Raw genomic sequence first — 57,452 nt, forward strand, 5'->3', positions numbered from 1 at the left:
TAATTTCTTTAGCGTACGATAAACAAACTCCATGCGTAAACTTGTCGATACCTCATATGCAACGATTTCTCGTGTTGCAACATCCTTTATACACGATAGATACGCTGTTTGTCCGCCACGATATTGTAAATACGTAATATCTGTTAAAAACACTTTGCCTGGCTCTGTTTGATGAAAATTACGATTTAGATGATTAGGTACTTGGCGATGGATTTCTGTAGCTTTGGCAAGATTTCGATAAGGGTTTGCACGTCTTACTTTCGAATATAGATTGAATTTACGCATTAATCGTAGAATTTTTTTATGATTCATCGGGATTTCAAGTAGTTCTTCTAGTGCCATGTAAAGACCCCGATAACCAATTTTTCCTTTTGACGCATCATAAATCGTTTTTAGTAGGACGTAGTCCTGAAAATCTGCTTCTTCTCGCATCGCTTGTTTCTCACTATTTTGGAGCCATTTATAATAACCACTGGGGCTTACATTTGCAAAATCACATAAATAACGTGTCATATTTTTCAACTGATACAGCCGAATGGTATCATTAATTGCTTGATACTTTTCCCTTGGTATTAAAATAGCCGTTTCTTTGCCTGCCTTTCCATCTCGTCTAGCTTTTTTAACAGTGTTAATTCAGCTTCAAGTAAACGAATACGTGCCTCTGCTTTTTCTAATTTCTTTTCAGCTGACATGTGTTCTTTTTTTGGTCGACCAGAACCTCCTTTTCCACGTCTTTCCTCTGAAAATGCTTGTTCTCCATGAGTTTTAAAAGATGCTCTCCAGCGTTTAATCGATGACCTTGCTTTTTCCACACCAATCACTTCTAAATCAAACCCGTTTTCTTTAAAGATTTGTACAGGTCCCTTACCAGCTAGATTTTCTTTGACCGCAAAGATTTTATATTCCGCTGTATATTGAATAGAACGATCTGATACAGATGCTACAAATCGATTCGCTTCTATTTGTCGTATCTGATGTTCGTTAAAAATGATTTTACTCATGCTAATTTCTCCAGTTCTTAATTTCGTATATTTAGTATAACGAGATTTTTTTGTGAAATGAACAAAAAACCCCGAATAGGGTCACTTTTTAAAGTGTCCACTATTCGGGGTTCAGTTCATATTTTCGACTTCAAGGCTTTTTCATCATTTTATTTAGAGAACGTAGGGTCCTTCATTGTTCCATTTTTCGCTAAGTTCACATGCCATGATAAAGCTTTTTCTAAATCATGTGGTGTATGGTGACCCCCCGTTGCTTCGTTAGCTGCATTAAAGTACGCCCATAATTGATCACGGTATTCTGGATGCACACAGTTATCGATAATTAACCCAACACGTTCTTTCGGTGCTAAGCCACGTAAATCCGCCACACCTTGCTCTGTCACAATAACATCTACATCATGTTCCGTATGATCTACATGCGACACCATCGGTACAATACTTGAAATTTTCCCGCCTTTTGCGTAAGATTTCGTCACGAAAATACCTAAACGCGCATTACGTGCGAAGTCTCCTGAACCACCGATACCATTCATCATTCGCGTACCAGATACATGCGTAGAGTTTACGTTTCCGTAAATATCTACTTCAAGCGCTGTATTCACAGAAATTAATCCGAGTCGGCGGATAATTTCAGGTTGGTTTGAAATTTCTTGTGGTCGTAATACTAATTTGTCAGCATATTTTTCAAAATTACCGTACACACGGTTTCCTACTTCTTCAGATAGAGTAATAGAAGTAGCAGATGCGAAGCTTACTTTACCCGCATCAATTAAATCAAATACTGCGTCTTGTAATACTTCTGAATACACTTCTAAGTTTTCAAATTCAGAGTCCTTGAATCCAAGTAATACAGCATTTGCTACTGAACCTACTCCTGATTGTAATGGACGTAAGCTCGTAGTTAATCGACCTACTTTAATTTCATCGCGTAAGAAATTAAGTAAGTGATTCGCCATAATATCTGTCTCTTCATCAGCAGGTACAATTGTTGATGGAGCATCAAGAATATCTGAAATAACGATACCTTTTACTTTATCAAGATTTAGTGGAATACCAATTTGTCCAAGTCGATCAGATACATTTAGTAGCTGAATAGGGTCACGTTTACCTTGTGGTCCTGGCACATAAATGTCATGGACACCCTCCAATGCATCAAGTTGCGCGATATTTAGCTCGATAATAACTTGATCAGCTTCTTGTACAAAGATTGGTGAGTTACCAACCGAAGTTGTTGGAATAAGTAAGCCATCTTCTGTAATAGCAGTCGCTTCAATAATTGCGAAGTCGATTGGGCCAATGATTCCTTGGCGTACTAACTCTGCATTATGTGAAAGATGAGCATCAACAAATGTGATGTCACCACTGTTAATTTTATTGCGAATGCCAGCATCTGCTTGGAAAGGTCCACGTTTACGAATAACGCCTGCTTCTGCTAGATATTGGTCAACTTCTGGCCCAAGTGATGCACCTGTATATACATCTACTTTGAAGCTCTCTGTTTTCGCTTTTTCTACAAGGGCAAGCGGTACCACTTTTACGTCACCAGCACGTGTGAATCCGCTCATGCCAAGCACCATGCCATCCTTAATCCAAGTTGCTGCTTCTTCTGCTGTTACGACCTTGCTTCGTAACTGCTCATTACGAATCTTTTTTGCTACTTTTTCTTCCATTACTTATTCCCCCATCCTATTTGTGATTACTTCAACTAGATTATTTGTCCAACCCATTTGGTACACCCCACCAAACATGGGGGATTCAGACCAAATAATCCGTCGCACATCCAATTTTACACCAAGCAGAACATTTATGCTATATCTAACAAAATATTTAACTTTACGAGATTTCAATGTGTTTCTATATATTATCTAAGAAAAATTTCAGAATTATAATATCTATCTTCACACATGGAATTCATTCGATTTTACGACAGAAGCGTGATATGCTTTTGATAATTACATACATGGGAAAAGGAGAAATCTCACTATGGTTAAAGAATTATTACGTAATCACTCTTCCGTTCGTATTTACGACGGCAATCCTATCTCGAAAGAAATAGTTGAAGATTTAATTTCAACAGCGCAAATGGCTGCTACCTCACATTTTGTCCAAGCATATAGCGTTATTTGGGTAACTGATGAAGAGAAAAAGGGGAATTTAGGATTATTATCTGGTAATACGCGTCAGTACGACACTTCTGGTGGGGCTTTTGTATTTTGCGTAGACTTCAAGCGTCTACAAATGGCTGGTAAATTAGAAGGTGTTGATATCATTGCAGATTCAGCTGAGAACGTACTCGTTGGTGTTGCAGACGTATCCCTATTCGCACAAAACTTCGTTATTGCTGCAGAGTCTATGGGCTACGGTATTTGCTACATTGGTGGCGTACGTAACAAGCCTGAAGAAATTAGCGAACTGTTTAACTTACCAAACTATGTATTTCCTTTATTCGGCTTGACAATTGGCGTACCTGCACGTCGTAATGAGGTAAAGCCTCGTTTACCAGTAGCAGCTGTTTTACACGAAAATGAATATAATTTAGAGAAATACGAAGAGCTTTTACCGGCGTACAATGAAACAATGGAAGCTTACTATAATAGCCGATCCTCCAACCGTAAGATCGATAACTGGACGAAGCAAATGGCTGATTTCTTAATTGACCAACGTCGTCCGCATATAAAAGATTTCTTAGCAAACAAGGGCTTTAATTGGAAATAATGATTTGCGTATGTGGGGTTACTATCGAAAGATAATAACTCCACATTTTTTATATTATGAAAAAATAAGCACTTATAAATAGTTCATTTGTCTTTATATTGTTGAATATTGTCGATGAAGATTAAACGAAAAGACTCTTTCCTTTCCCAACAATTCCTTTAATATTAAAAAAGGAGTCCTATTTCGAAAGGAGATGTGCTAAAATGCCCTATTTAAATAAACATCTTGCTCGTACCCTGGAACAGCAGCATAAAAGATCTATTAAAGGTTTATTTTTAAAAGTTCAAGACTTAAATAATAAATGCACCATGCTAAGAAAGCGGATTGCTGAATATGTTGACTTAACTCTATACAATGATGCTATCGATTACGTAAATAAATATGTTTCACATACTTCTATTTTAAATTTAAAATTTACCACCAACACTCAAAATTTAGAAGTTGCTGTTCTTCATGCAATTCTTCTAAAATTCATCGTAACAAATGAAACTGCTAATTCTTTTGACTATGAAAAAAAATTGCTTGAAGGCTATATCGAAGAACTTTTAGCGTTGAACGACCATGCCCCAACGCTATTTGCCAATCATCAGGAAAAGATGCTTCAATATATCACTTCCCAAACAACATGAAAAAAGACGATCACAGCAACATCAATTGCCTGATCGTCTTTTTATCTATTCTAAACCTTTAATGATTAGTGTCCGAACAGGTAAGAATTGCTCACCCGTATTTCCGTACGTTACCAATACTTCATCGCCTACTTGTAAATAGATTGCAAGTGGCTCTGTTTCTGCGCTGACTAAGTAGCTTTTACCATTATCTAGTAAGAACGAAACTTCTGTGAAATCGCCAAGGCGTTCCTTATAAACACGCTGCACTTTTCCACTTACACTTTTCTCCTCGGCACTCGAACTGCCTTCTACCGTACTACTGCCGCGACTTAATGCTGTTTTATATAACTTCAGTGCTTCTTTAGGTGTTGTAGCATATGCTGAAATCTCAGGATTTGCCGCTGACACGATGAAATAATTTTGTAGGAAACCATTTGCATCTAGTACTGCTGTTAGCCAGCTTGCTTCACCATAGAAGTTGTACAGTATAGGCATTTCCCCTGACCATTTTTTCTCGATAAATTTCTTTTCAATGATTTGTAATGCACCTTGTGAATCCATATATGATGCATCCTGATTACCTGTATAATAAGTCGCTTTACCCGTTCTAGCATTCGTTAAAGAATAGCCAAGCATCGAATCGACACCCTCTTTAGGACTTGTAAAGTCTGTGAAGTAATACATGTCACCTTTTTCATTAAAAATTGGGCTGACATTAGATTCTGTTCCTTCATCTGAAGGTAACTTCACGTCTTTTTTCCCAAAAAGACTATTCCAATAACCATGTACATAATTTCCATAATAGCTATTTTGCAGACTCACAGTTTCAGGTGATACTGCACCGTCAATAAATGCTGGTACATCAGCAAGCTTAATCACTTCCGACTTACCTGACAATGCATCAACTAACACAATCCCTTGAACATCAAAGCCGTTACGCGCTGAGATAAACTCACCGTATGAGCGAATATAGTATGGCTTACCATCATCATCAACTTCAAGCTGTACATCCCCGTAGAAAATCAAGAACGGATGTTGTAAGCGCATATGACGCTCTAAGTTTTTGTTTAGATAGGCAGAAGGAACATATTTCATTTCCTGTGCCACGAATTTCGGATTATCCGCAGAGTCTGTTGCACTCATCGTGAAGTAACCAGGAGAAGTCCCTCCATTCATCCATTTGAAGAAGCCTGAAAACTCGACTGGTGCAATGTAAACATACTTACCATCCACCTTTTGAATTTGTAAACGTCCTAGCTCATAATAGCTCGTATTTGGCACTTGACCAAATGCTTTTTTCATTTTATTTCTCACGAATTTCGGTGGAACGCTAGCAGGTGTCTGCGTTTCATCGAATGGTTTAATTTCGACTTCTGTTTTCATTTCTGCTGACTGGAACTTTTCATCAGCATTCCAAAGTGGTGCTGATAATACATAACCAGCAACGACTAAGCTAGCTAAAAATAAAACGCCCTTGATTTTGCGTTCAATACCAGTCGCAAGAAAAGCTCCTGCTAATGTTAGTAAAATTATCGCTGGCCAAAATACTAGCCAGTTTACGTCAATTTTTGTGACATACAATGTAAGCCCTGTTGCCAAGAAGCCAACAATAAATGCACCTACAAAAAAGTAGCCTATTACTTTTTTGGATTTTCCATCTTCTCTTTTTTTCGTAATAAGCGGCGTTAATAATACACTAGCAATTAATGCAATAACTGCCGATGCAATAAGCAGTTTGATCATTCTTTTCACCCTTCCTTAACCTACCGTCTAACTTATTTACGATTACATACCGAAAAAGTTTCAATCATAAATATAATATAAATACACAGGTATTCGTAGAAAAATAGCGAATTTTATTTGAGAGGAGTTGAAATACATGATAAAAAAATTATTAATTAGTTGTATTATCTTATTCGGGCTTTACTATATTTTTTTCTTTTCCTATATTCCAAAGGGTTTAACACTCATTTTTAAAGTCATTCCTATGATTCTCATCATTATTCTAGCAGCTATGCAAAAAGTACCTCACATAAAAAAATATCAGCTACTTATAATCATCGGGCTTATTTTTTGTATGATTGGTGACTATACATTGCAATGGTTTTTATTCGGACTTACTAGCTTTTTGATCGGGCATGTTTTTTATATTTTTGCCTTTGCCAGTACGAACGAACGTAAAATACCAACTTGGGCTAAGTTGGCCCTCTTAGCCTATGGTGTAATTATGGGTATATGGATTGCTGGTACAGTGTTTACTTCTGGTGAAACAGTGCTAGCGGTTGCAGTAGTCGCCTATATTTCTGTTATTTTGATGATGGGCTGGACCTCCATTCGTACTGGATCGACATTAGCACTTATTGGAGCCCTATTATTTATCTCGTCAGATTCCTATTTAGCCATTAATAAATTTGTAATGCCGCTACCTTTTTCGCACGAAGTTATTATGCTGACATACTATAGCGCGCAATTGCTCATTGCACTAAGTATCCTTCAATATTCCGATAGCCGAAGTAAAGTGTTACAATAAGTGAAAATCACACTAGAGGAGGAAATATTATGAAAGAACAAGTAATCGAACGATTAATTCGCTACGCAAAAATCGATACACAATCTGACTTTACTAGCGAAACAACGCCTTCCACACAGAAACAATTCGACTTATTATATTTATTAAAAGATGAACTTGCTACTATAGGATTAACGGATATAACGTTAGATGAAAACGGCTACTTATTTGCAACGCTTGAAGCAAATACAGACAAAATAGTACCCACAGTAGGATTTTTAGCGCATGTAGATACAGCAACGGACTTCTCAGGAACAAACGTTAATCCACAACGTATTGACAACTATGATGGCGGCGAAATTCAGTTAAATCCCAACCTAGTCATGTCACCAACAGATTTCCCAGAACTTAAAAGCTATATTGGTCAAACGCTCATTACTACTGATGGTACTACTCTGTTAGGTGCTGATGATAAAGCAGGTATCGCTGAAATTATGACAGCAATGGAATTCCTAGTGAAAAATCCCCACATTAAACACGGTAAATTGCGTGTGGCATTTACGCCCGATGAAGAAATTGGGCGTGGCCCTCATAAATTTGACGTTAAAGCATTTGATGCTGAATATGCCTACACGATGGATGGCGGTCCACTTGGCGAACTACAATTTGAAAGTTTTAATGCAGCAGGTGTGAAGGTCATAACAAAGGGTACGAGTGTGCATCCAGGCTCTGCAAAAAATAAAATGGTCAATGCCATTACAATGGCGATTGCCTTCCAAAACGAAATGCCCGCAGATGCTGTACCAGAAAAAACAGAAGGCTATGAAGGGTTTATCCACCTAATGAACTTCAACGGTTCAATTGAGCATTCAGAGCTTTCCTACATCGTCCGCGACCATGATCGTGAAAAATTTGAAGCGAAAAAACAGCTGATGCGCGATGCCGCTATAAAAATCCAATCACAATTTGGCGAAAATGCACTATCCATTTCTATCGAAGATCAGTATTATAATATGGGCGAAAAAATCGAACCTGTAAAAGAAATTGTGGACATTGCTCGAATCGCAATGGAAAAATTAGATATAACACCAATAACACTACCTATCCGCGGTGGTACAGATGGTTCACAGCTTTCATATATGGGCTTACCTACACCAAATATTTTTGCCGGTGGTGAAAATATGCATGGTAAGTTCGAATATGTATCTGCCGAAACAATGGAGAAGGCTACACAAGTGATTATTGAGATTGTTGAGCTATTTGAACAACAGGGTAAGTAATTGGAAGAATTGCTACGGAGAAGGGTCCCTTCTTTGTAGCTTTCCCTCTTTCGAAAACTGAATTTTCAAATTACATAACAGTTTTTTTGAGTGACTCAATCAAAAAGAGGTGAAGTTGTTATGAAGGAAATTGCATTAGGTATTTTAGCTTCTTTATTTTTTGCCGTGACATTTATTTTAAATCACGCAATGGAAATGCAAGGCGGTAGTTGGTTATGGAGTGCTTCATTACGCTATTTTTTCATGTTGCCATTTCTCTTGGTCATAGTCTTTTATCGGAAAGGCTTTACACAACTTTCAGAAGAAATAAATGCACAGCCTATTTCTTGGTTATTATGGAGCTTTGTTGGCTTCGTTTTATTCTATGCACCGTTAACATTTGCTGCAGCATTTGGACCAGGCTGGCTCGTTTCAGGCACATGGCAGTTTACGATTGTTGCAGGCGTATTGCTCGCTCCCCTTTTCGTTTCTGTAATCGCAGAAAAAACCGTACGTCAAAAAATACCGCTCATATCATTACTAATTTCCTGTGTTATTCTAGTTGGCATTTTATTGATTCAAGTACCTCAAGCACAAAACGTTCCACTAAAAAGCTTACTGCTCGGCATTTTACCAGTCGCTGTAGCGGCGTTCGCATATCCACTTGGTAATCGTAAAATGATGGAACTTTGTGGTGGACGCATTGATACATTCCAACGCGTACTTGGCATGACGATTGCATCGATGCCTGCATGGATTATAATGGCTATTTATGCACTGGTGACAGTTGGACTCCCTACTATGAATCAAGTTCTACAATGCTTATTAGTCGGTATTAGCTCAGGTGTCATTGCAACCACTCTATTTTTCATTGCAACCGACCGCGTACGCGATCATCAGGGCAAACTAGCCGCTGTCGAAGCTACTCAATCAACAGAAATACTTTTCGTTATTATTGGAGAAGTACTACTGTTGGGTATTGCCTTCCCCGACCCAATTGCACTTGTCGGACTCGGTGTCATCATTGTAGGTATGCTATTGCACAGCTACTATACAATGCTACTCGGTAATAGAAATGCTAACCAACAATCATTATCTTCTTAGATTAAAAGATCGTCTAATAAGTTCTTAAATTCAAACAGGTGAGGAAAAATAAATTGTTTTCCCCACCTGTTTTTCTGTTATTACGATTTTCATCCTTAACCAAAAAATTAAAGGAATTATTATTTATAAGACATTAGTGAACCGCTAGATCCATCGAGTAAACCAAAACCTGGTGCAAATAATTCACCATTGGACATTTCCACAACATTGTTAAACGTACCTGCTCCTGTTGTGAATGTATAATGAATAGCACGAACAAATCCCTCTTCTTTCATTCCATACCTCATTACAGTCAATTTCGAGCCTTCTGTAACTGGCTTATCAAATGTATACTTGGTACCATTCATTTCATAATTAAAGGTTTGTTCCGTTTCATAATAGTCAATGAACCAATTGTTTTTCTGTGCTTCAAAGCGATTATTCGTGGTTTTCTGATAAACACTTCCCCAATAAACTAACTGCTGAAGCGTATCATTTGGCAAGAAAGACGTTGTAATGATCGGCGATTCGTTTGGCATTATAGTAGCTAGAGCATTTTTCGGAACTTGATATATTCCCCCATCTAGCTCAATCCAAGCTGCCGCATTTTTTTCTGTTAACAACGATACTTCATCAAAACGCTTTAGCTCTTTTTGCTCTCTGTAACCTTTACCAATAACACCATATCGAATATAGCGTTTTCCTTGAGTTTGCACAGGTTGGAGTAATGTTACAGGAAAATATCTAAAAGTGAAGTCTTCTCCCGACGTGCCCAACACATGCACTCTAAGATATCCATTTATTTCCAGACCTAACGATTGAAAAACAGTTCCTTTTAAATACTTTGTCCCTGCGTTCCCTCCAGCCATTGGACCACCTAATCCATATGCATCAGCTGTTAACTTGTAGATTCCTTCATCTCTTTTTTTCGTTTCGGCAATGCGAAGATCTGTAGCATCAATATAGCCATCTTCAGTAAGCCCATCACCTCGACTATATTCGTAATATAAATTTTCCCCAATAGAAAGGTCATAACCAGGGCCTATATATTCAAATCTATCAAAGAAATGTTTCCCATAGATATGTTCATCACCTTGTCGATTGATGTTAATATAGCCAGGATTATCATAAAAAGAAGAGCGGATATTCAAAGGTACTTTCTTAAAAACAACTAAATCGGTTGCTTGTATACGATAACCCGAGCTCATCCAATAATATGTTTGATTATTATACTTTTCGATATCATACACTCGGAAATAATTGTTGCGCTTGACTGTCATCGAGCTATACGTACCATTTGCATTCTTCTTATACACTTTCACGTCTTTTGTAAAGGTCATTTTCCCCGTTTGCCCCTTCACTACTTGCGCCCCGTCCCACTGTACTTCTGCTTTAGATGATGATGGGTTTGCTAAAAAGGCGACAATGACAATGAGTGCGATAAAATACTTTCTCATTTATTCCCCTCCACTTATTTCTAATTAAACTCCAAATCTTATTATACTATACTGTTACTGATAAACTAATTCACCCATATAAATACAACAAAAAAAGAGCGACTTATCCATATAGGCATAAGTCGCTCTGAGATTTTCACGTTCCTAAAAAATGAGGGGGGTTTTAGGAGCGTTTCATGAACTAGCAAACTTCTGGAGAAAAGTAGCTAAAGTCCATCCTCTTTACACTCGTTTTGTAATGAGGAATAATCTTTATACGATAATGATAATCATTATCAATTAAAAAGTCAATAACTTTTCTGACATTTAATGAAATATTTTTAAAATGGTTACAAAGTCTTTTTGAGCGAACGTCGGTACTGCCACTGTTTTAATTGGAAAAGCAAAAAACAACCTATACAAAATCCTGCAATTGCAATGGAGGAAGCAGTCGCGACCATTATTGTAAATACATAGCCCACCACTTGCCAACCAAACAAGAAACCTATGAATCCACCAGCTAAAAAGAAACTAGCAATACTCGAATTGAATTTTTGTTGCTGTACATCTTCTGGTATATAGGCAGATGGTTGTTTTCTCAAAAAATACTTTCCCACACGGATAATTGGATTAAAATTGCATAGAACACCGAGTAAATTGGCTACTAAAGGAATCGTTAATAACCAAATACTTCCCGTTATCCACGTCAGAACAACACTTAACAAAATGGTCCACTGGTTGAGTCGAACAAGAGGTCTTGGCATCGAATACGGTTGTTTCATTTAAAAACCTACCTTACTTATATGTTTAATGTATTTTATAACATTGTATTCCATTTGTGAAGCAAAATTTATTAACTTATAATAAGAAAAGTAGAAACTTTCTCATAAGAGATTGTACGCATATTTAAATGCAGTTGACTTGAAAAGAAAAGGTGATGGAAATGCCAGCATTAACAATGGATCAAGTACGACAACTGAATTCGTACAGCATTTACACAACAGAACCAAAACGTTCATTATTTACGTTAGCAGATATACATAAAGACTTTTATCATACAGATTTTTTACAGCTAATGATGGGCATTACCGATGCTGCTACAGAAACTGCAGCAATTTCCCATTTTTCACGCCGCTACGGTATGTTCTTTGCAATGCAATTTTACATGCTTACTGCCTACGATGAAGTTTGGGATGCGAAGCCGCTTGAAATCCGTTTCGATGCTGCAAAAGAGTTTGGTGCCTTCACTGTTAGCATGTTCGTCAATCCAAATGATTGGCGCTACGTAGATGAAGACGAACGTCAAGCAGTTATCGAAAAAATCTTATATGATGCGCATGTTATTGTTCAACAACTCCGTAAAGTAACATCAATTTCTCCACTTACTATTTGGGAGAATTTCTTTGGCTATTTGCTGTGGCATTATCATACATTGCTATCAAACCCAGGACTAGCTGACCAAGCAATGGAGGATATTGAAATTTTAGAGGACCCAAAAACTTGGGCACGCTTCTCTAATAAATCTTGGTGGGCTGAATATACAAGTAAGCGTAGCCCCTCTGATTTAATAAATATCCCTGTCCGTAAAACTTGCTGCTTCTCTAAAGACATTCCCGGCTTAATGGCATGTGGCTTCTGTCCACTGAAAAAATAAATAGAAGCTTTACCTCTCACATTTTCCGCGAAAGGTAAAGCTTCCTTTTATTCTTAGAGCCTACATTAAATTAATTCAACATCACTTTAGTGCTACTTTTTATATTCAACAAGCCAAGCATCGTTTTCTAGTAACATACGTACTCCAAGCCAGCCATCCTTTAGTAAGGTTTGCTGTGTTTCCGTATCTGCCATCTGAACGCATGCAGTTTCGTTAAATGATCGTTCCGTCTCTTCACATAAATCCTTCATGAACACATAACGCAACTTACCACCATACTTCAGTTTTAGTGCTACCACACGCATACCCTGCGCAAATTTATCCTTCAGACTCGCAATATTAAACGGCATAACCGTCGCACAAATATAATCAAATCGTGTTCGATCTAACTCCTGCATCACAACTTGTGCTAAAGTACGTTGAAGTCCATAACCTCGATATTTCGGATGCACAGCAGAAATTTCTTGATAAGCTACCCTCGCCAATACATCTTCTGCAAGTCCCGCATCGCGACCTAAATGTTCGTCATCTAGTGGCGGTTCTAATAATGCACGGAAAGCAATTAGTTCTTCGCCCACAAAACCACCGACCATAACACCGTGATCCCCAAGTAAAAATTGTAATTCTTCCAGCGACAAAGGCTGTAATATTTTCTTATCTTCTAACGCTGCAATAACATCTTGCTGTACCTTTTTTATAGCTTCGATATCCCCGATGCTTAAACGTCGTACTGAAAAAGGTGTGTCCCCTAACATTCCCTCATAAATTGACATATGTAGGACCTCCTATTTCACCACTACAGAATATTGACAAAGTTCGTTTAAAATGACTTCATCTACATCAACACCTAAACCTGGACGTTCATTTAATTGGATAAATGGTACGTCATAGTGTAAGTTTCCAATATCTTTTGAGAATTTTAACGGACCTGTTAATTCCACACTTTTAAAAGCCTTACTTGCAAACGCCACATGGAAACCAGCTGCCGATCCAACAGAAGACTCAACCATCGAGCCGATTTGGCACTCGATGCCCGCCATCTCAGCCATATGCGCCAATTTAATCGCCGGGTAGATTCCCCCACATTTCATTAATTTAATATTAACCTTATCGGCCGCACGTTTCGCGATAATTTCACGCATTTCCTTTTCCCCATGTAAACCTTCATCAATCATTAATGGAATTGTTGTTTTAGATTTGATTTCAACCATTGCGTCAATATCATCAGCTAGGACTGGTTGTTCTAACCAGTCTATACCTAATGTCTCTAACTCACGTAATACTGGCATTGTGTTACCACTAGTTTTCCAACCTTGGTTGACGTCAACACGGATTGCCATTTCACTTCCTACTTCTTCACGTACTGCACGAATTCTCTCCACATCTTTTCGTACCTCAGTACCAACTTTCATTTTAAATGAACGATAGCCTTGTTCCACACGTTCAGCCGCTTCTTTTGCCATTTTTTCAGGTGACCCAATGCTTAGTACATGTGTAATTGGGAATTTCTCATGATAGCGTCCACCAAGTAATTGATATGCAGGTACATTTAATTTCTTCCCAGCAAGGTCGAAACAAGCAATATCCACTGCCGCTTTTGCAGCAGGGACACCACGTACAACTGAATCCATAAGCTCATGAATTCGCTCAAACTCTAACGGATTTTTGCCGATTAATAACGGCGCTAGTTTTGTTTTCAGGACAGCAAATGTTGATTCTGGTGTTTCACCTGTTACATGATCGTCTGGAACCGACTCACCCCAACCAACATGGCCACATTCTGACGTCATTTTCACAATAATTGAAGGCATTGAAGGATATGTATCATAACTCACAATAAATGGCTCAATTAATGGTAAATCGATTGCAAAAATCTCTATTTCTTTTATTTTCATTTTTAAAATTCCTCTCTTTACAAGCATGTACGTGCAAAAGGGCTCTCTTAAAAAAGAGGCCCCTTTCATTTAGCTTGAAGCGTTTAATAATGTTTTGGCAAGTACCTTTGCACCTACGACCATTGCCTCTTTTTCAAACGTCATATTGGGGTGATGTAAACCTGGTCCTAAATTTGCGCCTATACCTATCATTGTTGCCTGCAGTGATGGTTTCTGCACTGTATAAAAATGGAAGTCGTCACTTCCAGGTGTCATAATAGGATCCGCTAAGCCATCCATACCCACTTCTTCTATAATTGATAACTCTGCAATTTTAGCAGCATGATCTGATACTTCTGCCCCTGGTGTCATATCAAGCCATTCCCATTCAAGTTCGACCTCAAATTGTTCTTGTATATAGTTAAAGCCCGATTCAATCTTCTGTCTAACTTCTTCGAGCACTTGATTTTTTTGAGAGCGTACATCTATAGAGAATGTTGCAGTACCAGGAATAATATTAACACTTCCACCGTCTGCAATCATTTTCGTTAACTTAGCAGAATAAATCTCAGCTGGATTTATATAGATGTTTTTTAGCATTTGTTGAATGCCGAACAATACATCAATAGCATTTTTTCCTTGATGTGGTCGAGCGCCATGTGCATCAACTCCAGTAATTTTACCTTGTAAAAATACTGCAGCTCCGTGATGTATAGCTGGTGTCACCTTACCAAAAGGCAACTCTTCTTGTGGACGTAAATGAATGCCAAATAATTGTGTCACATCTTCAAGTACATTTCGATCGATCATTGCAAGTGAACCCCCGCCTGTTTCCTCGGCAGGTTGGAAAATAAATCGAATGCGCTTATTAAAATTTTCATTCTTTATTAGCATCAAGGCTCCTAAAACCATTGAAATGTTGGCATCGTGTCCACATGAATGATTTGCTTGCATTTCACCATCGACCTCTTGCCATAATGCATCGATATCCGCACGGACAGCAATAGTATCTTCACCTCTGCCAATTTCTGCAATAAGACCAGTACAGTCTTCAAATGTTTGGAATGACACGTTCATTTCTTTTAAAATTGAAGCAATTTTCTTGGTTGTTTCAAATTCCTTCCAGCTCACTTCTGGATAGTTATGAAAATGGTCAAACCATTGATAAATCGTTTCTTCTAAGCTTACTGTTTTCCCCATTGATACACCTCGAGATTGCTAATTATCCGTCTATTATACAATAATTTATTTTATAAATATTAATAAATTGCTTAAATTGTTTGAAAAATGCAGAAAAAAGTAGTATCGATGTTTTATTGAATCTCGATACTACTTATATTTTATAAACTTGTGAAGAAACCTTCTGGAAATTCCTCATAATTTATTTGTTTAAATATCTGCTCATTTTTTTCCTCATTCACCTGTATTTCAGACTCTTGATCCATTAAATACGTCTCAAACTTTGAGCTTTGTACTGTCGTCATATAATCCACTCCTCCGAAGATTGAATTTTCTGATAATTGTATTGTACTACACTTTTTCTGTAAAAAACAACAACCTATCCTCCTCATGCATAATAAGTATAAATTCCATCTCAAAATGAGATAAAAAAGCGCAGTCCTATTAAAGGAACTGCACTTTTTTTCATCTATTAAACTGTAATGCCCTTTGTTTGGCCGTTTTGATCATCGCTACCATTACCGCCAAGCTTATGTTGTGTTAAATACTGAATAACAAACATGATTACGAAAATACCTAATCCAGCCCAATCAGAGAACTTTTCTGGATAGATTAATAGCAAACCTGCTCCAAGCGCAATAATACGCTCGATCCAAAGCATTTTACGATACCAGAAGCCGATAACCCCTGCTCCAATTGCAACCATACCTGTAATAGCGGTAAACACGACCCAAATAATTTGTGGAATGGTTGTATCAATCATTAATAATGCTGGCGAGAAAATAATCATATACGGTATGATAAATGCCGCGATCGCTAACTTCGCCGAATTGACCCCTGTTTTTATTGGATCACCACCAGAAATTCCCGATGCTGCAAATGCGGCGAGTGCTACCGGAGGTGTAATATCGGCAATAATTCCAAAGTAGAAAACAAAGAAATGCGCCGATAATAAAACTACCACAGGTACTAACTCTTGCGGTGTATTCGGTGACAATAAAGCAACAATCGCTGGTGCAGCAATTGTAGAAGTAATAACATAGTTTGCAGTTGTTGGTGCACCCATCCCTAAAATTAGCGATGCAATCATCACAAATACTAACGTTAAAAGTATACTTCCTCCTGCTAAAGCTACTAAACTATTAGCTAAGCTTAAACCTAATCCAGTTTTTACAACTACCCCAACGATAATACCTGCACATGCCGTTGCCGCAACTACACCAAGTGCTGTACGCGCACCTTCAACTAATGCATCAACAACATCGCGCGGCTTCAGACGTGTTTCTTTATCAAACATTGCAACCCCAATTGAAATTAGTATTCCGTAAAGCGCTGCATGCATTACTGGTGTACCTGTTAACATTAAAATAATAATTGCCACAATCGGTAATAGTAAATAGATTTTCTTAAATACTTCTTTACGATCTGGCATCTGATCATCACGTAAACCACGTAAACCAACACGTTTCGCTTCAAAGTGTGTCATAATCCAAATACCTGTAAAATACAAAAGAGCAGGGATTGCCGCTGCCTTCGCAATATCCCAATACGTAATCCCACGACCGATGAATTCTACCATTAAAAACGCAGCAGCACCCATAATTGGTGGCATTAGCTGACCACCTGTAGAAGCAGCTGCCTCAACAGCACCTGCAAATTCTTTTCGGTAACCAAGCTTTTTCATCATTGGAATTGTGTATGAGCCAGATGTTACGACGTTGGCTACAGAACTTCCTGAAATTGTACCTTGTAGGGCACTAGAGAATACCGCTACTTTTGCAGGTCCACCGATTAGTTTACCCGCAAGTGATACAGCTAGGTCATTGAAATACTGCCCTACTCCTGTTTTCACGAGGAATGCACCAAATAATAAGAATACAAAGATGAATGTGGCAGATACACTAATTGGTGTACCGAAAATACCATCCGTTGTATAGTACATAAGGTTGACTATACTTTCTAAATCCTGTCCACGATGTGCCATAAACGCCGGGAAATATGGACCAAAATAGGCATAGATTAAAAAACATATCGCAATAATCGTAATCGGCAAGCCTACTGCACGGCGGGCCGCTTCAAGGACAAGTACCACTGCAATCAAGCCGACAATAAAATCTAACTGCGTAATAGTACCATTCCGATTAACGAGCTCCGCATAATTCATTGACCAATAAGACCCTACTGCTACAGATAATAACGCTAAAATATAATCAAACCAGACAATTTTATGCTTTGCCGCTTTTTTCCGAGCGGGGAACAACAAAAATATAAGTGTTAATCCAAAACCCAAATGGATAGTACGTTGGATCTGTGCCGGAAATTGACCAAATATTGCAGTATATAATTGAAACAATGAAAATGCTAATAATCCAAAGAAAATTACATGTTTCATAACCCCTTTTACTGTGCGAACATTTGATTCGATATCATACTTTTCAAGAATGGCTTGTTGTTCTTCAGCAGATATTTGTTCAAATCCCTCTAGGTTTGGTTCGTTGTTTGATTCATGCTGTTTTGTCATTTCATCCTAACTCCCTTCCATTGTTCATAAAGTGACACTTTCTTCACTTGAAACAAATAGGACTTTCCTCTTTGTAAATCCTTTTTTAAATCATATTCCAAACCCTCATATTCAAATACTAGATCGATATCTAAATCTCCAATATAAATCGTGAAATTTTCTAGTATCGCCTCTTCAAACTGCAAATAATACTTACCATCATGCTGCGTTAACCTTTGACCTTCCTCTGCGTAACCTGGCATCCCGATCGCTAAATCCTCATACTCCATTCCTAACATTTGAATTCGACTATCTTCCGTATATTGATAGTGCTCAAGAACATCTGATTTATGAATAGAATGCGTGTAACGTATGCGAAATGAATTGTCGGAAGTTGCTGAGATATAATGCAATTTCGATTGGTCGGTGCGTGTTTCCGTAAATGCGAATACCTTTTGAAGGGGAAGAAAAACAATCGTCATTCCTACCACACTTAATATTCCTACTAGTAAACTTTTCTTTCGCATTACATCCGTTCCTCCACTTTAAAAACCATTCGCTTTTCATGTAAAAAGAGGCTCGAAGCTTTACGCAACTCGAGCCTCTTTTTACTGTTTAACTATTTCTTTTCGTCAAAGTATTTCTGAGCACCTGGGTGAATTTCAATACTGATACCATCTAAACCAGTTTCAGCTTTGATTAATTGACCTTTAGGGTGGGAAATTTTTCCGGTATTGTCATAAATAGATTTTGTCATGTTATAAACAACTTCTTCAGATAAATCTTTTCTAACTGCTAACATAGCTTGAACAGAGACTGTTTCTACGTCATTTGCAAGACCGTACGTACCAGCTTTTACTGTATCTTTTGCATAGTATGAGTATTTTGCAATTAACTCGTCAGCTTTACCAGCATCCATACCGATAACATTCACTTTTGTCGTTGCGTTTAGTGCTTCTACAGCAGCTGTTGGTGTACCAGCTGTGATGAATGCAGCATCAATTTGACCTGCTTGAAGACCATCAGTAGACTCACCGAAATCTAAGTTTTGTGGTTTAATATCTTTCATTGTTAGACCATGAATTTCAAGTAACTGCTCAGCGTTTGCGTAAGTACCAGAACCTGGTGCACCTACAGAAACCTTTTTACCTTTTAAATCAGCATATGTTTTAATACCCGTAGCTTCTGTCGTAATTAATTGCACTGTTTCTGGGTAAAGTGCACCTAAAGCAGAAATTGCATCAATTTTTTTACCATCGAACATCATCGTACCTTCAGTTGCATAATAAGCGATATCTGTTTGTACGAATGCAATTTCACCTTTATCATCTTGTAGCGCTGTCATGTTAGCAGCAGATGCCTGTGAAACTTCCGCTGTTGTTGTAACACCTGTTTCCGTTGAAATCAATTCTGCAAACGTTCCACCAAGTGCATAGTAAGTACCTTGTGTTCCACCTGTTAATAAACTTAAAAACTTTGGCTTTTCTGTTGATGCTACATCCCCACTCGCATCATCTTTGTCAGCGCTTTCTTTCTCTTTGCCACTATCAGTCCCACATGCCGCTAAAATTAATAGCGCAAAGGCACTTAATAGTAATAACAATCGGAATTGCTTTGTCTTCATATTAACCTTCCCCCTTAAATGGTAATAATAAGAATCTATTTAAAACTATCAAACTTTGTATAATATTGTCAACCAATTTCAAGTAAATTCAGTCTTTTATAATTATGCAAATATAGTTAACTCGTTTTTTTAACAATATCCAACTATATTCTACTAAAATCTTTTTTTATCTAACACATAACAGTTTTTCTTTCATACAAAAAATAATATCCGGATAAAAATTGCATAAAAAAAAGACATAAATTAATATTATGCCTTTTGCATTACTATTCAATGACACCACAAGCGATTCTCTTACCTGAGTTTCCTGCTGGATTTGTTTTGTAATCGTCTGCTGCTTCATGAATGACTAATGCACTACCATCCTGATCAAACAAAGAATTTTTCACATTCTTTTGTAAAGTAAGACCCTCTGCTACAAACGTTAAATCTACAGTTCCATCTTCTCCAACCGTTATATTTGGCAAATCACCTGAATGATATCCCTTCGGGTTTAACTTACCATGCTCTTTCCCAGTCGGATTAAAATGTGCGCCTGCTGATTCAAATGTAGGTGCTTCACATTTTCCCGTTTCATGTATATGAATACCATGTTCTCCAGGTGGCAAACCAGTTAAAGCGAGCGTCATCTTCACACCTGCATCTTGCTCTTCAAAGTAAACATTGCCATAGCTCTCATTTTGAGCTCCTACAACTTTCGCAGTCGCCGTTAACGCTGGCGTTGCTGTTACTGAAACTTGCTCTTTTTCCTTATCAAAAAAATTACATCCTCCAACAAACACTAGTAAAGTAGCTCCCAATAAACTTACTTTTTTCATAAATAAAACCTCCCTCTACTACTGATAGTGCCCATCTCTCGATAAAATTATTCGCTTTTACAACAGGTGATTTTACGCAGAAAGAGGCTGCCTCAAAATACTTTTGAGGCAACCTCTTCCTTTTAATTCATTACTGTAACCGTTACAGTACGAACTCCCCAATTTCTAGCTTGTCCCTCCGATGGAATGAATACATCGATTTTATTGCCTTTTATTGCACCACCAGTATCTGCTGCAATCGCCTCACCATATCCCTCTACCCAAACTTTTGTACCTAAGGGAATTACACGTGGGTCCACCGCAATTACTTTTTGATTTGGATTAGATCTTATATCTGTTCCATTCGCTGTAATACCTGAGCACCCCTCACAGTATGCTGTATAGGCTGTCGCACGCATTGTGTATGTTTGACCACTTGCACTTGCAGGTTTGCTAGACGGTGTAACTTTTGATGTAGAACGCGCTACAGTCGAACGTTTAGTCTTAGCAGGTAATGCCTTAGCAGCCGCTTCCTTAACAGCTAACGTTTCATTCGTATAAATTAAATCTGATGAAAGATCATTCCAAGCTTTAAGGTCACCAACAGTTACACCATGAATGGTCGCAATGCTAAACAATGTGTCGCCTTTTTTTATTAAGTAAACATCATCAGCAGTTAATGTCAGATTTGGTTTACTAATTGTTGATTTCAGTGCATTTAACTGCTGCAACTCTTCTACTGATAAATCATAATTTTTTGATATCTCCCATAATGTATCCACTTTCTGAACCTCTTGAGCAGAAGTTGAACTCGCAAACACACCTACACTAAATGATAATGCTACAGCTAAAGCTAATGCTTGTTTCTTCATAATTAAACAATACCTCCATACCTTTTTAGATTTCTCACAATCTGTTGCTAGCACGATTGACCTGAATTCTTATTCTCAAAGCAAAAATAATGCGTATGAATTTAACAAAGCAACGGATTTGATATTACAAATTATTACTATATAAGAAGTTTTTTATACATTTTTATCCGTATTTTTTATAATACTCACAATTTAATACAATATTTAAAGAGAATTACTACGCTAAGCTACAGAGATTTAAAGAGATTTTGCATTCGATTTGAAGCTTTGAAATTTTAGCCGATATTAGCAAAAAGGAGGGTATATATGGATATTAACTCAATTATGTCGTCACAACTTTTGGAACTACAGCAAACCGTACAAATGAGTGTGATGCAAAATGCATTAAACTTGAATGCCTCTGCTGCTGTCGAATTACTAGAAGACATGCCACAACCCCAAACCGCACACCCTTATAAAGGGACAGCCGTTGACATTTCAGTCTAAGACAAAAAAATTGCCCTCCGCATTTTTGGCGAGGGGCAATTTTTTCAATAAAGTATTTATTTCCAATTTTATCAATCCTACTTTAAGATAGATTAGGGAATTACCTATAAAAATGAAAGTTGGTGCCTTTTTTGTGATTCGAGTTATTATAATGGACGACGAACCATTATCGTTACTAAACATGGAAAAGAAATTAAATGAATTTAATTTTATTAAAGTCGTTAAAGTATTTTCGAATGCAACTGAATTACTCAATGATGAACAAACATTGGATTTTCAAGTAGCTTTTTTAGACGTTGAAATGCCCGGATTGAATGGGTTAGAGATAGCAAAGATATTAACTACAAGGAACCCTAATGTCCATATCGTTTTCACTACTGCTCATCGAGATTACGCCGTTCAAGCATTCGAACTGCAATCTATTGACTATTTACTAAAACCTATTTCTTTATCCCGATTGGAAATGACAATTGAAAGAATCCAAGAGAGGACTCAGTTAAAAAATAGCCAACTAGCTTCTGCACAGCCAGTTACTCCATCACTCAACATACAATGCTTTGGTGGCTTCACTGTTTATCATGACAATAAAGTTGTACACTGGCGAACTATAAAAACTAAAGAATTATTCGCATTCCTCTTTTCTAACCTTCATATTCAAGTACATCGAGATATCATCCTAGACACTATATGGGCTGAAACAGAGTACCAAAAAGCAAGAGTTCAATTACATACAACTGTCTCCTATTTGCGTACAACTCTCAACTCTTTGGGCTATAAAAATGTGCTAAACTACGCTAATGAATGCTATATTTTACAGTTGAATGACTTTCAATGTGATGTCTTCGAGTTAGAACAGCTACTCAAAAATACTGAGGAACTCGGAAGGCTTGATATAGAAAGGGCTGAAGCATTCGTACAAAATCATCAAGGTGAATATATGGAAACTACAGATTACCCTTGGGTTACTACAAAAGTTAATATTTTCCATAAACAATTCACTCTTTTGCTTGATTATCTAATTGGTTATTATACAACATCCCAAAATTTAAAAAAGCTAGAGAAAACTTTACTATTATCATTAGAGTATAATCCCTATTCAGATAACACTTTGCAGCAACTCATGCGACATTATATCGAAACTGATAATCGAACAACCGCTGTAAGGTTGTTCCATACTTTCGAAGAAAATTTAATGATGGAGCTGGGCATACTCCCAGATCAAGAGACGTTAGATCTTTTTGAAGATATTATACATGAATAAATCATTTTATATAGCTGTCTCATAGAGTACTTATCCTACTAGAGACAGCTATTTTTTGAGAGACTTCGTGAAGATCTAATTATTTTACATTACCAGAAAAATCTCCAGCTACTTGTATACAGTTTCTACCCGTTTTTTTTGCCTTGTACAAAGCCTTATCTGCAATTTCAATTAGTTGGTTAGGCGTTTTCGCCATTGTCGGATAGGTAGCGATTCCCGCAGATAAAGTGACAGGCCTACCACAAAGATTTTCTGAAAACGCTTGTTTTACGCGTAATCTTTCTGCAACCGCTAACGCATTGTCTATTGTCGAGTAAGGTAACAGAATGAGAAATTCCTCGCCTCCATAGCGACAGCAAATATCCTTTTCACTAACTTCTTCTAACATGTTTTTTGCAACGTCTTTTAGCACCTCATCTCCAACCGTATGCCCATATGTGTCATTGACGCTTTTGAAATAGTCTAAATCTAACATTATAATTGCGTGTGGAACGTCATTGATGACCCACTCATCCAGAACTTCATCTATTCCTCTACGATTTATTATTCCCGTCAGTGGATCTAATACTAATTGATCCGTTAACTCCTTTAACCTATTGTGTATAAAAGCTTCACGGCTCAAAAGTTCATTTCTTAAAAGATGCGTTTCAAAATACCAAGCTTCTACCTTTTCAAAAGGTTGTACACCTTTTATCTCTACGCCTTCTTCTATAAGTAGAGCTATCTGGTGAATTGGTTTTGCCATTTTCACCGCAAACCATGTAATTACAGCAAGTACTACCAACAAAAATGGTAATAAAGGAAATATTAAATTCTTAATGAAAATATCTTTTGGTACATCCTCTTTATCTAATTGTCGCTGTACAAATATCCCCCATCCCGTTAACGGAACAACACTGTGACCTACTAACGACATCTTTTCATCTTTTTCTAAAACACCACTACCACTTACAACCTGTTGTAACCTTTTATGATTACCTTCACCTATTATTATTTTCCCCTTCGAGTCTACAATTAAAATAGATACATCGTCATCAAAATCATTATCTAAAATCATTGGCAAAATAATATTTTCAGTTACATCAAAAGTTCCACCTATAAAACCAACATATTCATTATTTTTAGAGAAAATTGGATTAGCCATTAAAATTACAGACTTATCCCCACTCACTTGAAAGGGCTCTGAAATGATAGGACCTCGAGTTGTCTGAACAACTCCCTCTAAGGATCTCCATTCATCGTGAAATTCCACTTTTGATAATGTAGAGGCTAGAACTGAGCCCTCCTTATTCACAATGATCGCTGAGTCAAATAAATGATTTTGCATGACTAATCGTTCTACTTCTTGTATTAAGAAATCATTATCCAACATATTCTCTACTATAGATGCGGTACTATCATTAAGTCCTTGAATTGTATTGTGCAAATAATTATTTATTCTTGTTACTAGTTCCGTTGTATATTCCTCATGTGTATTTCGTTTATCTTGTATAAGAAAATTGTTGAAACTCCGATAACTACCCCAAATACTGATGAAAGCTGTTGAGAATATGGCAATTATCATAATACCTATGATTAAATATGGTAATTTAATTTTTTTCAGCTTTATCATAACAGTCAATATCTCCCACGAAAATTATACTTCCCTATAATTCCTTATATTTTCAAACTACATTTCTACACTAACTCACCTTTTATCATAGGACATACCACTTAAAGAAAACTGAACAAACGTTACTATTTATCCTTATATAGATAGTTTATAAGACGAAAAAGGTACTAAAACCTCGATCTACAGTAGCTAAATAAACTAAAAGTTAAAGTATCACTTAAGTAAAACTAAGTATTTTCTTTTCCCATATTTTATGGCATGGTAAAACAGAACTATTTAAATAAGCAATACACGTTATTCATATAGGAGAATTCTATGTTACCCATTAAAAAGACAACGAAAATACATATACTCATAATTGGTTTGATTTTCTTTACTCTTACAATCCTCCGTATCCTATGGCTTGCATACTTCCTACCAATGGATGAGCAGCCATATGCTCAAGATGGAGTTTGGGATATGGGCAATCAAGCATTGCAAGACGACCAAATATTTTATTTAAACGGAGAATGGCTATATTATCCTGGTGCATTATTAGATGGGAAAGAGAACATCACGGATGAAGATTGGTCTTCTACTGAGGGAAAAATCTTAACTGTTCCATTTAACGAGAAAAATCCTATCACACAAAAATATGGGACATATCGTTTGAAAATTTTACTGAATGAAAATGGTACTTATGATCAAAACTATGCCGTTCATATTCCAGCAATCCAAACCGCTTCCGCTCTTTATGTAAATGGCAAACTCTTAGGTCAATCCGGTCATGTTGGCACAAATGCTGATGCACATAAGGGACAAGCTGCACCGTATACTGTTTATTTTTCTGCGGATACACAAGAAATCGATTTAAATTTGCAAGTTTCTAACTTAGACACACCCAAAGATGCATTAATCACTAAACAAATATCATTTAGCACTGCCAAGGCAATGATGCACAAACAAAAGATCATTGAAATATCACTAGCTTCTATCTCTATCATTCTTATTATGTATGCTTTGTTTAGTATTCTTGTCTATCTGTTCATTTATCGTAGGAAAACTGTATTTTTATTTACTGCGGGTTTCCTTTTCCCATTAGCTGATGAATTAATATCGAATGATCGTTCAATACTCAATTGGCTACAGCTGGATTATGTATGGTCGTTGAAGCTTTCCAATATTATTTATTTAGGGGCTTCCTATTTCTTTGTACAATTTATGCGCATTTTGTTAACTAAGTATCACAGTGCTAGATGTTTTCGTTGGCTCTCAATCTTATATGGAATGAGTGCATTATTAATTATTATTCTCCCCATTCATTGGTTGTACTTCGCCAACATCATATTCTTTATTCTCTATTTTGTATCCTTTATATCTGTTGCGACGCTTGCACTAAAAGAATATATTGATAAACAACGTACGTCAGCATTCATAGTATTCACCGTACTAAGCACAATATCTGGCATTTTATGGGGTCTTATAAAAACAGTATTTATTCTAGAAATACCGTTTTATCCATTCGATTATTTAATTGCGCTTCTCGCCTTTGCAGGTTATTGGTTTAAACAATTCTACGAAAATACACAGGAGATAAATGTACTAGTAGCTGATTTACACAAAAACGATCGATTAAAGGATGAGTTTCTATCAAACAGCTCTCAAAGACTTTGGGATCCTATGAATAAAATGATTACAATTGCACAATCAATTTATGACAATCCGAATAATACCTTCGTTGTGGAAGATAAAAACAATTTAAAAAATTTAATAAATGTTGGGAGAAGTATGTCCTTTACACTTAATGACATACAGGACTTTACACGTTTAAAAGAGGATAAACTACACCTTCATACGAAGAATGTCAATATTCAAAGTGCAATCACTGGTGTTTTCGATTTACTTCGTTTTATAACAGAGGGTAAAAAAATACAGATGAATTCGAACATTCCTAAAACATTTCCTTATGTAATAGCTGATGAAAAACGACTCATTCAAATCCTATTTAACCTTTTACACAATGCGATTAAATTTACGAGCGCGAGCTTCATCGAAATTAGTGCAAAAGTAGAAAATAACATGGCACTTATACATATACACGATAATGGCTTAGGTATGGATGACGATGTACAAAAATTTCTATCCATCCCTTACGGACAAAATAATTCTTCTGAAGATAGCATTGGTCTTGGGCTATTTGTGAGTAAACAACTTATTGAATTACATGGAGGTACATTGCAAATCCATTCTATTCCAAATAAAGGATCCGATGTGTTCTTTACATTACCTCTTGCTGACGAAATTTCTAATGAAGAAGATCACTATTCTGAAAGCTTGATACCTAAAACGTTAGAACTAAAATTCAATAAAATAGATGAACAATCAACGGACAAAAAATTCAGGATTTTAATTATTGATGATGACCCAGTAAATTTAACAATCATACGCAGTATTTTCACATTAGAAGAGTACGAGGTTGCCACTGTCACAAGTAGTGAAAAAGGACTTGAATTATTACAGAACGACAATTGGGATTTGGTCATCATTGATGCCATGTTACCGTTTATTTCAGGATATGCATTAATCCAAATGATTCGAGAACAATATTCTGTTTTAGAATTACCTATTTTACTTTTGGCTGCTCGTAATTACCCCGAGGACGTTTATACTGGCTTTGCTTACGGGGCAAATGATTACGTAACCAAGCCAATTAATTCACTTGAATTAAAGGTACGAGGTCGTGCATTAATTGATTTAAAATATAACATCAATCAGCGCCTTCATCTGGAAACCGCCTGGCTTCAAGCACAAATTCAGCCCCACTTTCTATTTAATACGCTAAATACAATTGCATCACTTAGTACGATAGATTCGGATCGTATGATTGAATTAATGCATCACTTTGGTGAATACTTACACGCCAGCTTTGATGTAAAAAACTTACAGAGAGTCGTTCCTCTCCAACACGAATTAGAACTCGTACGTTCTTATCTCTATATTGAACAGCAACGCTTTGAACATCTTCTGAAAATTGAATGGGACATTGATGAAAATATAGAAATTGATATTCCGCCAATTTCTTTGCAAACTTTAGTAGAAAATGCTGTAAACCACGGCGTGTTAAAGCAAGAAAATGGAGGTACTGTCCGCATTCTGATAAAGGATTGTATTACTTACGTAGAAATCAGTGTCATTGATAATGGCGTCGGAATAGATGCAAACACTTTAGCGGAATTATTATCTGACTTGAATAAACACAGTAGAGGTATTGGCTTGCGTAATACAGATCTTCGCCTTAAAAGAATTTATAATGAAAGATTAATCATCCGAAGTACTCCAAATGAGGGGACACATATCACCTTCCATATTCCCAAAAATAAAAAATAAAGCTGTGCAGTAAGTCTTACTATCGACTTATTGCACAACTTCCTTTAAACTAAGTATTTTTTTAAAAGTCACAGTAACTTAAACCCTCTGTATAATTTCTTACCAAAGTATAGGCTTTGCTACCATAAGCCATAACATAATGAGTAATAAAATAATATACATCCATGTTTTACGATGTAATCGTGCTGTGAATTCTGCTTGATTATAGGCAGATGTATTAAATGTACGTATAGTTGGTTTAAAAGCTCTTGCTAAAAACACGATTGAAGCGAGCATTACAAGTACCGTGAGCACAACCCATGAAGTTGTCCAAGGATAGCCTCCACGCCACAGCAACAATATCCCCGACACGACAAGAACATGGCCCGCATGCTTCACAATCGTAATAGTTGACTGAAATACCCCAATATATGACGACATTTCACCTTGCTGTGCTGTACGCATTTTTTTTACTATAGGTAATAATACAAAGAGTGGCCCAATAGAAAGAATAGCACTAAAAATATGGCTATATAAAAGAAGCATATAAATCGATACCATTCTGTGTACCTCACTTTTAAAATTTGTCAGCTTATATTATAGCATCAACTCGCCATTTCTCTGCATCCATTTGTGAACCCTTTGTAAACGCCTTGTGAATCATTATTAAATTGTTTGAATTACACACAAAACGGGTATGGTTTATAGTAACATGCACGTATAGAACAAAAAGGAGTGATTATTATAGGAATTCATCATTTTTTTACAAGCCTTAATGATTTAGAACGCATCATCCGCTGCCCAGGTCGCTTCAAATTCGAAGAACATAACGTCGCAGCACATTCATGGAAAGTGTCCCAGTATGCTATGTTTTTTGCAACACTTGAGGAAATGAATGGTGCTAAAGTTAACTGGAAATCTCTTTATGAAAAAACCATCAATCACGACTTTGCAGAAGTTTTTATTGGTGATATTAAAACGCCTGTAAAACATGCAAGTCCGGAGCTCAAGCAAATGCTTGCACATGTCGAAGAGAAAATGATGGAAAAATTCATTATTAATGAAATACCTAAAAAATTCCAAGCTATATTTTTCGAACGGATGAAGGAAGGAAAAGACGCTACACTTGAAGGTCGCCTACTCGAATTCGCTGACAAACTAGATCAATTCTACGAAGCCTTCGCTGAACTAAAACGTGGAAATACTGACCAAGAGTTTGTCTATATGTATCAAACAGCTCTAAAAAAACTATTGGCAATTCCTTTAGAAGCGACTGTTCACTATTTCCGCAATGAAATTTTAAAAGATGCCGTCCAAGAAGACACTCACATTAACATTAAAGCTTTGACGAGGGAAATATTAAATGAAACTAAATAACATGTATGTATAAGTTTTCCGAATGAAGTGGTTCACGGAAGGCTTTTTTTATTTACCCGAAAATGTCGTATAATAAGGGGAACGATTGGAGGGAAGTCCTTGTCACAGGAATGTTCGATTGTAGAAGATTTACTAGCTTTATATCTTAAACGCACTTTACAAAATGACACTTTGCACTTTATTGAAAACCACATAGCTTCATGTGAGCGTTGCCAGCAGCTTGCTTCTGCACAGCCACCGCCTAGTCAAAAAAGACCGATGAAGCGCACATTGACATTTTTTCACCTTGTATTTATAGTTTTGTCTTTTATGTTTGCACTGAATTCATCATTACTTGGCAACAACTTTAGCTTTATCGTATCGTACGCCATTTTTGGTTGCCTTACTTATTTATTTTACAAAAACATTTGGATTGTCTTTGTAATAAGCTTCATTCCTGTTTTCGTTTGGGCGATCATTGATAATTTATATACACCTCTTTATATCACTCACACTAGCTTTGCGGATATCGGCGCTTTGCTGGTTGGTGCTAGCTTTATCGCTATTCTACATACGATTTTTGCGTTACTTGGTTCTGCTATGGCCATAATTTTACGGAATTTTTTCATGCTAAAAAGCCTTTAACACAAGTTGGGCTCCCACTGAAAAAAGGCCAGACCCTCATTTATGAAGTACGCGTAAAAACAAAGAAAAAATTCAAAAAATATATTTTCTAAACATTAAAAAGCCTAATTATCAAAATCGACATACAACTTAATTAAAAATAAGTGTAATTTTAAGATGAATTGCACTTATAGTAAGTATTTCAACAGAAATGTCACTTATTTTAAAATATGTAGTATATCAATTCTAAAAATGAACTAAGTCAAGGTTGGAAATACTCGTCGTTTTTAAAAATGGCGTAAATAATAACATAAACTCAACGATAAATCCGGTATGTAAAAGTGCGCGACATCCGCTTTTATTACTTTACACGAACGTAAAGAAAGAGCCGCGATATGCGACTCTTTTGTAATTTGTTTATAATTTTTTAACGAATTCAGATTTTAATTTCATCGCACCAAAGCCATCGATTTTGCAATCGATATTGTGATCGCCTTCAACAAGTCGAATACTCTTCACCTTTGTCCCAATTTTTAATGTGGATGAGCTACCTTTTACTTTTAAATCTTTAATTACCGTTACTGAGTCACCATCTGCTAAAAGATTACCGTTTGCATCCTTCACGATCAATGCATCTGATTCTTCTTCTGTTGCATTGGCACTCCATTCATATGCACATTCCGGGCATACAAAGTTTATACCATCTTCGTACGTATATTCTGAATTACATTTTGGACAATTTGGATATGCTCCCATTTCCGTTGCCTCCCTTACTTTTTTGATGGGTAATACCCATATATCCACCTATCTTTACATACTCTGCTCATTTTCGCAAAGATTGTTCGCATTTTTTGTTCGCACTTGTGAAAAATGTTTGAAACCAATAGCACCTTTTCAACTTTTCCCTTCAAGAAGTTCCGTTCTTTCCAACCTTCGCCCATTGACTTTTTTCCGATATTCTACTTACTTGCAACTTCAAAAGACATGCCGTATCATATCATTAAAGGCTGCATTGTTCGTATAATATTAAGTTTTAACCTTTAAGCTGTAAAAGGGAGTTTTATTATTGGAGTTGGAATGGCGGGCCTCACACTAAGGTGCATGAGGATAAACAGGATAACTTCTGCGAACACCCACTTTGAGGAGTGGTGGTTTAAAACTTTCTATAAGACATACGGCATACGCGGCTTTTACTCTAAATATTGTTATATCAAGGTTTATACAGCATCTTAGCCAATTTGGTTAAGGTGCTTTTTTAATACCCAAAATAGTGCTTGGTGTTAAATTGGTGTTAAAACTCTTTGTAATTAAAGTTAAATAAACGAATTAATATTTAATTACCTACGCACAATAAACCCAACCTTACGAGGTCCTTTTATTTTCTTATCAACAGGCTTACTAACATTTGTGGATGACCGTTTAAATTGAAGTGATTCATATTCATCCAGTAATTCAAAAATCGTTAGTTGCCCCTGTTGCTCCATATATTCAAAATGACTCATAAATTATTCCCCTCTCTACCATTCCAACCAATTTGGACAATATTTATTTTCAACGTCTGGTACAGGATGTACTAGAGCTTGTGTATCACGTTCTTTTAACCAGTTATAAAACGGTACTGGACGTTCTTTATATGGTGTTTCTTCTATAGATGATGAATTAGTCACCTTATTTTTAAAACGCTCCGTAGCCTTATTAAAAGCACCTACAAATACAGCACGTAATGTACTTGTTACTGTCAATGTGCCATCCACAATATCAGTAGCAATTTTAAACAGTACATTCTTCGCTTTAACAAAGTCCTCCACACAAAATACATGTGCTGCTAATACAACTTTGTGTAATTCGTCTTTCAAGTTATCTGTTAATGGCAAAGAATGCATGAAATCAAATAGCATCTGCTGATACTCATTCATGTACTCTTTTTTCTTTTCAGCTTGCAAAGCTAATTCATCCGCTAGGGCATTAATATTACTTGCTTGTTTAGAACTTAAAAGATTAAAAGAGTTAAAAGATAGGGTTTCAGATTGTGGAAGGCAAACCGCGTCGTTACTAGCTTCATCGACTACCTCTCGATGTTTCATTTCCGATGTGTCACTGTAAGGCAATATCTTATAAATGCTTGCACCTTTGATTCCATTAAGCTTGGTTTGCTTTACTTTCTCAATAATGTTTAACTCAACAAGCTTCTTGATCGCGCGCATTACTGTACTACGAGATGTGCAAGTTGCTTCAGCAATCGTTTCAGCTTTGAGATGTGAAGCCCCTGGATACATTAATGAACGTTGCGAAAGTGCGATAATGATAGCTCGTTCTGATTCTGTTAAATCGTAGTAATGCGCTGCTATATGGTCCTCCACACTTTTGTCCATATCTGCTACTGAATCGAATGTTGTATATGCTGCTAGATATTCAAATGCCATCGTTATCACCTCGCTTTCATCATTCATTTTTCTACCTTCAAATCTTCTCAATGCTAAGTATTTCGATATTCCAGAACATTGGTTGGTTTCTCCACTTCTCAAAGTGTTTCATGTTTTTGAAGTTGCTCACCATTTTATTACCGGGAGCAAAATAAGATTGCCGCCACTCAACTCTAATGCTGTTTTTCTTCATTCTTATTCCACCTCACTTTCGTTATTTCATATAACTGATTAATGATAATATATAACACCAAAATTATAATGTAAAGATATTTATAACTTTTTAGTGATATTTTATTTATTTTTAATTATCATTTGGTGTATTATAGTTATAAGAAGATAAACGAAAGAAGGTGATTAAATGGGAATGGCAAAAAAAATTAAAATGCTTATGGTCGAAAAAGATATAACACTTTCTGACCTTGCTGAAAAAATCGGAACTTCTCAACCTAACCTTTCAAATAAAATAAAACGTGATAATTTCAGCGAGAAAGAATTAAATCAAATTGCAGAAGTATTAGATGTGAAATACGAAGCGAATTTTGTATTAGAAGATGGCAGAAAGATTTAAATCATCTGTGGAGGACTAACCATGCTTAAAAAGTTTATTAGCAAGAAGAAGCGACAACTGAAGAAACAAGCGAAAAAAGAGTTGTACGAAGCAATTGGAGTTAAACCTATAAAGATTAAGAAACCTAAACCATTAATTAAGAAACCACGTAAACCTTCATTAAAACGGACTATTAAAAAACTATTTTAAGCAGATGACAATTAATGTTGTCTGTTTTTTATATGTATACATTCATTAGATACTTTCCTAAAATGGTAATATTAAGGGAGGGATGTATATATGACTTTATTTTTATTTGGTATTAGTCTGGTTGGGATGATGACTGGCTTAGTATTATTGATATTCGGGCTTATTAGAAAGAAAAAACTCAAAGGTGGCATTGTATTAGGTGTATCAGTTGTTTTATTCTTTGCATCATTACTAATGCCAGCCCCAGAGAGTAGTACAGAGAAAGTTGAAGTAGCTAGTAAAACTCAGGAAGAATTAAATGAAGAGAAAGAGATTGAACAAGCTAAAAAAGAAGAAGAGAAAAAAGCTAAGGAAGAAAAATTAAAAGAAGAACAAGCTGCTAAAGCTGCAGCCGAACAAAAAGCTAAAAGAGAAGCCGAAGCGAAGTTGAAAGAAGAAGAAAAAAACACCGTTGAACAAAAGCAACCAGTTACTCCTACAAAAGTTCAAAGCGATGAAGACATAAAGAACATCAGAAAAAATGAAATTGAAAAAACGGTAAAAAATATAGTTAAATCAGATCTTTCTAACACTGATATAAAATCTATAGAAATAAATAATTACCAGTTAGAAGATAACAAATTTATCGTGCTCACAAAATTAAAATGGAACCAAAAAAATAGCAAAAATACTACTAAGCAAATGCTCGAAATGTTTAGCGACAACCTTGCTGCTAAATTGCATGATGATACCTCCATTATGGAAGTTGTTGTATTTTGGGAAGTGCCATACCATTTAGAAAATGCAAACATAGCTAAGTATACGTATACGCGTGCAACTGGCGGCATGGCTAAAACTGATAATTGGATCGACTCCATACTTAATTAAGTCACTCATACGAGTGGCTTTTTTTACATAAAAAAACAGGCCTCATATGAGCACCTGTCATTTGATATTACTTATATGATTAATCAAAAGTTTTTCAACTTTTGTCTTTAAAGCTTGGTTAGCGTAACGAAGTACAACATCATCTCCTGCTGTCGCAATTTTCACGTCACTAAAGTATTCGTCCACTGGTTGCCAACCTACAACTCGTATGCGCTGCTTTGCGAGTTGACGTTTGAGGTTGAAATATTCTTGTTGTAGTTCCTTTAACAAAGTATCCATTAGTGGTAGGAAAACAGTTTTCATTTTAAATTGTTCTGCCTTTTGATAATCACTCTGTAATGATTTAACTGCTAGTTCTAATAAAAGATATTTGTGAAGTAGCTGTCTTTCATCTGCTTTAATCATAAAAATCAACTTCCAAATTCACTGATTGAATACATTGGATAGGAATACGTTTTGTTTTAAAAAGAGTTTCGAGTATGAGTTCGTTTGTATTGAAATTAATTGATTTTATTAATCCGGTCCATTCCGTATATTTACCGTCCATCCACACATTTACTTTAATGTCTAGTTGCTGATTAATTGCTTGGTCTATTGTTTGTTGTAACTCTTCAAATTCCCAATCTGTTAGTTCTCTTGGCTGCTCAACATAATCTGTTTGCTTACACTCTCTGAGTAGCTCAAAATGCTCTGGTAACATCATTGATGCCCATTTAATATTCCCTCTGTCTTTTATCATCAAATCACTCCTATGCTAAATGACCACCGACTAGGCGATCACGATTGATAGCTGTACCGGCATTTGTGAATGAAACTGCTCGCAATATTGATGTTGCCCCAAACCGATTGCGTATGGCATCCATAGTAGGACCAATTATTTGACGCTGCGGTTTGCGTTCATCAAATAAATCCAGTTGAATGCTATGCTCTCTTTCAAGATTGGTAATTCGTACAGATAATTGTCGTGCTGGTTCACCTGCAAAATGTTCATCCAGTAATTCAATACAAGTTTCATACATCAGAAGCGTTTCATTTGTTGGTACTGAAATTGTTTTAGAACGATGAAACCCTTTGGTCATTGCATTTCGACTATAAGAAAGTCCTAAGGTTATTGTACGGCCAACATAGCCTGCGTCACGCGTTCTTTTCATAACATCCTCACACATTTCAAGGAGCACTACAGAGATTTCTTTTCGGGTGTGGTAATCCCTCATTAACATTTGGCTTTTTCCAAAGCTAAGTGTCGGATTCTTAACTAATGGTTCACCCAGTTTGGATAAATCAATTCCCCATGCATGATGATATAGCTGATTCCCCATAACACCAAATCGTTGTTCTAATTCAGCTAAATCAGTATTTGCTAATCCACCAACTGTTTGGATTCCCATTGCATTTAAATTGGCTTCCATCTGTCTACCGATTCCCCACATTTCAGAAAGTGGACGTACTGGCCATAATTTTTTTGGAATATCTTCGTATGTCCATTTTGCAAAACCTGTTTTCTTAGCATCAAGGTCTAAAGCTAATTTAGCTATCAGCATATTAGGGCCCATACCTACTGCGCTATGGATATTAAACTGGTCAAAAATTGCTCTTTGAATTTCTTTGGCTGTTTCTTCAGGTGAACCCCAAAGCTTTTCAGTGCCCGTTAAATCAACGAAGCTTTCGTCCACACTATACACATGTATCGCATCTACAGGAACATAATTAGAAATCAGTTTTGTAATTGTCATGGACATTTGAATAAAGAAACTCATTTTAGGTTCAAACAATCGAATGTCTGGATGTTTTGGTATTTCATAGCGTCTACTGCCAGTCTTGATTTTAAATTTCTCTTTCATCAATGGTGATGCTGCAAGTACAACACTACCTGGCTGATTAAAATTAGCTACAACTGCAACAGGAGTTGTTAACACATCTATTCCATGTAACATTGCTACACAGCTTGCATAAAAACACTTCATGTCAATACACATAATTGGTCGATTAGGCATGTCATCGTAGTTCATACAACTTCACGCTCTTTTCGGATAACAGGAATAACCGCTAGAACATTACTGATTAAAAAAGTACGCTTTGCATGTCTTGTAAAACAGAACGCTTGAAATGAATCACCAACTATTTTAATGATTTTTATTCGCCTTTTTGTAACTGCACCATTTTTCGATACATACATCATGTTCACAAATTGATTACGTTGCATAGCTTTAATCAGTTGCTCTCTCATCTTAGTTGCCTCCCATTTTCCCTCTTAATTTTAGTAATTGATTTATCACAACATCTAAGCTTTCAATTTTGTTAAAAACTAAAGTGATTGGGGCATTTCCAATTCTAATCTTTTCATTTGTGCCAATCTCTAAGTGTTGACCTATAGGCAAAGGTTCTACTTCTGTGAATTGCATGACACCTAGACTTTTTTGACCTCTACATCCAGTTTGTACTGCTATGTCACCTGTTCCAAACACTACTTGTGTATTAATTTCATTTAAAATTGGCACAATGAATATCCCCTTTACCTATCCTTAACCAGAACGTCTGTTTGTATACATATTAGAACAAATGTTTGTATCTTGGCAAGTGAAAATTAAATTCACGTATGTACTTTCCAATCATTTCCTAATAGAATACAAACAAGGAGGTTCTACCATGACCATATATAAAAAGATAATGTTAATAGTTGCCTATGTTTCAGTAATAACTTTAGTATTTTGGTTTTTAGCAATTAAACAAGATAAAACTGGGGATATTTATGAAAAAGCAGAAAGCATTAGTTACGATACTGAAGAGGAAATAAGTGATAATGAAGTTATCGAAAACCCACCAATTACACGAGAAGCAGAAACTGCCCCCGTCACTAAAACCGTAGGTATCAATAAGCAAGAAGTGTATGATTTTATGGAAAGTGAATTTTTTAGAATCACAAATTATGGTGACACATATATACCGGAAGTTCATGACCCTTTAATTGCAGAACTTGCGGCAACAAAATTCGGTATTACTGCGGATGAAGCAAACGCTATCTATACTGAAATAGCGATGAATATGTATTAATTAACAATCTAGTCACTCTATTGAGTGGCTTTTTTTACGAATTTTTTTAACAAAAAAAGTAAAATATTTTACATAAAGCTATTTACTTTTTTAAATAGGTATAGTATAATTAAAATATAGAAAGGAGGTGAACAAGAGTGGATGATTTAGAAAAAGTCCTCGCTACAGTCGCACTTGTTGCAACAGCATTTAAAGCTTTCACATCAGGCTTTAAAGACATTTACGACATGACGCAAGGCAAAAAGAAAAAGCGACGCACTCCCGCAAAGAAGAAACGTCGCAAATAAGCTGTGAAGGAGGTTAGCGCCTCCTTCTCAATAAAATTATATCACATCCACTTAAAAGTATGAAAAAAATACTTAAACGATTTGGTTACACAAATATTGCTTTATTAATCGCTAGTACAGCTATAATACTCACATATGTTGATTTTCAAAACCCTTCAACATTTGACTATGTATTATTAGCACTATATGGAATCACTGTTTTAATACACCTCACAAGGCTCATACTATTCATGTTTAAAAGAAGGTGAACATATGGAATACAAATTTGAAACAACCGAAGAACTACTAACATTCTTAAACGCAGAATTATTATCTGCAGCCGAAGCAGCTGAGGTATTGGAAATATCGAAAGTTCGACTCGGACAATTGGTGAAAGACGGAAAGTTAATAGCAGCTAAAGAACAGCCCAAAATGTTTTTGAGAAGCGTGCTGTTAGAGAAAAAAGATGAACTTGAATCACTTAGAAAAAAATTCAGACCTTATGATGAATAAACAAAAAAAAGCCCAGGCTCAAAATTAATTGAGTACCTGGGCTTTGTCGTTTAAAATGTACGATTAGTTACAGCTGCTTGATAACTTAGTAACTGTACGTCTGTGTATGCATTAATCTTCGCATCTGTATGAGTAGATGGATCGATAATATTTTTAGTTTTACCTTCAACTACATACGTTTTATTACGCGCCTTTTTTAATAGTGCTCGAATTTCCGCGCGACCTGTTTCATTTAAGAATTCCATTTTAACTTCCTCCTTTTTTTCCTCTACAGGCGATGATGTGGAAGGTGCTGATTTACCCAAATATGCCGCTAACTCTTTGGCAATCGCTTGGCATATCTTTTCAAAGTCATGTCGGTAAATAGCAGCATCAACTGTCGAATTTACAAAGCATACTTCAATTAAAATTGCTGGCTCATAAGTTCGTGCTAACACCCCTAAGTCGGTACGTTGTTTAGCGCCACGATTTAATAAACCTCCACCCGTTGCGTCACTAATAGCTTTCGAAATTCGTGTGGCTAATGCCTTTTGGTCATAATATAAAACCTCTGTACCAATTGCCTTGGAACCGTCACCGCCTGCATTAAAATGAATAGACACGATAAGCCCATCTTTATCTTTGTTGTGCTCATTGACCAACGCATTAATGTTCTGCGTTTGGTTTGTTGAGGTATTATCCTCGAAGTATGTTGTAGGAACTTTCCATGATCTTAATATTTCATAAACACGTTTTGCCACCTTACGGGCTTCAGTTACTTCGTTCAGAATACCATTAGCGCCACTACCTGTATTTTTCCAATGACCAGGATGAATTTCAATTTCTTTTACAATCATTTACCTTCACCATCCTTCGATTTATCGTCATTGTCCATTTGTAACTGAGTGAATGCACTTGCTAAAAACTTCGGTACACGAATGCCTAGCTTACCTAAGTTTTCAATCATACTGATTCCTTCCATACCGATTAGAAATAGAATCATAGCATTACGCATGAAATTACCACTCTCAGTTGCTGTATCTAATTGCACGGCAGCAATAACCATTAACCCCATTGCTGTCTTTTTTATTAAGCCTTTAAACATCTTTTTACTTTCAGTTTTCTTAAAGACTAAACTCACCATGAAGCCAAGAGCATAGTCGATTACCATGAATATAACTAATGCTTTAATCAAATGGTCAACACCCCCAACAAGGTATCCTAACCATGCCATTGAGCCGCCTATAAGTGATGTATATAACGTGTCTGTTTTCATAAAACACCTTCCTTTTCTGCATAATAAAAGCCCTCCACAGATGATTGTGGAAGGCAAAATCTCAAACGTTTGGGATTATCTAATTTGCTGGTACAATATGTCATGCTCTTTTTCGAGTACTTCAATCGCTTGTACAATTCTTTGATAATGTTCATCTTGTTTCATATCTGAGTAACGTATCTTTATTCTCTCTGTAAACAATAAGATGTCCTCTAAATCATTTACAAGCCATTCTTTTTCAGTCATCTATCGCCTCACCTCACCACTAATCTGACTAAGCTCCTGCTTAATCTTTTGTATCAATGTAGGTCGATTATTACCAAACGTAGCCTCAATGCTAAAACCTGCTGTTTCGTAAATTTCCTTAATTTCAGTAATACGAGCATCCACCGTCACACCCCAATCAAGATTTTGGATTGTAGTAATATCCCCGTAGTCATAATCAATTTGATACTTAAATGGACTATTGGTTAAAACCTGACCTTCTAAATATTCTTCCTGAATCAATTCATTTAAATTTTGTTGTCCACGATCCGTTAATGCTTGGACAATTTGCTCAACTGGTATCGGCTGTTCATCTTCGCCTGTTTCAGCTATGTCCCTTGCATCAATAAACACTTCATGACGATTAATAGCTGCATAGTACCCAACCTCAATAACACGCCTTTCAACACCTTCACCTTGACCGGCCACAATTGCTACGTTTTTATAATTCATATCACTTTGCGTGTAGTGTAACGATTTAAGCGATTCAAATTGTGGACTGAAAATAACAGGTGGATTGATTGATTGACCAGAAACTAAATTCTTGCCTTCCACAATATCAAACACCCATACTTTATTAGCGATATCAAGCGTGACATCCCAACCTAACCCGCTTGTTAGTGATAGTGTGGACATCTCCTCTGCCACGTTTTTAAAGCGTGAAGCATATGTCATGTGGATGCCCCGCTGTAAATCAGGTCCAATTACTAGCTGTGGTATTTTACGCCTTGGGTCCACTGGATTAACTAGATTATTATTTACGTAATGTTTCATAACCGTTTCAGCTGAACCACTACGATTATCATAAGCTGTATGTTCAGGTGGCATTGTAATACGCTGTGCAATGATAGACTTTATAGCGTAGCCTTTAATGAGCCAGTTTTCTGTAATCTTACCGTTTTCGTCCAACTCAATTTCCCTGTGCTTAATAATAAAAACCTTATTCAAATCAGTTCCGATAAGAATAAGGTTGTCTTTTATTAATGTATCTGCGTTCTTTTTATAACGATTAATGCGCAATTCAATGGCGCCGATGCCATGCCAGGAACGATTAAAAAACATGGATTCATAGTTGTCGATTTCTCCTAAGATGTCCATGTTTAGTGATAGTATTCGGATGGGCTTTTTCATCCTACACGCCCTCTGTATTGGCTAGAATATAATCCTCTACACCTTGTCTGTAATCTTGATTTGTGATGTCGTCGATTACATAAACCTCATTCGTTTTTGGATTAAGTCCTTTGTTCATAATGCGTTCTGCTGCAATACGTACAACTACTGGGTTAACTGTTGTCATTATAAGATACCCCCAACTTCATTTTCAGTTTGTAATAATAAAATATCTTCTTTAAGCTTTACGTTTTCCAATTCGACTTCTGACAGGCTATTTTCAAAATCGACGAATACGGGCTTTCCATCTTTCACTTCGGAAATATAACCTTTTGTATAATCAATACTTCCGTAAGGAACAGTAATGTAGGACATCTCAGTGACTTCAGGATGCGGTAATACGTCACCAGAAGCCTCACCAGTTTGATAAATAATTCTTCCAGTTGGTACGTCATAATATAATCTATTTTCAAGTTTCATAATATCTCTCCTATTCTGTGATTAAGAAATTTAAATTGACTGGAACGGTTGTTGTAGAAGGGTAACCGTTTCGCACAACATAATTCAGATAATAACCATTGCTGTCCTGCGCCAATTCCGCATAAGACATATACACGAGCCCTGTCATTGCGCCTTGCATGTTTTGAGATAGTCCATTCCTATAATATGAACCTGGCATACCATGTGCGCTATTGAACGGTCTGAATGGTACCGATGGTGTTCGTACCGTTATGGCTCCCAAAGGAGGTATAGCTGGAACAGGTAAGACTCCCTGTAGAGACTTTATGCCAGTGTTTATCAACATTATATTATTCGCCATATGAACGAACGTAGCATCCGGTGGTGTAGGAACACCTTTTTGGGTAATGGCGGATGCTATCTCTGCTTTACCATTACTTACAGATGTAAAAAGGTCTTGTTGAACAGGCACCGACGTAACTATGTTATCAACTACTTGGTTAGTTGTTACTGCGTTTAATACATCAAATACTGGTTGTGCTGTACCAGTTAGACCAAACATCTCAACCACGCAAGTTACTGGGTTACTAGCTTTTCTTTTATATAATTGCATGTATAAATGTCCGTTATATACATATGGTGTGGGAAGATAGAAGTTTTCAAGGAATCCTTTCGCACTAGTGATAATTTTAGTCTCTGCATGATGAATAACACCTTCTCCGAAGCCCATATGATGTTCTACGACACATCCGCCAGAAGCATTACTATTGGCGTATAATGACCCCAATGTCATTCTTATTATTCCAGAGAACGACATTTTACCGTAGTAGAAGTTAACATACTCGGTAGTGTCGTTATTTTTCCATTGAAAACCGCCAAAGTCTCGTCTAGCATAATGGTTCCCAATATTATCAATGCGAATATCGTTCCTAAACTGATTAGGAGTTAGATGAACACTTTTGTTTTCTATATGTTTATTTAGTAAATTATCGTCAAAAGATGGTAGTATTTTAGAACCAGCCCAAGGACAAATAACATCTTTACCGCGCTCACTAGTCACTGCATCAGCTGCTATAAATGTTTGACCACCAACTACTTTTACTTGAGCAAGACTAATCTCATAAATATTTGGTGTCTGCGTCAACTGTGGAGGAACAGGATTCGCACTAGGCACACCCTTTTTGACAAATGACAATACATGACGCTTATCCGTACTCAAATCCATGCGTATTACTACACGATCTATACGGCTCACACCTAGTGATTCGGTGTCGTGTGTTAATTCTTTGATACCATCGTTTTCGTAGTACCTACCTAAAATAAACGCAACACCTGTATCTATTTTTGTTTGCATGTTGACGCCTGTTGATATAACTCTTAACTCATTCATTTCGCCTTTTAAAACACCTGTTGTAACTAATGTTTTAAAATAGCTAGTAAATTGTTGCGCATTATACTCCCGGTCGTATGTGCCATCCGGCAATTGCACAGGGTCAAAAAAACTAAATTGTTCAGCCATTATTTCACTTCCTTTTATACAGATAAATATCTGTGTTTGTATTCAACGTATACCTCTGGATTCCCACTGTCTGTAATAAACGCAAAGCGATTTTCACCAACGTCTAAATTAAAAAATGTGGAGGCCAAATCGATATAATGAAATGCATTTTGTACAATACCATCAGGACCTACTATTTCCACTCGCTTATTACCAAACGAGGTATCAAGTATTAATTTATAACCCGTAGGTATCTCACGATTAACACGGATAAATTCACCTGTATTGAGATTTGTAATACGAGGATTGACTACTGGCCCTCGAAACTCAACGTGAATTGGTGTTGGTACATCACCTTTATTGACTAACATTTTTGAGTCGCCGCGTGTGGCAAAACGTACCGGAAAATGAAATGAAAAACGAAAGTTGCTGACGAAATCTTCGAGCTTATAGTTTTCCGCTAAAATGTCTTCCCAAAAAGGTGAAGGACATAACAGGTTGACAATGGTACGTTGGAACCGCATACCATTGTTGTCACTACCTACTCCAAAAACAGGGACGTTTTCCACTACAGCCTTTATCTCTCGCTCCGTATTACCTTTTGTGTAAACAAGCAAGCCAGGACCTAATTTCGGATTAAAGACTGATGCGAGTAGCTGCCTTTGATAAAGTAAATCTTCTTGATTGGCGGCTAAAATCGATACATTCAAAGACATTGCACGTGGTTGAAGGTGGGTATCTATATAAGTACTACCGTCTTGAAATGGCGCTGTTTGAGTCTGTATATCAGCTCCCACATCCGCCTTGCCTATAATTGATTGCAACAAAAAAGGGCGTCCATTAGATAGCTCAATAGACTGCCCTCTCGTATTTGTAAATGTTACTTTTTCGGCTGTCATGCCATCCCCCATTCCATTGCTTGTTGACGTAGCGCCTGTGTATTTCTACGAGCGATTTCACTTGGTGAAGGTTTTTCTCCGTAAACATGGATATGCGTCTCACCACCGTGATAAGTTCTGGATTTATCAACAGATGAAGGCGTTGCTCCACCAAATCCAACACCGCCCTCCACAGAGGATGCTAAGCGCTGTGCAGCACCAGATACTTTATCAACCATATCATCCATCCCAAGTACTAGGCCTTGTCCGATATTTACACCAAAACCACGCATAACACGTGATGGACTGCGGATCTCTAACGCGCTTTGAATTGTACTCTTAATACTATTTGCAATTTCTTTAGCCTTTGATTCTAACGGTCCTTGCTGACTCGTTAACCCTTTAAGGAGACCTTGACCAGCATCACGACCTACTTGTTCTAGGCTACTCATTTCAGTACCTGTGGAAGTCGTGATCTTCTTAATCGCATCTTCCCATTTATAATGCAATTCACGCAATTCTTTTTCAGCGTCTTTTTGCATTTGTTTTATCGTTTTCTCGTTGTCCTTACGCATTCCTTCCATTTCTTTTTCAGCTTGCGTACGTGCTAGATTAGACTTCTTACGATACAACTCACTATACTTAGTAAGCTCTGTATCAGTCATGCCATTTAAAGCTACAACCTCAGCTAAAGCATTTGGTCCCATTTCGCGTAATTCAGCTAATAAACCTTTGTCGATAGCTTTTGTTGATAGCATTTCAATTTGCGATTGCCAGCCTTCAAAACCTACAACTTGAGATTCTAGGTTCTTCATCAATTCTTCGCCAGTACGGTCAATCTCGATGTTGAATTCATCAAAAAGCCCTTTAAACCCAACCAAAGAGTTCTCTCGTTTGGACACAGCATCTTCATACGCTTTATTCAATGCTTCTTCACTTTTGATTAAATCATCATTTATCTTAATAATTTGATCAGAGTATTCTTTGTTAGTAGCTGTTATTTCTTTGTTAATGGCTTGCACAGCAGCCTGATAAGCTTTTTGTGCTTCTATACGCTCTTTAGTGCCTTCACCATATAACTCCGTAGTTCTCTCCCAAATAGCAGCCTCTTCTGTCAGGGAAAGTTCACCAAGTTCTTTCTTCCCATCGATGTAAGACTTTATAGAATCCAATTCAGCTTTATAACTTTCTTCTACAGCCTTTTTATAATTCTTTTGGGCGTCTACACGTTCTTTGGTACCTGCAGCAAATTGTTCAATAGCTTTCTTCCAAATCTCTGCCTCTTCATCAACCGATAATTGTTCAAGCGACTTTTTGTCTTCTATATACAATTTGATTGCGTCATATCGCTCTTTATTAGCTTTTTTCATTTTATCAGTTAATGATTTTGCATTCTTTTCTTCCACAGATTCAGTTTTACGAGCGGCTTCTTCAATAAGTTTATTCATCTTATTGTTTTCTTCAGCTGTTAAAGAACGATTTTCAGATGCTGCCTTCTTTTTAATTTTAGCGATATCTTCACCAAGTTTAGTTTCAATTTTCTCTATCTCAGCGTTAGATTTTTTTAGTTGTGCTTGTTCCTCTTTGCTCAACTGATCTCCAAGTTTGATTAGTTTATCTGAAATATCTTTCATGGCACCTTCGACGCGCTTCTCTTTTTCTTCAATGCCTAAAGCCAAACCTTCTCCGGTATCTCTTCCAATCGCCATAAATACACGAGATGGAGACTTGATACCTAGTTTGTCTTTAACCCATTTAGGGAGTTTGCTAGCCAATTCTTCAGCTTTCTTTTGGATAGGTTCGAACATTTCTCCGATACCATTTATCAAACCTTGGACAATATCTCTACCGATTTGCAGTAGGTCAACTTCTTTAACCTTAGAGATAATCAATCCTTTTATCTCTTCGAATTTAGCAGTAACAAGCGCAGAGGTTGCTTGGACACCTTCGATTAATCGACTAATTATCTCACGTCCAGCCGCGATTAATGCCACACCTGCTGCGGCTAGAGCACCTAAAGCAACATCGACTATAATTTTCCCTAGTTTATCTAATAGTTCCGGCTTCTTTTCGGTGTTACCTTCGGCGACTTTATCAATCATTTTTTTACCCATGTCTTTAATCTCTGCCTTATCAGGTACACCGTCAAACCAGCCTTTTATAGTTTTCCACCATTCTTCTAGCTTAGTGGAAATTTTCTCAGGAATTTCACTAAACCAAGTAGAAATTTTTTCCCACCAATCTGATAACCAATCACCGATATTTGATGGCATTTCGCTAAACCAATCACCAATCGCTTTTCCCCAGTCACCCAGTTTAGAAGTAATATTTTCATACGTTTCAGAAAACCAATCTGATATTGCATCCCACCAATCAGATAGCTTGTTTGCAATTTCCTCTGGTATCGATGTAAACCAATCCTTAATGGCCTTTCCCCAATCACCTAATTTAGAAGTGATTTTTTCTGGGATACTTGTAAACCACTCTGAGATAGCTTCCCACCATTCACCAAATTGTCGTTTGTTTTCTTCATTTTGTTCTTTAGTCCATTTTTGAATGGCAGTTGCCCATTCAACTAATTTTTCAGCAATTTTAGGCGGTACGCTTGTAAACCAGTCTGAAATGGCTGTCCACCATTCTTCTAATTTAGATGCTGTATTTGCAGATATGCTTGTAAACCAATTGCTTATCGCTGTGCCCCATTCGGTTAATTTCGATTCAATTACACTTGGCATAGATGTAAACCAATCGATAATGGACGTTTTTAATTCCTCAAATTTTTCTCCGAATTTCTCTTTGATTTGATCTATGATAAAAGAAGCGCTCGTTTTAACACCTTCAACCATGCTTCCAAAACCATCAATAAAACCTTGAATAATGTTTTCACCTATCTCTACAAGGTTAACATTCTCAAAATATTGTTTAATATTGTCCATGATATTTTGAGCAGTTGTTTTGATTGTCTCCCAAGCGCCCTCCCAGTCACCTTGAATAACTTTCAACACCGTTTGGATAACGCCTAAAACTGCATCTAATGCAGTTCCGACAGTTAACTTTATTGTGTTCCAAGCAATTTCAACTACACTAGTAATGACAGGCCATACCATCTCAAATACACCTTTAATTACTGACATCACTGCTTCTATATTTGCTTTTATTTGTCCAAAATAAAGTTGAACAATTCCTGTAATAGCCTTTCCATTTTCATCCCAAAACTTTTTTAGTTTATCTAGCTGTTCCTTTACAAAATCGACTACGACACTTAGGTTGTCTTCTACTGTTTTTTTGATAAATTCATAGGCTTTGGACGTTACTTCTTTTAGAGAATTTGTAACTTTTTCGTAAGCCTCATTCACCTTATCAAAAATATCAGAATGCTTACTTTTAAATGCTTCCCACTTAGATAAAATCTCACCAGTTTCCCAGTTCACTTTATCGACATGTTCTTCCGCTTGTTTCTGCGCTTCGGACACAACTTTCCGATGCATATCTTCGGCGTTTGAAACAGTTTCGTCACGTTGTTTTTTAGCTTCATCGATTAATTTTTGTGCTTGTTCGGCGCTGATAGTACCCATCTCGTCACGTTGTCTAGTTATTTCTCCGACAGTTTTTGAGTACTGGTCCTGAGCTTCTTTTACAACTTCATCTTTTTGTTTAACCGAATTTTTAACAACTTCAGCAGCTTGTTCAGCAGTAATTTTAGATGCTTCACTTTTAAGATTCTCAAGAATGACTTTTTGTTCTACTTCACTTTCAGACATATACTGGATAGCATTGTTTTTCATAGTTTCATGAATAGCGTTTATTTCTTGTTGTTCAGCTTCTGTGAGCGCTCGTTTTTCTTCTTTAGCGGCGTTCATAATCTCTGTGATGCGTAATTGACCTTCTGTAATAGCTGTTTCTTTTTCTAACTGTTTCGCTTTCATAGCTTCTATGATTGATAATTCTTCAGCTTCAGTTAATGCACTTGAATTAGCAAAATACGCTGTCATTGTTTCAAGTTGAGCAGCATGGTCTGTTTGCATCTCTGTTAAAACTTGATCACCCATAGATTTATAAATTTCGGTGATTTTCGTGGCCATCTCGCCAGTTACTTCAACCCCAGACCAAGCAAGTTGGTTGAGCGATACAGTTGCTTTATCAGACAACCCAAGAAAGCCCTCCACAGCTTTTGCAGTTGATTCCGAAACTTTGTCACCGAATCCTTTTACTTGAATAGATGACTCACTCATCTCTTTTCCGACTAATACAGCTCCAACACCTAATGCTCCTATAGCAGCAACGGTCAAACCGATTGGACCAGTAACTACAGCTAGCGCTGCACCAAACGCCGTAGTTGCACCACCAGCAATCCCCAAATGCAATGCCAGTGAACCAAACGCTGTAACAATTGTACCGACAGAACTAATTAATGCCCCTCCGATTAATAGAACAGGTCCTATAGCTGCAGCGAGTGCTCCGACTCCTAGAATCGTTTTCTTAGTGCCATCACTTAATTCTGCGAATTTACCTGTCATTTTCGTTAGCCATTCAGCGAATGCGCGAAGATCATTTTTTATCAAATCACTGAATTGTATAGCCAATCCTTCTAATGCAGATTTAAGCATTAATACCGATCCAGCTAAGTTGTCATTCATTGTGTCCGCCATGCGTTGCGCAGTACCATCTGAACCTTCTAATTCTTTTGTGTATTGTGCTAATGTATCTGATCCAGACTCTAATAAAATCGCCCAATGCTTATATGCCTCTGCACCAAATAGCGTAGTGATAGCAGCTGATTTTTGTTGCATAGTTAGACCTTCGAAATTCGTTTCTAAGTGACCAACAATGTCAGGTAGAGATTTCATATTACCTTCAGCATCAAAGAAAGATAACCCTAACTCATCCATCGTTTTACGCATCTGTTTTGTCGGTTTCGCTAATCGTCCAAGTGATGAAGCGAAGGCTTGACCAGCGATGGAACCTTTTAGTCCGTTATCAGCAAGTTTCATCATAGCTGCTGAAGTTTCTTCTAATGACCAACCCATCTGATTAGCCATAGGCGCCACGTATTTCATGGCTTCACCCATTTGCTCAACGTTGGTATTAGCGTTAGCCTGTGCATAAGCAAACACGTCCGCCGCATGTCCAGATTCTTTAGCTTTCATACCAAACGCTGACATAACATCTGTTAAAATATCTGAGGCGTTTCCTAAGTCCATCGCACCCGCTGCTGCTAAATTTAAAACTCCACCTGTAGCAGATAAAATTTGATTGGTATCATATCCAGCAAGCGCAAGGTATTCCATGCCTTCAGCAACTTGTGTAGCTGTAAATTTAGTTGATGCTCCAAGTTCTTGTGCCTTACCTCGTAATGCGTCAAAATCAGCACCTGTAGCACCGCTAACTGCCGATACCTTTGACATTTGACTATCAAAATCCATACCGATTTTTACAATCCCTGCACCCATAGCGGCAAGTGGGGCAGTTACATACATAGACATGTTTTGACCAATTTGTTTCATACTATTTCCTACTGCAGTTAACTTGCTTCCGACTTCTTGCATGCGTTGGCCAGCTTGCGTCCATTGTGATGACTGGATACGTAGTTGCTCTGTCACCTCTGCAAGTTCTCGCTCCAAACGATTGTATTGAGTTTGGGCTTGGTTAACCGCGTTAGCTTGTCGCTCAATTTGCGCCTCTGTAGCTGTTCCAGATGCAACAAGTTCGTCGTATCGTCTACGTTGTTCCTGTAGCTTTATACCTGCAGCGTCAAAAGACCTCGTTAAGATATCTTGCTTCTGTGACATTCCACCAATAGATTTTTCGTAATCTGAACCTTTTGCTTTTAGAGCTTGTAATTCACTGCTCATTGCTTTCATGTTACGATTCACCTGTGCTACAGTGCCATTAAAGCTTGAAGCATTCATCGCTAGACTGACCTCTAAACTACCGATACTCGCCATTTATTCTCACCGCCTTTTTGATCAAAATAAAAAATCACAACCACGAAATATCGTCGGCTGTGACTTCTTCAATTTCTTCATCTTCTTCTGAAAGCTCAAACCAAAAATGGATGTCCATTTCATCTATTTCGTGAATTTTGTATCCTGCTTTCAATAAATCCCGATAGAATTTCTTAATATTTTGATAGGGTGTTAGTCCACTGACTTTCCCGCATCTTCAGTTGTGGAAGACTTCGTTTCAAGTCCACCAATATTTAATACATTGTTAAACACACGCATGATTTCATCTTGCAGCTTACCTGCCTCTAAACCATCCCATACGTCATCCACAGTGAATTGATTATCAAAAACATTTACAACAAAACCGATCATTTCATCAAACGTTTCTACGGAAATGTCACTGCCTTCTTTACGCATTTTTTCATTCATCTTTAATGCATTTCGGAATACACGTGCCTTCACAAAGTCATTTGTAAAAGTTTTTTCTTCGCTTTCAATTCGTAATTTAATTTGCATAATTCATCCATCCTTTTCGTTAATTACTCGATTTGATATAAATAAAAGAAGCCCTCCACAGATAATTGTGGAAGACTTCTTGATTATTGAACGATAAAATCTTTGCCTATTTCAGCCGCCCCGATTACTTGGGGCTGATTAGGGCGTGGGTGTTGTAGATTCTGTTGGCTTTGCCACTGTGGCAAAGAATGTTTCTGCTGTTGCAGTTACCCCTGCGTCACGTGTATCAACTGTATGTTTGATGTTCCCATCGATAAGAGGTAAAGCCTCTCCACTAAACGGATAGACTTTGTAATTCGTTTCTCCTTTTTTACGAGTAGCATTCGATTCCTCACCAGGCTTTAATTTCGCTTTGTAGAACCAAACTAATTTAGATCCTGATTCGAAACCGATCGCAATAGCATTTGGAGTATCATTGGAATTTGTAATAATACCGCCTTCCGCTGACATCTTATGTCCATACCAATCAACTAAAACATCTGTTGGTAGATCTGCTGTTTCCCCTGCAATGGTAATTGAGTCGAGTTGTGCTTCTTGGTCTACCACACGATCTCCTGCATCTAAATGAGCTTCTGAAAAGTTCGGTGTAAGTGTTAAAGAAATTGGCATCGTTAATGTTTTAACGTCGCCGTGTGTTTCAGCTTGTTCGTCTGTCATTAGCGCATAGTGGATACGCTTCAAACTAATTTTCTGTGGCTTTTCATTTACAGTCGTAGTTGTCATTTACATGACCTCCTAATTTTTAATAGTCATCAAAAAAGACGAATCTCAACACTTTGTTAAAGTGAGAATCGCCTTCTGATTTTGGTGCATCGTATTCAAATGTTCGTTCATAACCTGCTGATTCCATTAATAGCTTAACGTCTTCCACAAGCTGATAGTAATTTGCTTTTGACCAAACATTGATTTGAATAAGTCGCTCAGTCTCATATTCTTGGTCAGATGCTTCCAGTGCTGGTTTGGCATTCACTTCTAAAAATGTGATGTATTCATTTGGGATATTTGATCCAGTCGGAACAGTATTAAAATTTATAGATGGAATTAATGGCTTAAGTAACTGGGTAACGTGAGTGCTTATATCAATCATAGTCTGAGCGCCTTTCTCATTTCATCAGCCATTACATCGACTGCCTCTCTCGAACTCTTTTCAAATCCGCGCGTGAAGAATGGATTAGCCTCTGTCGCCCCCCAAGTTACTAATTGACGTTTACCCTTTTTCAATGCATACTTACTGCCAGCACTTCGCCCAAATTCAACTAAATGGGCGTGATATGCACCACCCGTATGAATAGTAACTACACCATCAATATAACGTGTTGATTTGATATTTTTATGCAAAGAAGAACTGTCTTTTGGATTCTTTTTATCGATAGGTGCTTCTTCAGCAATTGCATTTTTAACAACTTTTGTAGCTTTATCAAGAGCTTTCTTTTCATCTTCTTCTTCGATTGGTAATCTAGCTAATTGCTTCAGCAATTCCGACATACCAGCCATCTCAAATTCCACTTAATTCACCTCTTTTGCAATAATCGTTATCCATTGATTGCGTTCATCATCATTCACTAGCGATTCAATTTCATACATCACTCCTGCTATTTCTAGCCGCATTGCGGTATGAATATCGTTTCGATAGCGAATACCTACTATCCGCTTACCTTGCCATTGAGTAGCATCAGAATTAAACGACTTATAGCCTTTTTGTGTTTTAATTTCAGCCCAAAGTTTTTTGAAAGGTACCCATTCTGTAGATGGCCAACCATCCTCACCGGTCGTTCCTGGTGGATTATAAAATGCCACCCGTTTATTTAAACGAGCGGCATTATTGTTGTGCTGATAATTCATCTGGATCCACCCACTTTAATTGCAAAATCATCGATTGTAAGCCGTATGGTATAGACTGTTGAGCTGTTTTAATTGTGGATGGTGTAATCGCTATACGATTCTCGTAAAAGTGTGTAGCGAGCATCATAACGGCTAACCGATGTTGCGCAAAAACGTCTTTGCCCTCCACAAGTGAAAAGTAGTCAATCGGTTGCTTTACTCCTGCATTCTCCAAATAAGATATAGAGCTTTGAAGAAAAGAAGAAAGGGAACGATTTTCATCATCCCCATCTATACGTAAATATTCTTTTAATTCATCTAAAAGTGCGTCCATAGGTTATCACCCCTCTGGTGTTGCCTGTTCCATTGCCTCGAGGCGAGAGATAATGTCATTGTATTGCGCTTCTGTGCCAAAGCCATCTGCACCCTTAGCTCCAGTGTCACCTTTAGCTCCTTTTGCTCCGTCCGCTCCTGCTGCTCCGGTATCACCCTTGTCACCTTTCGCTCCTTGTGGACCAACAACACCGTCAATTAATTCTGTGAAATCAGCACCAGTAGGTTTTTTGCCTGTTGCAAACATTACTTTTAATTCTTCTTTTGTTTTAGCCATTTAAATTCCATCTCCTTAACTGATAATAAAATCCGTTCCAATTGTCATCTGCCCAATGATGGGCTGATTAGGGTGTCTTAACAACTTCTGCAATACGGAATGCAGATGCTAATTTAATACGGTGGTCAAAGTATGCTGTAACAACGAATTGCTCAATACCTGTTTTGATATCTTTGTCACGTTCAAAAGTTTCGCCGATATCGTAGTTAAAGTGAGAATAAGATAAATCTCCTACGATTGGTTTTGTTGCGGCATCTGCAAAAATAACTGGCTTTCCTAACACTTGCTCAGGTTGCGCTGTGTAAAGAGTGGCATTACCATTCGCTAGTTTTTCAATGATGTCAGAGTAATCAGCGTAAGACATAATGATTTTCGCATTTTCACGGTAATCTTCATGTAGATCGGCAATTGCTTTTCGGATAGCTGTATAAGTATCTGCACCGTTTACTTTTACGATTGCATTCTCAGTCGAATAGAAGCTCATGTGTTCTTCACCTGATTTCGGTGTTACAGCAAATGCTACTTTCTTTTCTTTTGCAGCTACACCTGATTTAAGTGCATTTTCAACATGGCCAACTAAATCAGCGTCAGAACCATTGATTACTGTTTCAGAAACACCTGCGAATACTTTGAATTTGTTACGAGTGAATGCTACTGTATCACCTTTAGCTTTTAACTCTTTAGCAGTTGCCATATCAGCGATGAAATCATCATCATCTAAAGTGAACGAAAGACGTGGTAATTCAAGGTTTGTGATTTGAGTTACAGCTGAATGCCCTCGTAATGGGTTTTTAGCTAATGGAGCTAAAATGACATCCTGTGAAACAGTTTTAGGTAAGAACTTACCACCACCAGATGCAGCATCATCACCAAGAGCTGCGCGAACATCATTATCGATAGCCTTTCCGCGCATCGTAGAACGAACTAACGAAGCCTTAGCTGAAATAATTTTCTGGTGCGGATCATCAATACCACCTAAAGTCGCTTGTTTAGCAGCTGCTTGTTGAGCGAATTTTTCTTTTTGTTCTGCGTCTAATTCATCATGTTGTTGTTTAATTACATTAAAACGAGCTTGTAAATCTTCTTTTGATTTTTGTTGCGCTTGGATGTCTTCAATTGATGCAGATGGGTCAATCGCTTTTGCAGAAAGTTCACCTTCAACTTTTTTCAATTGTTGACCAATTGTAGCCATAGCTTGTTTTAATTCGTAAAGTGTTTGATTACCTGAAAACATTTGAATATTTAGTGGTAGTAACATTTTCATCATGTTTTTCTGCTCTAATGATTTTAAAAACTTTTTTGTTTGTGTTTTCATAATTTGAAAACCTCCTATTTTTTATAAAAATGTGTTTAAGTAAGTAAGATTCGCCTTTGAATCTGCAATGATTTTTTCACGTAAAGCCTTTTCTTCTGCACTCATCACTGGTGTGGATGGCTTTGGCTGCAAAAGTTGTTGTGGTACATTTTTGTACTGATTAATTAGCTTTTCATCGATACAAGCTGCCACTTCGTTAAATTCATCAATTGCATCACAAAGACCATAATTAAAAGCCTCTTCCGCAGATAACCAAGTTTCGGCATCTAAAAGAGACTTTAGTGTTTCACTATTCAATTTATCTCCTGTCTTATCTAAATAAGACTGGATAACAGACTCGTTAATGCGCTCGATATCATCCGCCGCTTTGCGGAGCTGTTCTGCATTTCCGCTTGCCCAAGTCCAAGCATTATGAATCATCATTAAGCTATTGGATGCCATTCGAACTTCATCGGCAAACATAGCGATTACAGATGCAATCGAAGCCGCTAAAGCATCAACATGAGCAATCACTCTTGCTTTATGACGCTTCAGCATGTTACCAATAGCTAACCCCTCAAATACACTACCACCTGGGCTATTAATGTATAAATGGATTGTTTCTACATCATCTCCTAATGCATCAAGCTCTTTTTTGAAAGTAATCGACGAAACCTCTCCAAGCTCTTCCCACGCCCACTTTGTAATTTCACCATAAATAAAAACGTCAGCCGATTTTCCATCAGCAGACGCCTTCATTTGAAAAAAACTATTTTGTTGTTTCTGCTTCTTAGTCATTTTTCTCACCACCTTTCGTCGCGCTGTTGTCTTCCACAGTTGATGTAGCAGCAGTGGATTTACGTAATGTCGGGTCCATATCGATAGGATAAAGATCTCCGGATATCCATAGCTTGTTCGCGTACTCAGAATCATCCGGTGGTAAATCTTCAAATCCTCTTACTTCGTTTTGTTTAAACCATCCATTCCGAATACCCATTTGGTAAAACGATGCACGAGTAGCAGTATCACCTCTGAGAAGACCACCTAGATTAAACTTGAAATACATACCAGCTTGTCTGTCTGCTTTCGTTAATAACTTTCGATTAAATTCATGTTCATACTGGCGAACAGTAGGTAATAGATTCATATTCGTGAATTGAATCATTTGTTGCTCATTTGAACCTAAAGTACCGCCCTCAGAATCATTTAAAAACGAAACAGGCACATTAAAAACGTTGGCCACCCGCGAGCGTGTAATTCGCTCTGATTCCAACGTATCTGATGCAAAATATTGCTTCTTCAATTCTGTAATTTCAACGCCTGGTTCTTTAAACAAAATCCCGCCATTTTCAGAATAATATCTTTTAAAGTCGCCTATAATCCGCTTTCTTTTTTCTTCATCTACGTTCGCTGCATAACTTAATGTAAAGGATTCCTTCTTTTCCATTTCCGAAAGAGAGAACTCTTGAACTGCTTTATCATATTTGATGGTATTTGCTAAAACTTTTAATGGATTTAGTCCTCGCAAACGCGCAGGTCCTCTGATATGTTTAACATGAATCATGTCGCCGTTGTGGACATACATATTCTTTGAGTCACCACGAACTTCATACCACAATGAACCATCATCCTGATTAATAAACTCTGTCACACAGTTCGGATCAAGAGGTAATAACTCCATTGGGCGCATCCGTATATCACGTAAAATTACTGCATACCCATTACCAGCTTCATTACGACTAACTTCTAAAGCGTTAATAAAGTCGAAGCTACTCATATTTTGGTTTGGCTCGTTGATAAGTACGTCGGACGCTTCGTTATGAATCACGTCATAACTTTGATGTAGCTTAATAGGTAAAGCTGATAAAGTATTAGCAAGGCGAGTAATAACACTAAATATCGTCTCGTTTGTAGCTAATTGGCTGTTATCGATGCCCCAAAAGGTTTTACCGAACCAATTCGTAAAATCCCATGTTCCACCCTTCCATCCTGTACTAGCCCCGGCATATGCCATATAAGCTGCTGTTTTTACACGCTGAAAAAATTTCAATTTCTCACCGCCTTTCTGTAACCATTACATCATTCATTACGAGCAATTGAAGCATTCGCCCACATGATTGCTGTTTCAAGATTTGTCATTGCAACTGATTTCTCTCTGCTATTAGGACATACTTCATTAATTAGATAAGCAAGTTCTTTCGCCTTTTCACGAATAGATTCATATTTTTGAGGTTGCCCTTCTTTCGGGCTGTGGTACTTGAAATTGTTTTCTATTTGTTGATTCAGTGGATACTCCTTGCCTGATTCCATATCAATCAAACGATTCACATTTACTCCAAGAACTAACGCTATTTTTTTCGCAGCTTCTAAACCCGGTTCCCTGTCTCCACGCTCATAATTCCCGATACTGACTCTAGATAGCCCTGATTGCTCTGCTAACTGTTCTTGCGTTAGTCTGAGTTCTTTTCGTAATTCAGTTATTTTTTCACCAATAGACATTACCTTTTCCTCCTATAAATCATTAATTGAGATAAACGTGATATTTCCGTCTCCACTATCATTTACATCAAATCGAGCTTGTACAAATGCTGTGATAATAGCCGCAATCGGGTCTATTCGTTCTCGAGACTTGGATTTTGATAGCTTAATACTCTCATTTGCTGCCATTTCAGCAATCGCATTTCCTACCGCCCAAGATAAAGTTTTATCTGCTAAATGAGTAATTTTCTTTTGATACACGTTATCTCTAAACTCTTTAGTAGGCTCTGAGAGTGTCGGGAACCCTTGTCGGACTTCCACAGTTGTTAGCCCGTAGTTGGCCATATTTTGAGCAAATTGAGTAGCTCCGTATGGGTCATAGCAGAATAAAATAACATTTAATTCATTGTCGTTAATTAAATCCAATATCCATTGCTCCACAAAGCTATAATCCACAACAGCACCTGGTGTAATATCCAGCCACCCTTCCTCAATCCATACGTCGTAAGCCACCTTATCCTTCGCTCGGCGTTCTGCTAACGTGTCTTCAGGCATAAATGAGTGTTGTTCGACATGGAATCCGTAGTCCGTTGGGAACACCTCCCCGACTGATGTTAAGTCAATTTTCTTGGATAAATCGACACCAATATAAACATCACGACCAGTTTTATCAAAGCTATCAATTTCACAAGCTTTCCATTTGGCAGCTGGAATATAGCCGCCTTCCTTCATATCCACCCAAATGTTCATCGTTTTGGTTAAGAAAGAACGCATTTTTTCAGGTACATCTAAAGCTGTCTTCAAATCTGAACGGATAGAAGTTAAGCCTTCTTCATAAGTGGCCACAATCGGATTTGCCTTAATCCAGTTGCTTTCGTCTTTAATGTCATCCCCAGGATCTAACTCACAAATGATAGCAAAGTAGTCATCATTATCTGTATCATCGTCAGGGTTTAAAATACGGGAAACATATTCGTACTCAATGAAACACGGTCTACTCAAATCGAAGCCCGCTGTTGTAATAACAAACATAAGTGGCTCTTTACGAGCGACCATCCCAGATTGTAATACATCATAAATCTCAGATGTAAGGTGGTTATGGTACTCATCCACAATTCCTACAGATGGGTTTTTACCGTCACCTGTTTTTCGTGTTTCACGAGATAACGGAACAACGACTGAGCGATTATTTAAAACTTCAATTTTCCCGTATGCTTCTTTCCATTTTCCGTCGAGCAAACTACTGGAACTGATACCATCACGAACAGCGACGTATACTTCATCTGATTGATCCTTTTGCCACCCAGCAATATACATACGTTGTTTCTCATCACCAAGGAATGTGATATACGAACCAACAATAGCTAGAAATTGAGACTTGGCATTTTTTCGTGCCAATTGAATATATACTTTACGGAAACGCCTAGCTCCATTTTTTTTCTTCTTGAAACAAAATATATTAACTGCAATAAAGAGTTGAAAATCATTTAGTTCAACTGGCTCCTCAGCGAGCACACCTTCTACATGTTTGAATTCTCTAGCCCACCAGTAAAAGTCCTCTCCAACTTCTTCATCAAAATAAAAAAGACTGTCATCATTCTGACAATCTTCATAATCTTTCAAGAAGCGTTTGACCGCCCATTTAT

General features: G+C 37.2%; 62 protein-coding genes, 1 other RNA gene and 2 pseudogenes (1 of these 65 running past the window's edge). 18 read left to right on the forward strand and 47 right to left on the reverse strand.

Annotated elements, in window-relative coordinates:
• Positions 1–1,001 (reverse strand): annotated as a pseudogene (locus tag ACIQZG_RS08095) (IS3-like element ISBsp3 family transposase); the annotation flags it as partial.
• Positions 1,002–1,150: 149 nt separating this feature from the next.
• Entirely contained in the window at positions 1,151–2,671 is a 1,521-nt protein-coding gene (gene scpC, locus ACIQZG_RS08100; protein WP_402754668.1) for a succinyl-CoA:acetate CoA-transferase ScpC, read from the reverse strand.
• A 313-nt stretch (positions 2,672–2,984) separates the two neighbouring features.
• Between scpC and chrR the strand changes: the two genes are divergently transcribed.
• Complete coding sequence (gene chrR / locus ACIQZG_RS08105; protein WP_402754669.1) at positions 2,985–3,716, forward strand: class II chromate reductase ChrR; 732 nt, start codon at positions 2,985–2,987, stop codon at positions 3,714–3,716.
• A 203-nt stretch (positions 3,717–3,919) separates the two neighbouring features.
• Positions 3,920–4,345 carry a hypothetical protein gene (locus ACIQZG_RS08110; RefSeq protein WP_402754670.1) on the forward strand — a complete coding sequence of 142 codons (426 nt, stop codon included), beginning with the start codon at positions 3,920–3,922 and terminating at the stop codon, positions 4,343–4,345.
• Positions 4,346–4,390: 45 nt separating this feature from the next.
• Here the strand turns inward: ACIQZG_RS08110 and ACIQZG_RS08115 are convergent, their stop codons facing one another.
• Positions 4,391–6,070 (reverse strand): hypothetical protein, encoded by a 1,680-nt coding sequence (locus tag ACIQZG_RS08115; protein ID WP_402754671.1) that lies wholly within the window; start codon positions 6,068–6,070, stop codon positions 4,391–4,393.
• A 136-nt stretch (positions 6,071–6,206) separates the two neighbouring features.
• Between ACIQZG_RS08115 and ACIQZG_RS08120 the strand changes: the two genes are divergently transcribed.
• The 3 genes from ACIQZG_RS08120 to ACIQZG_RS08130 all read left to right on the forward strand — a co-directional run bounded on the left by ACIQZG_RS08120 (position 6,207) and on the right by ACIQZG_RS08130 (position 9,199).
• On the forward strand, positions 6,207–6,857 hold the full coding sequence (locus ACIQZG_RS08120) for a lysoplasmalogenase (RefSeq protein ID WP_402754672.1): 651 nt from the start codon (positions 6,207–6,209) through the stop codon (positions 6,855–6,857).
• A gap of 29 nt (positions 6,858–6,886) precedes the next feature.
• The gene (pepT, locus tag ACIQZG_RS08125; RefSeq protein ID WP_402754673.1) at positions 6,887–8,116 is read left to right on the forward strand and encodes a peptidase T; all 1,230 of its coding nucleotides are present in this window, start codon (positions 6,887–6,889) and stop codon (positions 8,114–8,116) included.
• A gap of 120 nt (positions 8,117–8,236) precedes the next feature.
• Positions 8,237–9,199, forward strand: a complete 963-nt coding sequence (locus ACIQZG_RS08130) for a DMT family transporter (RefSeq protein WP_402754674.1) — start codon at positions 8,237–8,239, stop codon at positions 9,197–9,199.
• Positions 9,200–9,318: 119 nt separating this feature from the next.
• Here the strand turns inward: ACIQZG_RS08130 and ACIQZG_RS08135 are convergent, their stop codons facing one another.
• Both ACIQZG_RS08135 and ACIQZG_RS08140 read right to left on the reverse strand, forming a co-directional pair.
• A complete protein-coding gene (locus tag ACIQZG_RS08135; RefSeq protein WP_402754675.1) occupies positions 9,319–10,635 on the reverse strand; it encodes a hypothetical protein in 1,317 nt (438 codons plus the stop codon).
• Positions 10,636–10,964: 329 nt separating this feature from the next.
• Entirely contained in the window at positions 10,965–11,396 is a 432-nt protein-coding gene (locus ACIQZG_RS08140) for a DUF4395 domain-containing protein (RefSeq protein ID WP_402754676.1), read from the reverse strand.
• 161 nt (positions 11,397–11,557) lie between these two features.
• Between ACIQZG_RS08140 and ACIQZG_RS08145 the strand changes: the two genes are divergently transcribed.
• Entirely contained in the window at positions 11,558–12,268 is a 711-nt protein-coding gene (locus ACIQZG_RS08145; protein WP_402754826.1) for a Fe-S oxidoreductase, read from the forward strand.
• Between the two features lie 92 nt (positions 12,269–12,360).
• Here ACIQZG_RS08145 and ACIQZG_RS08150 read toward each other — a convergent pair whose 3' ends face one another.
• The 9 genes from ACIQZG_RS08150 to ACIQZG_RS08190 all read right to left on the reverse strand — a co-directional run bounded on the left by ACIQZG_RS08150 (position 12,361) and on the right by ACIQZG_RS08190 (position 21,114).
• On the reverse strand, positions 12,361–13,041 hold the full coding sequence (locus ACIQZG_RS08150; protein WP_402754677.1) for an N-acetyltransferase: 681 nt from the start codon (positions 13,039–13,041) through the stop codon (positions 12,361–12,363).
• 12 nt (positions 13,042–13,053) lie between these two features.
• Entirely contained in the window at positions 13,054–14,163 is a 1,110-nt protein-coding gene (locus tag ACIQZG_RS08155; protein WP_402754678.1) for a mandelate racemase/muconate lactonizing enzyme family protein, read from the reverse strand.
• 69 nt (positions 14,164–14,232) lie between these two features.
• Positions 14,233–15,342 (reverse strand): amidohydrolase, encoded by a 1,110-nt coding sequence (locus ACIQZG_RS08160; protein WP_402754679.1) that lies wholly within the window; start codon positions 15,340–15,342, stop codon positions 14,233–14,235.
• A gap of 140 nt (positions 15,343–15,482) precedes the next feature.
• Positions 15,483–15,626 carry a hypothetical protein gene (locus ACIQZG_RS08165; RefSeq protein WP_402754680.1) on the reverse strand — a complete coding sequence of 48 codons (144 nt, stop codon included), beginning with the start codon at positions 15,624–15,626 and terminating at the stop codon, positions 15,483–15,485.
• Between the two features lie 167 nt (positions 15,627–15,793).
• Positions 15,794–17,842, reverse strand: coding sequence for a TRAP transporter permease (locus ACIQZG_RS08170; protein WP_402754681.1), 2,049 nt, complete (start codon positions 17,840–17,842; stop codon positions 15,794–15,796).
• On the reverse strand, positions 17,839–18,348 hold the full coding sequence (locus ACIQZG_RS08175; RefSeq protein ID WP_402754682.1) for a DUF1850 domain-containing protein: 510 nt from the start codon (positions 18,346–18,348) through the stop codon (positions 17,839–17,841). Before ACIQZG_RS08175 ends, ACIQZG_RS08170 begins: the two co-directional genes overlap by 4 nt.
• A 92-nt stretch (positions 18,349–18,440) precedes the next feature.
• Positions 18,441–19,445, reverse strand: a complete 1,005-nt coding sequence (locus ACIQZG_RS08180) for a TAXI family TRAP transporter solute-binding subunit (RefSeq protein WP_402754683.1) — start codon at positions 19,443–19,445, stop codon at positions 18,441–18,443.
• A 266-nt stretch (positions 19,446–19,711) separates the two neighbouring features.
• Positions 19,712–20,263, reverse strand: a complete 552-nt coding sequence (locus ACIQZG_RS08185) for a superoxide dismutase family protein (protein ID WP_402754684.1) — start codon at positions 20,261–20,263, stop codon at positions 19,712–19,714.
• Positions 20,264–20,385: 122 nt separating this feature from the next.
• Positions 20,386–21,114 (reverse strand): LysM peptidoglycan-binding and 3D domain-containing protein, encoded by a 729-nt coding sequence (locus tag ACIQZG_RS08190; RefSeq protein ID WP_402754685.1) that lies wholly within the window; start codon positions 21,112–21,114, stop codon positions 20,386–20,388.
• Between the two features lie 306 nt (positions 21,115–21,420).
• Here ACIQZG_RS08190 and ACIQZG_RS08195 point away from each other — a divergent pair, with 306 nt between their 5' ends.
• Positions 21,421–21,600, forward strand: coding sequence for a putative motility protein (locus tag ACIQZG_RS08195; RefSeq protein WP_402754686.1), 180 nt, complete (start codon positions 21,421–21,423; stop codon positions 21,598–21,600).
• 151 nt (positions 21,601–21,751) lie between these two features.
• Positions 21,752–22,861 carry a response regulator gene (locus ACIQZG_RS08200; protein WP_402754827.1) on the forward strand — a complete coding sequence of 370 codons (1,110 nt, stop codon included), beginning with the start codon at positions 21,752–21,754 and terminating at the stop codon, positions 22,859–22,861.
• Between the two features lie 79 nt (positions 22,862–22,940).
• Here the strand turns inward: ACIQZG_RS08200 and ACIQZG_RS08205 are convergent, their stop codons facing one another.
• The gene (locus tag ACIQZG_RS08205) at positions 22,941–24,473 is read right to left on the reverse strand and encodes a sensor domain-containing diguanylate cyclase (protein ID WP_402754687.1); all 1,533 of its coding nucleotides are present in this window, start codon (positions 24,471–24,473) and stop codon (positions 22,941–22,943) included.
• 315 nt (positions 24,474–24,788) lie between these two features.
• Between ACIQZG_RS08205 and ACIQZG_RS08210 the strand changes: the two genes are divergently transcribed.
• A complete protein-coding gene (locus ACIQZG_RS08210) occupies positions 24,789–27,839 on the forward strand; it encodes a hybrid sensor histidine kinase/response regulator (protein ID WP_402754688.1) in 3,051 nt (1,016 codons plus the stop codon).
• A 99-nt stretch (positions 27,840–27,938) separates the two neighbouring features.
• On the opposite strand, the gene ACIQZG_RS08215 is transcribed toward ACIQZG_RS08210, so the two are convergent.
• Positions 27,939–28,379: a hypothetical protein gene (locus ACIQZG_RS08215; protein ID WP_402754689.1), complete on the reverse strand. Its 441-nt coding sequence runs from the start codon at positions 28,377–28,379 to the stop codon at positions 27,939–27,941.
• A 174-nt stretch (positions 28,380–28,553) separates the two neighbouring features.
• On the opposite strand from ACIQZG_RS08215, the gene ACIQZG_RS08220 reads away from it, so the two are divergent.
• Positions 28,554–29,195: a YfbR-like 5'-deoxynucleotidase gene (locus tag ACIQZG_RS08220; protein ID WP_402754690.1), complete on the forward strand. Its 642-nt coding sequence runs from the start codon at positions 28,554–28,556 to the stop codon at positions 29,193–29,195.
• Positions 29,196–29,294: 99 nt separating this feature from the next.
• Positions 29,295–29,819, forward strand: coding sequence for a zf-HC2 domain-containing protein (locus tag ACIQZG_RS08225; protein WP_402754691.1), 525 nt, complete (start codon positions 29,295–29,297; stop codon positions 29,817–29,819).
• A 396-nt stretch (positions 29,820–30,215) separates the two neighbouring features.
• Here ACIQZG_RS08225 and ACIQZG_RS08230 read toward each other — a convergent pair whose 3' ends face one another.
• Positions 30,216–30,554 (reverse strand): zinc ribbon domain-containing protein YjdM, encoded by a 339-nt coding sequence (locus ACIQZG_RS08230; protein WP_402754692.1) that lies wholly within the window; start codon positions 30,552–30,554, stop codon positions 30,216–30,218.
• Positions 30,555–30,799: 245 nt separating this feature from the next.
• Here ACIQZG_RS08230 and ssrS point away from each other — a divergent pair.
• Positions 30,800–30,992, forward strand: a non-coding RNA gene (gene ssrS, locus ACIQZG_RS08235) — 6S RNA.
• A 143-nt stretch (positions 30,993–31,135) separates the two neighbouring features.
• On the opposite strand, the gene ACIQZG_RS08240 is transcribed toward ssrS, so the two are convergent.
• From ACIQZG_RS08240 to ACIQZG_RS08250, 3 genes are read right to left on the reverse strand one after another with little or no spacing between them, the layout of a single operon-like run.
• Entirely contained in the window at positions 31,136–31,300 is a 165-nt protein-coding gene (locus tag ACIQZG_RS08240; protein WP_402754693.1) for a hypothetical protein, read from the reverse strand.
• A gap of 15 nt (positions 31,301–31,315) precedes the next feature.
• A complete protein-coding gene (locus ACIQZG_RS08245; protein ID WP_402754694.1) occupies positions 31,316–32,248 on the reverse strand; it encodes a helix-turn-helix transcriptional regulator in 933 nt (310 codons plus the stop codon).
• 10 nt (positions 32,249–32,258) lie between these two features.
• The gene (locus ACIQZG_RS08250; RefSeq protein ID WP_402754695.1) at positions 32,259–32,414 is read right to left on the reverse strand and encodes a hypothetical protein; all 156 of its coding nucleotides are present in this window, start codon (positions 32,412–32,414) and stop codon (positions 32,259–32,261) included.
• A 168-nt stretch (positions 32,415–32,582) separates the two neighbouring features.
• Here ACIQZG_RS08250 and ACIQZG_RS08255 point away from each other — a divergent pair, with 168 nt between their 5' ends.
• The 3 genes from ACIQZG_RS08255 to ACIQZG_RS08265 all read left to right on the forward strand — a co-directional run bounded on the left by ACIQZG_RS08255 (position 32,583) and on the right by ACIQZG_RS08265 (position 33,848).
• Positions 32,583–32,792 (forward strand): helix-turn-helix transcriptional regulator, encoded by a 210-nt coding sequence (locus tag ACIQZG_RS08255; protein ID WP_402754696.1) that lies wholly within the window; start codon positions 32,583–32,585, stop codon positions 32,790–32,792.
• 21 nt (positions 32,793–32,813) lie between these two features.
• Positions 32,814–32,981, forward strand: a complete 168-nt coding sequence (locus tag ACIQZG_RS08260; protein ID WP_402754697.1) for a hypothetical protein — start codon at positions 32,814–32,816, stop codon at positions 32,979–32,981.
• Between the two features lie 90 nt (positions 32,982–33,071).
• Positions 33,072–33,848, forward strand: a complete 777-nt coding sequence (locus ACIQZG_RS08265) for a hypothetical protein (RefSeq protein ID WP_402754698.1) — start codon at positions 33,072–33,074, stop codon at positions 33,846–33,848.
• A gap of 57 nt (positions 33,849–33,905) precedes the next feature.
• Here the strand turns inward: ACIQZG_RS08265 and ACIQZG_RS08270 are convergent, their stop codons facing one another.
• From ACIQZG_RS08270 to ACIQZG_RS08290, 5 genes are read right to left on the reverse strand one after another with little or no spacing between them, the layout of a single operon-like run.
• Complete coding sequence (locus ACIQZG_RS08270) at positions 33,906–34,253, reverse strand: YhjD family protein (protein ID WP_402754699.1); 348 nt, start codon at positions 34,251–34,253, stop codon at positions 33,906–33,908.
• A complete protein-coding gene (locus ACIQZG_RS08275) occupies positions 34,246–34,587 on the reverse strand; it encodes a YolD-like family protein (RefSeq protein WP_402754700.1) in 342 nt (113 codons plus the stop codon). The genes ACIQZG_RS08270 and ACIQZG_RS08275 overlap by 8 nt, the downstream gene beginning before the upstream one ends.
• Positions 34,588–34,597: 10 nt before the next feature.
• The gene (locus tag ACIQZG_RS08280) at positions 34,598–35,857 is read right to left on the reverse strand and encodes a Y-family DNA polymerase (protein ID WP_402754701.1); all 1,260 of its coding nucleotides are present in this window, start codon (positions 35,855–35,857) and stop codon (positions 34,598–34,600) included.
• The gene (locus tag ACIQZG_RS08285; RefSeq protein WP_402754702.1) at positions 35,854–36,075 is read right to left on the reverse strand and encodes a transcriptional regulator; all 222 of its coding nucleotides are present in this window, start codon (positions 36,073–36,075) and stop codon (positions 35,854–35,856) included. Before ACIQZG_RS08285 ends, ACIQZG_RS08280 begins: the two co-directional genes overlap by 4 nt.
• A 1-nt stretch (position 36,076) precedes the next feature.
• Positions 36,077–36,346, reverse strand: a complete 270-nt coding sequence (locus tag ACIQZG_RS08290; protein WP_402754703.1) for a hypothetical protein — start codon at positions 36,344–36,346, stop codon at positions 36,077–36,079.
• Positions 36,347–36,494: 148 nt separating this feature from the next.
• Here ACIQZG_RS08290 and ACIQZG_RS08295 point away from each other — a divergent pair, with 148 nt between their 5' ends.
• The 3 genes from ACIQZG_RS08295 (at position 36,495) to ACIQZG_RS08305 (ending at position 37,678) form a co-directional block, all read left to right on the forward strand.
• Positions 36,495–36,899 (forward strand): hypothetical protein, encoded by a 405-nt coding sequence (locus tag ACIQZG_RS08295; RefSeq protein WP_402754704.1) that lies wholly within the window; start codon positions 36,495–36,497, stop codon positions 36,897–36,899.
• Positions 36,900–37,036: 137 nt separating this feature from the next.
• Positions 37,037–37,186 (forward strand): hypothetical protein, encoded by a 150-nt coding sequence (locus ACIQZG_RS08300; RefSeq protein WP_402754705.1) that lies wholly within the window; start codon positions 37,037–37,039, stop codon positions 37,184–37,186.
• Positions 37,187–37,438: 252 nt separating this feature from the next.
• Positions 37,439–37,678 carry a DNA-binding protein gene (locus ACIQZG_RS08305; protein ID WP_402754706.1) on the forward strand — a complete coding sequence of 80 codons (240 nt, stop codon included), beginning with the start codon at positions 37,439–37,441 and terminating at the stop codon, positions 37,676–37,678.
• 50 nt (positions 37,679–37,728) lie between these two features.
• On the opposite strand, the gene ACIQZG_RS08310 is transcribed toward ACIQZG_RS08305, so the two are convergent.
• The 22 genes and pseudogenes from ACIQZG_RS08310 to ACIQZG_RS08415 all read right to left on the reverse strand — a co-directional run.
• Positions 37,729–38,514: an N-acetylmuramoyl-L-alanine amidase gene (locus ACIQZG_RS08310; RefSeq protein ID WP_402754707.1), complete on the reverse strand. Its 786-nt coding sequence runs from the start codon at positions 38,512–38,514 to the stop codon at positions 37,729–37,731.
• Complete coding sequence (locus ACIQZG_RS08315) at positions 38,511–38,933, reverse strand: phage holin family protein (protein ID WP_402754708.1); 423 nt, start codon at positions 38,931–38,933, stop codon at positions 38,511–38,513. Before ACIQZG_RS08315 ends, ACIQZG_RS08310 begins: the two co-directional genes overlap by 4 nt.
• Positions 38,934–39,008: 75 nt before the next feature.
• Positions 39,009–39,179: a hypothetical protein gene (locus ACIQZG_RS08320; RefSeq protein WP_402754709.1), complete on the reverse strand. Its 171-nt coding sequence runs from the start codon at positions 39,177–39,179 to the stop codon at positions 39,009–39,011.
• Positions 39,180–40,328 (reverse strand): siphovirus ReqiPepy6 Gp37-like family protein, encoded by a 1,149-nt coding sequence (locus tag ACIQZG_RS08325; protein ID WP_402754710.1) that lies wholly within the window; start codon positions 40,326–40,328, stop codon positions 39,180–39,182.
• Position 40,329: 1 nt separating this feature from the next.
• Positions 40,330–40,494, reverse strand: a complete 165-nt coding sequence (locus tag ACIQZG_RS08330; RefSeq protein ID WP_402754711.1) for a hypothetical protein — start codon at positions 40,492–40,494, stop codon at positions 40,330–40,332.
• Entirely contained in the window at positions 40,494–40,787 is a 294-nt protein-coding gene (locus tag ACIQZG_RS08335; RefSeq protein WP_402754712.1) for a hypothetical protein, read from the reverse strand. Before ACIQZG_RS08335 ends, ACIQZG_RS08330 begins: the two co-directional genes overlap by 1 nt.
• 10 nt (positions 40,788–40,797) lie before the next feature.
• A complete protein-coding gene (locus ACIQZG_RS08340; protein WP_402754713.1) occupies positions 40,798–42,285 on the reverse strand; it encodes a hypothetical protein in 1,488 nt (495 codons plus the stop codon).
• A 14-nt stretch (positions 42,286–42,299) separates the two neighbouring features.
• Positions 42,300–43,163 carry a phage tail family protein gene (locus tag ACIQZG_RS08345; RefSeq protein WP_402754714.1) on the reverse strand — a complete coding sequence of 288 codons (864 nt, stop codon included), beginning with the start codon at positions 43,161–43,163 and terminating at the stop codon, positions 42,300–42,302.
• Positions 43,160–49,087 carry a phage tail tape measure protein gene (locus ACIQZG_RS08350; RefSeq protein WP_402754715.1) on the reverse strand — a complete coding sequence of 1,976 codons (5,928 nt, stop codon included), beginning with the start codon at positions 49,085–49,087 and terminating at the stop codon, positions 43,160–43,162. The genes ACIQZG_RS08345 and ACIQZG_RS08350 overlap by 4 nt, the downstream gene beginning before the upstream one ends.
• Positions 49,088–49,279: 192 nt before the next feature.
• Entirely contained in the window at positions 49,280–49,603 is a 324-nt protein-coding gene (gpG, locus tag ACIQZG_RS08355; protein ID WP_402754716.1) for a phage tail assembly chaperone G, read from the reverse strand.
• 138 nt (positions 49,604–49,741) lie between these two features.
• Positions 49,742–50,326, reverse strand: a complete 585-nt coding sequence (locus ACIQZG_RS08360) for a major tail protein (protein WP_402754717.1) — start codon at positions 50,324–50,326, stop codon at positions 49,742–49,744.
• 19 nt (positions 50,327–50,345) lie between these two features.
• Positions 50,346–50,690 (reverse strand): hypothetical protein, encoded by a 345-nt coding sequence (locus ACIQZG_RS08365; RefSeq protein ID WP_402754718.1) that lies wholly within the window; start codon positions 50,688–50,690, stop codon positions 50,346–50,348.
• The gene (locus tag ACIQZG_RS08370; protein WP_402754719.1) at positions 50,687–51,109 is read right to left on the reverse strand and encodes an HK97-gp10 family putative phage morphogenesis protein; all 423 of its coding nucleotides are present in this window, start codon (positions 51,107–51,109) and stop codon (positions 50,687–50,689) included. Before ACIQZG_RS08370 ends, ACIQZG_RS08365 begins: the two co-directional genes overlap by 4 nt.
• A complete protein-coding gene (locus ACIQZG_RS08375) occupies positions 51,110–51,445 on the reverse strand; it encodes a phage head closure protein (protein ID WP_402754720.1) in 336 nt (111 codons plus the stop codon).
• Complete coding sequence (locus ACIQZG_RS08380; protein ID WP_402754721.1) at positions 51,423–51,758, reverse strand: head-tail connector protein; 336 nt, start codon at positions 51,756–51,758, stop codon at positions 51,423–51,425. Before ACIQZG_RS08380 ends, ACIQZG_RS08375 begins: the two co-directional genes overlap by 23 nt.
• Before the next feature lie 6 nt (positions 51,759–51,764).
• On the reverse strand, positions 51,765–52,034 hold the full coding sequence (locus tag ACIQZG_RS08385) for a hypothetical protein (RefSeq protein ID WP_402754722.1): 270 nt from the start codon (positions 52,032–52,034) through the stop codon (positions 51,765–51,767).
• A gap of 67 nt (positions 52,035–52,101) precedes the next feature.
• A complete protein-coding gene (locus ACIQZG_RS08390; RefSeq protein ID WP_402754828.1) occupies positions 52,102–53,301 on the reverse strand; it encodes a phage major capsid protein in 1,200 nt (399 codons plus the stop codon).
• 69 nt (positions 53,302–53,370) lie between these two features.
• Complete coding sequence (locus tag ACIQZG_RS08395) at positions 53,371–54,126, reverse strand: head maturation protease, ClpP-related (protein ID WP_402754723.1); 756 nt, start codon at positions 54,124–54,126, stop codon at positions 53,371–53,373.
• The gene (locus ACIQZG_RS08400; RefSeq protein ID WP_483869786.1) at positions 54,119–55,378 is read right to left on the reverse strand and encodes a phage portal protein; all 1,260 of its coding nucleotides are present in this window, start codon (positions 55,376–55,378) and stop codon (positions 54,119–54,121) included. The genes ACIQZG_RS08395 and ACIQZG_RS08400 overlap by 8 nt, the downstream gene beginning before the upstream one ends.
• A 29-nt stretch (positions 55,379–55,407) precedes the next feature.
• The gene (locus tag ACIQZG_RS08405; protein WP_402754830.1) at positions 55,408–55,614 is read right to left on the reverse strand and encodes an Acb2/Tad1 domain-containing protein; all 207 of its coding nucleotides are present in this window, start codon (positions 55,612–55,614) and stop codon (positions 55,408–55,410) included.
• A gap of 36 nt (positions 55,615–55,650) precedes the next feature.
• A pseudogene (locus tag ACIQZG_RS08410) lies at positions 55,651–55,827 on the reverse strand (helix-turn-helix transcriptional regulator); the annotation flags it as partial.
• A gap of 12 nt (positions 55,828–55,839) precedes the next feature.
• Positions 55,840–57,452, reverse strand: the 3' portion of a protein-coding gene (locus ACIQZG_RS08415; RefSeq protein ID WP_402754724.1) for a terminase large subunit. Its footprint extends 76 nt past the window's final position; 1,613 of the gene's 1,689 nt are visible here — the last part of the coding sequence; its start codon lies off the right edge, out of view; it ends in the stop codon at positions 55,840–55,842.

The organism is Lysinibacillus sp. NPDC096418 (assembly GCF_044762775.1).
Classification (GTDB): Bacteria; Bacillota; Bacilli; order Bacillales_A; family Planococcaceae; genus Lysinibacillus.

Excerpts from the sequence above, each read along its gene's own strand:
- ACIQZG_RS08210 (WP_402754688.1), top strand. The coding sequence starts at position 24,789 with ATGTTACCCATTAAAAAGACAACGAAAATACATATACTCATAATTGGT.
- ACIQZG_RS08115 (WP_402754671.1), bottom strand. The coding sequence starts at position 6,070 with ATGATCAAACTGCTTATTGCATCGGCAGTTATTGCATTAATTGCTAGT.
- ACIQZG_RS08110 (WP_402754670.1), top strand. The coding sequence starts at position 3,920 with ATGCCCTATTTAAATAAACATCTTGCTCGTACCCTGGAACAGCAGCAT.
- ACIQZG_RS08200 (WP_402754827.1), top strand. The coding sequence starts at position 21,752 with ATGGACGACGAACCATTATCGTTACTAAACATGGAAAAGAAATTAAAT.
- ACIQZG_RS08130 (WP_402754674.1), top strand. The coding sequence starts at position 8,237 with ATGAAGGAAATTGCATTAGGTATTTTAGCTTCTTTATTTTTTGCCGTG.
- ACIQZG_RS08230 (WP_402754692.1), bottom strand. The coding sequence starts at position 30,554 with ATGGGAGCATATCCAAATTGTCCAAAATGTAATTCAGAATATACGTAC.
- ACIQZG_RS08160 (WP_402754679.1), bottom strand. The coding sequence starts at position 15,342 with ATGGGGAAAACAGTAAGCTTAGAAGAAACGATTTATCAATGGTTTGAC.
- ACIQZG_RS08310 (WP_402754707.1), bottom strand. The coding sequence starts at position 38,514 with ATGATTGTAAAAGAAATTGAAATTCATCCTGGTCATTGGAAAAATACA.
- ACIQZG_RS08365 (WP_402754718.1), bottom strand. The coding sequence starts at position 50,690 with ATGATTGATATAAGCACTCACGTTACCCAGTTACTTAAGCCATTAATT.
- ACIQZG_RS08195 (WP_402754686.1), top strand. The coding sequence starts at position 21,421 with ATGGATATTAACTCAATTATGTCGTCACAACTTTTGGAACTACAGCAA.
- ACIQZG_RS08215 (WP_402754689.1), bottom strand. The coding sequence starts at position 28,379 with ATGGTATCGATTTATATGCTTCTTTTATATAGCCATATTTTTAGTGCT.
- chrR (WP_402754669.1), top strand. The coding sequence starts at position 2,985 with ATGGTTAAAGAATTATTACGTAATCACTCTTCCGTTCGTATTTACGAC.
- ACIQZG_RS08255 (WP_402754696.1), top strand. The coding sequence starts at position 32,583 with ATGGGAATGGCAAAAAAAATTAAAATGCTTATGGTCGAAAAAGATATA.
- ACIQZG_RS08250 (WP_402754695.1), bottom strand. The coding sequence starts at position 32,414 with ATGAAGAAAAACAGCATTAGAGTTGAGTGGCGGCAATCTTATTTTGCT.
- ACIQZG_RS08390 (WP_402754828.1), bottom strand. The coding sequence starts at position 53,301 with ATGATGAAAATGTTACTACCACTAAATATTCAAATGTTTTCAGGTAAT.
- ACIQZG_RS08285 (WP_402754702.1), bottom strand. The coding sequence starts at position 36,075 with ATGAGAGAGCAACTGATTAAAGCTATGCAACGTAATCAATTTGTGAAC.
- ACIQZG_RS08385 (WP_402754722.1), bottom strand. The coding sequence starts at position 52,034 with ATGGCTAAAACAAAAGAAGAATTAAAAGTAATGTTTGCAACAGGCAAA.
- ACIQZG_RS08305 (WP_402754706.1), top strand. The coding sequence starts at position 37,439 with ATGGAATACAAATTTGAAACAACCGAAGAACTACTAACATTCTTAAAC.
- ACIQZG_RS08275 (WP_402754700.1), bottom strand. The coding sequence starts at position 34,587 with ATGATAAAAGACAGAGGGAATATTAAATGGGCATCAATGATGTTACCA.
- ACIQZG_RS08135 (WP_402754675.1), bottom strand. The coding sequence starts at position 10,635 with ATGAGAAAGTATTTTATCGCACTCATTGTCATTGTCGCCTTTTTAGCA.
- ACIQZG_RS08295 (WP_402754704.1), top strand. The coding sequence starts at position 36,495 with ATGACCATATATAAAAAGATAATGTTAATAGTTGCCTATGTTTCAGTA.
- pepT (WP_402754673.1), top strand. The coding sequence starts at position 6,887 with ATGAAAGAACAAGTAATCGAACGATTAATTCGCTACGCAAAAATCGAT.
- ACIQZG_RS08190 (WP_402754685.1), bottom strand. The coding sequence starts at position 21,114 with ATGAAGAAACAAGCATTAGCTTTAGCTGTAGCATTATCATTTAGTGTA.
- ACIQZG_RS08360 (WP_402754717.1), bottom strand. The coding sequence starts at position 50,326 with ATGACAACTACGACTGTAAATGAAAAGCCACAGAAAATTAGTTTGAAG.
- ACIQZG_RS08155 (WP_402754678.1), bottom strand. The coding sequence starts at position 14,163 with ATGAAAATAAAAGAAATAGAGATTTTTGCAATCGATTTACCATTAATT.
- gpG (WP_402754716.1), bottom strand. The coding sequence starts at position 49,603 with ATGCAAATTAAATTACGAATTGAAAGCGAAGAAAAAACTTTTACAAAT.
- ACIQZG_RS08205 (WP_402754687.1), bottom strand. The coding sequence starts at position 24,473 with ATGATAAAGCTGAAAAAAATTAAATTACCATATTTAATCATAGGTATT.
- ACIQZG_RS08320 (WP_402754709.1), bottom strand. The coding sequence starts at position 39,179 with ATGACTGAAAAAGAATGGCTTGTAAATGATTTAGAGGACATCTTATTG.
- ACIQZG_RS08380 (WP_402754721.1), bottom strand. The coding sequence starts at position 51,758 with ATGGACGCACTTTTAGATGAATTAAAAGAATATTTACGTATAGATGGG.
- ACIQZG_RS08345 (WP_402754714.1), bottom strand. The coding sequence starts at position 43,163 with ATGACAGCCGAAAAAGTAACATTTACAAATACGAGAGGGCAGTCTATT.
- ACIQZG_RS08180 (WP_402754683.1), bottom strand. The coding sequence starts at position 19,445 with ATGAAGACAAAGCAATTCCGATTGTTATTACTATTAAGTGCCTTTGCG.
- ACIQZG_RS08330 (WP_402754711.1), bottom strand. The coding sequence starts at position 40,494 with ATGACAACAGTTAACCCAGTAGTTGTACGTATTGCAGCAGAACGCATT.
- ACIQZG_RS08270 (WP_402754699.1), bottom strand. The coding sequence starts at position 34,253 with ATGATTAAAGCAGATGAAAGACAGCTACTTCACAAATATCTTTTATTA.
- ACIQZG_RS08315 (WP_402754708.1), bottom strand. The coding sequence starts at position 38,933 with ATGAAAACAGACACGTTATATACATCACTTATAGGCGGCTCAATGGCA.
- ACIQZG_RS08335 (WP_402754712.1), bottom strand. The coding sequence starts at position 40,787 with ATGAAACTTGAAAATAGATTATATTATGACGTACCAACTGGAAGAATT.
- ACIQZG_RS08240 (WP_402754693.1), bottom strand. The coding sequence starts at position 31,300 with ATGAGTCATTTTGAATATATGGAGCAACAGGGGCAACTAACGATTTTT.
- ACIQZG_RS08375 (WP_402754720.1), bottom strand. The coding sequence starts at position 51,445 with ATGAATTATCAGCACAACAATAATGCCGCTCGTTTAAATAAACGGGTG.
- ACIQZG_RS08340 (WP_402754713.1), bottom strand. The coding sequence starts at position 42,285 with ATGGCTGAACAATTTAGTTTTTTTGACCCTGTGCAATTGCCGGATGGC.
- ACIQZG_RS08245 (WP_402754694.1), bottom strand. The coding sequence starts at position 32,248 with ATGAATGATGAAAGCGAGGTGATAACGATGGCATTTGAATATCTAGCA.
- ACIQZG_RS08140 (WP_402754676.1), bottom strand. The coding sequence starts at position 11,396 with ATGAAACAACCGTATTCGATGCCAAGACCTCTTGTTCGACTCAACCAG.
- ACIQZG_RS08395 (WP_402754723.1), bottom strand. The coding sequence starts at position 54,126 with ATGACTAAGAAGCAGAAACAACAAAATAGTTTTTTTCAAATGAAGGCG.
- ACIQZG_RS08280 (WP_402754701.1), bottom strand. The coding sequence starts at position 35,857 with ATGAACTACGATGACATGCCTAATCGACCAATTATGTGTATTGACATG.
- ACIQZG_RS08150 (WP_402754677.1), bottom strand. The coding sequence starts at position 13,041 with ATGTCAATTTATGAGGGAATGTTAGGGGACACACCTTTTTCAGTACGA.
- ACIQZG_RS08145 (WP_402754826.1), top strand. The coding sequence starts at position 11,558 with ATGCCAGCATTAACAATGGATCAAGTACGACAACTGAATTCGTACAGC.
- ACIQZG_RS08120 (WP_402754672.1), top strand. The coding sequence starts at position 6,207 with ATGATAAAAAAATTATTAATTAGTTGTATTATCTTATTCGGGCTTTAC.
- ACIQZG_RS08325 (WP_402754710.1), bottom strand. The coding sequence starts at position 40,328 with ATGAAAAAGCCCATCCGAATACTATCACTAAACATGGACATCTTAGGA.
- ACIQZG_RS08350 (WP_402754715.1), bottom strand. The coding sequence starts at position 49,087 with ATGGCGAGTATCGGTAGTTTAGAGGTCAGTCTAGCGATGAATGCTTCA.
- ACIQZG_RS08265 (WP_402754698.1), top strand. The coding sequence starts at position 33,072 with ATGACTTTATTTTTATTTGGTATTAGTCTGGTTGGGATGATGACTGGC.
- ACIQZG_RS08260 (WP_402754697.1), top strand. The coding sequence starts at position 32,814 with ATGCTTAAAAAGTTTATTAGCAAGAAGAAGCGACAACTGAAGAAACAA.
- ACIQZG_RS08185 (WP_402754684.1), bottom strand. The coding sequence starts at position 20,263 with ATGAAAAAAGTAAGTTTATTGGGAGCTACTTTACTAGTGTTTGTTGGA.
- ACIQZG_RS08165 (WP_402754680.1), bottom strand. The coding sequence starts at position 15,626 with ATGACGACAGTACAAAGCTCAAAGTTTGAGACGTATTTAATGGATCAA.
- scpC (WP_402754668.1), bottom strand. The coding sequence starts at position 2,671 with ATGGAAGAAAAAGTAGCAAAAAAGATTCGTAATGAGCAGTTACGAAGC.
- ACIQZG_RS08175 (WP_402754682.1), bottom strand. The coding sequence starts at position 18,348 with ATGCGAAAGAAAAGTTTACTAGTAGGAATATTAAGTGTGGTAGGAATG.
- ACIQZG_RS08170 (WP_402754681.1), bottom strand. The coding sequence starts at position 17,842 with ATGACAAAACAGCATGAATCAAACAACGAACCAAACCTAGAGGGATTT.